Genomic DNA, 57671 nt, shown 5'->3' with positions numbered 1-57671 from the left:
GCTCTGTACATCAGTCTTTTGCAACTGTTGCTGATCTTGCTGGACCTGTAGATTTTGCTGTAACTGTTCAATCTCAGTTTCTAATACAGCAATCTCTTGTTGAAGATGTTGCTGTAATTGTTCGAGTTGAGCCTGTTCATCATCTTGAACGTGCGCACGAATTTGGCTGCTTTGTGCTTGCAATGTCTGCTTTTGCTGTTCAATCCGCAGCACATTTTTACCTAGCTGTTCAATTTGCGCAGCCATCTGCAACTTTTGCTGTTGTTGCTGATCGACCTGTGTTTTAAGTTGCTCAAATTGCTGCTGTGCTTGCTTTTGTTGTGCCTGAATATCAGTAAAATTCTGTTCTGCTGTTTGTGTTTGCTGTTCTAACGCCAGTAGTGTTTCATTCTGCTCATCAAATTGGGTCGTTAAAGTTTCGACCTGTAACTCTGATAGTTGCAAACGCTCTTTGGTTTGGACTTTCTGCTGTTCAAGCTGAATCAGACTGGTGCTATTTTGTTGAAACAGACTCTGTTTCTGCTCCAACGTCATTTTCAACTCAGCCAGCTTTTTTTCTGCTTTTTGCCATTCTTGCTGCAAAGGTGAAGATTGCTGAATCAGGCGTTGAAATAAAGCACTGGTTGCTTCCAGATCATGTTCAATGGTCTGTGACTCAGAACGAACCAGTTTAAAGTTTTCACCCAGTGCCGTCATTTCAACGGTATATTCTTGCTGTAATTTCTGACTTTGATTGGCTTGGAAGGACAAAATCTCGATTTTTAAAGTACGGATCTGACCTTCTAAAGTTTTATATTGAATCGCAGCTTCAGATTGACGTTTCAAACTTCTCAGCTGTGATTTCAGCTCTGCGGCGATGTCATCCAATCGCGCCAGATTTTGTTCAGTGTGTTCTAAGTGCTGTAAGGTCTCTCGACGGCGTGCCTGATAACGCGATACCCCTGCTGCTTCTTCGATAAACACGCGCATTTCTTCTGGCTTGGCATCAACCAGACGGTTAATCATACCCTGCTCAATGACAGCGTAGGAACGTGGTCCCAAACCGGTTCCCAAGAAAATATCGGTAATATCACGACGACGGCAACGGGTGCCATTCAAGAAATATTCAGACTTACCTTCACGCGTAACTTGGCGACGCACTGCCAGCTCATTATAGGCATTATAGGCCCCGCCTAATTTGCCATAGGTATTGTCAAAACGAAGTTCTACACTGGCAACACCAACAGGTTTACGCTTGGCCGTGCCGGTAAAGATGACATCCTGCATACTGCCGCCACGCAATTGACGTGCGTTGGACTCGCCCATAACCCAGCGAATTGCATCAATGACATTCGATTTACCGCAACCGTTCGGCCCAACCACCGCAGTACGGTTTGCCTTAAAATGTAATGTTGTACTATCGGCAAAAGATTTAAAGCCTGAAAGTTTTAAACTGCTTAAACGCATACTGCCCTAACTAGCGGCGTGAGCGTCTAGCCCAAGCCAATTCAATCTGTTTCATACGTGTCAGAGATTCCAACACAAGGTTGCGCAAGTGTCGACAAAAATCTTCCATAAATAAAGCAGCTTGTTGTGATTTTCGGATCAAAATAGCATCAATCACAAGTTTAAATAGGGTAAATGACTCTTGTAGCTCGCGGCGTGAGGTATTTAAGGTTAAAAAATAACTACGACGTAATGAAGGCAATAGTTCTTTATAGAACTGCATCAAGTAGGGATTTGCCACCATATCGTGTTGTTCAGCCAGATATTTAAAAATCGCATCGTAAAATTTTTCGATATCCCCCGCACGAACAAACTCGACCAGTTGATCCAATAACGCTTGTAGTTGCTCCGCTTCATTCACACGCCAAGTTTCGCTAATGCGTTGCACAATATGTCCCAACACCATCACATTGGTGTCAAATAATGCTTTGACTTGTTGTGCTGACATCTCAGAGACAATCGCCCCACGACGCGGAAAAATTTCAATTAAATAGGTACGTTCTAGTAACAACAATGCCTCACGAACTGAGCCACGACTGACATCCAATTCTTTCGCAATGCGCAGCTCTTGAATACGTTCGCCTTCAACCAGCTCACCGCTAATAATTTGTTCACTAATATATTTTGCAATCTGTTCAGAAAGACTATCAGCCTCTTCGAGATTCATGAGCCCCTCGCTATCATTGTTATACGCATTGTCCAATGCTCTTTGCGCTTTTTTGTTTTAACTGATCTGGCCCCATAAATTCTATATCATTGTCTGACAATTTTATTGCTTTTTAAGCCAATCGTTATAAAAATTTAGGAAAAATTCTCAATATTTGTAAAAGAATAAAGATTTTATCTTTAAAATATCAATATATTATCGAATTAAGTCTCCCTTCAACCATATATCTGAAACATCTTCTTTTATCGCTTTTTAATTGATGCAAATCACAAAAAATAATATTTTCATAAAAAATATCACAGTTTAAATTCTCTGCTGAATGACTCAGTGGGCATATAGATGAGTAAAAGCATGGGTGTTCATCAAGCCATTAATATTGCAATTTTTGGGCTCAGTCTCAGAACATTAAATGAGTTAAAACAGCAAGTTCAAACGGCTGTTCCTCATCATGTGCAAATTAATTGGAGTAATATTGCCGAGCCGCAACTTGATATCTTAATGATCAATCAGGTATTTTTTGACTCTCCTAATATCAAAAGCCTGCTGCAAAATAACAAGATCAATGTCCTCAAAATCGCCAATGATGCAGATAAAAATAGTGCCATAGAAAATGACACCTTGTTCCTGCCGCTGAATCACCTTCATTCCTTACACCACTGGCTTAGCCTTCGGCTGAATACGGGTTTAGACCAAGATCAGGTCATGCTTGAAGAAGATTCATCGCCTCTATTCCACCGCAAACAAATTAAACAGGTACTGCAAGAAATCCAAAAACCTAAAAATGGCAAGATACAGCTTTTTGATAGTCAGGGTTTACTTGCGATTGCAGATCCACGCAATGAATGGCTTTGGCAAAATCCTGAATATCAGTCTTTTCAAACTGATCCAAGTTTAAATTACACCTACGCGACTCAAAATGATCAGCATTGGATTGCCGATGCACCGCAACAAGATTTAAAACAATGGCTATGGCATCTCTTGTGGACATCCATGGACTTTGAAGAATTGTGTCCACCCTCTGCTTCCAGTTTTTATCTGGATGTCTGGCCACAACCAAAGCATAAAATGGATCGTCAAGATATCTTGCGCATGTCAGCGTGCTTTGCCCAAGGTGCACAAATCAGCATCGTTGCCAGTCAATTAAATCTACCTGAACAAAAAGTACGGCACTTCGTAGCTGCTTGTTTAGGTGCAAACTGTGGAAAACTGATTAAAGACCCTGAAGCGAAATATCGTCCTCAAAATCAGCAGAACGAGACAGAACTGCATTTTATGAAAAAACTGTTTGGTCGACTCCGTCATCGTTTAGGCTTTTAATCAAGGTTACAGATATGATCCTACACCAATATAAAATTGTCTTTGGCGGCACGATGGGTTCGGGCAAGTCCACGGCAATCAAAGCTTTATCTGAAATTGAGGTGCTGAGTACGGAGGCACTGAATACCGATACCGAATCACATGAAAAACTGCTCACCACTGTTGGCATTGATTATGGTGAGCTGACCTTGGATGATGGGGTCAAAGTCGGTTTATATGGCACACCAGGTCAAGACCGCTTTGATTTTATCTGGTCGGTGATTTGCAAAGGCGCAATGGGTACGATTGTAATGATTGATCATGCTGCTGAAAACCCGCTGCTTGATTTAGCGCAATATATTCAAGCATTCCAACCCTTTGGCAATAATATCGTAGTTGCAGTGACTCATATTGATCGTATGCCTGAACGCACACGATCAATTTATCGAGAATGGCAAGCAGCACAAGGATTAAATTATCCCTTGTTTTTTATCGATGCACGCCAGCAAGATGATGTACTTCTTCTGGTCGAAACCTTGATTGCAAGCATTGAAGTACATTATGGGCTAACCCACTAAAACAACTTAGACCAAGCCTTTATAGATAAAATAACTACCGACCACCACCAACAGACCTGCAAAACATTTTTTCAGCATGGCTGGCGATAAACGATGTGCAACTTTGGCACCGAATTTTGCAGTGATAAAGCTCATCACACTAATGCCCAAGAACGCATAGATATGGATATAGCCAATGGTATTCGGTACATCAATCTGCTCTTTCGCGCCAAACCACATAAAACCGAGTGCACCCGCAACCGCGATCGGTAAACCACACGCTGCTGAGGTTGCGACTGCCTTTTGCATCACCACACCATGACGATTGAGATAAGGCACGGTTAAGCTGCCACCACCAATCCCAAAAATCGCTGATGCCGCACCAATGCCCCCTCCAGCAGCAAGCTGTAAAGGCGCTGACGGTAAATGACGATTTGGGTCAACAACAGCATTCGCGCCCCTAAACATCTTATACGCCATCCAGACTGCGAAGACACCAATCACCAACTGTAAATGCTGGCCCGACATCAAATCAGCGATACCCGCGCCAAGGAATGAACCGAGTACCAAGCCTGGTGCTAAATTACGGAATACCGACCAAAGTACCGCTCCTTTTTTATGATGCGCCATCACCGAACTGATCGACGTCACAATAATGGTTGCTAATGATGTTCCAACTGCAATATGCATAATGACATTGGGGTCATAATTCATTTGAGTAAAGACAATATATAAAATTGGCACAATAATTAGGCCACCACCCACACCAAATAGCCCCGCAGTAAATCCAGCAATTGCGCCAATCAGCAAATATATGATTAACTCCATAAACACATGACCACTCTACTTGTAAAAATGATGGATGATTTCGCAACCCGCCAGCTTCAACAATTATTGAACGCAAAAAATCAGTTTCCAGAAGTGGTGCTACTAAAAACAACCACAACCTCAACCAATGATGATATACGTGAAATTGCACAAAAAGGCATTACAACAGGATTGGTATGCAGTGCACAACAAACACAAGGTCGCGGTCAACACCAACGACAATGGGCCTCTCCTGAGGGCAATATTTATTTAAGCACACTGATTCAAACCAAGACAGCACTGGATGGTCGTCTTGCACTTGAAGTTGCGTTGAATATTCTACAGATGCCGAGCTTGCGTGGTTTGACCTTACAAGTCAAATGGCCAAATGATTTATACAGTCCCCAAGGTAAATGGGGCGGGATTTTGGTTGAACCTATTTCCCCTCACCAAGCCATTGTCGGGGTTGGGATTAATTTAAATACCCCACCCGTTGAAAATGCAGATCAACCGATTACCTCATTAGCGATGCTCGGTTTAGCTCAAATTGATCGTTTAACGCTAATTGCTGAACTCTACACTGCAATTCAACAAGCAGCACAATGGTTTGAACATGGTAGCTATAATTTAGCGGAACGCTTTAACCATCACGCGATTTGGCTCAATCAACAGGTTGAATTTGAATATACGCAAGGCAAGATTCAGGGACTGTTTCAAGGGATCAATAATGACGGTGCGGTGCTGATCAAAACTGATCAGACTCAACAATTCTATCAAGGCCGTTTGCGTCTCGCTTCGATTTGAGGAAATGATGATTCTATGAAAAGTTTATGGCTGGACATTGGTAATACCCGCTTAAAATACTGGATCACGGCACACGATCAAGTGATCGAACATGCTGCCGAGCTCCATCTACAATCACCTGCCGACCTATTGCTGGGATTGATTCAACACTTTCGCCATCAAAATTTAAGTCGTGTCGGAATCTCTTCCGTTCTAGATTCAGAGAATAATCAACGTATTCAGATGATTCTCGACATTCTGGATATTCCGATTATTTTCGCCAAAGTCCATGCGGAATATGCTGGGCTGCACTGTGGCTATGATGTCCCAAGCCAGCTCGGGATTGACCGTTGGTTGCAAGTTTTGGCGATGGCGAAGCCTGACGAAAACTTTTGTGTGATTGGTTGTGGTACGGCACTGACCATTGATCTGGTCGAAGGATTACAGCATTTGGGTGGTTATATTTTGCCAAATTTATATCTGCAACGAGATTCACTGATCCAGAATACCAAAGGCATCAAGATTCCTGATTCAGCTTTTGATAATTTAAAACCTGGCCATAATACTGTCGATGCAGTCCATCACGGTATTTTGCTTGGCCTGATCAGCAGCATCGATCAAATTATGCAACAATCGCCTAAAAAGTTGATCTTAACAGGTGGCGATGCGAGCTTATTTTCTAAATTCCTCAGCCATTATCAGCCTCAGGTTGAATCCGACTTGTTGCTTAAAGGCTTAAGATACTATGTTCAACTCAATTCTGCTTTCACTAAAGTTTGAATCGCCTGCAATAACTGCGGAAACTCATTAACACCATCTTCACGACGGAAATGCCCAGCTTGAGCCACCTCAATCAACTGGGCATTCAGTAAGTTGGAAAATTTAAACGTTAAAGGAACAGGTACAATTGGATTGTTGCTGGAAAAGAAAACCAGTCGTCGTTTGATATTAGCTCGCAAGATCCCACTCTCAAAAGGTGAATGCTCAATTAAGGCATTAAATTCTGGATGGTTGGATATTGCATCATTAAACCCTGCAATAAAAATCCCTGCTTTCAATGTCGTTTGCTGTAATTTTTTTGCTAAAAATCGGGCGACAGCCACACAAGATGAACCATGTGCGACCACGATACTGTGCTCATTCAAGCCTTTTAACTGGGCTTCCAAACACGTTTGCCAAATCTCAGCTTCAGGATGGCTTGCATCAGCAAGAAAAATACGTTCAACCCCAACCGTTTCACTTTTCAATTGCTGTTCTAGCCAGAGATACCAGTGCTGTTCTGGATCGGCATTCTCACAATGCAGAATAAATACATTATTTTTTGAATTATGTGACATATTTAACACTACTTTTCAATATAAAACATAGATTTACCTTTAATTTTCTTATTTTTAGATTCCATTGAATGTTGATATTTTGTATTAAATTTATACAATAGACCTCATTTCAATAGATTAAAAAAAGGCGCATTAAGCGCCTTTTTAGGAAGTCAACAGAACTTACTTTTTCTGGTCATTGCTACCAAATAAAGGGCCCATATTACCGCCGCCACCAAATTGTTTTTGCATATTGCCTAATGATTTCAGCATTTTGCTCATACCCGATGGATTGGCAAATTTCTTCATCATCTTCGCCATTTGCGCTTGTTGCTTGATCAGCTTATTGACTTCAGCTACATCCATACCACAACCTGCAGCAATACGCTTTTTACGGCTTGGATTCATCAAATCAGGATTACGACGCTCTTTGATCGTCATCGACTGAATAATGGCTTCCATACGCTTAACTTGCTTTTCAGGATTGGCTTTTTCAATCGCATCCTGAATGCCCGCATTGCTCATACCAGGCAACTTATCTAAGAACCCCATCATGCCGCCCATTTTGCTCATTTGTTCAAACTGCATCAGCATATCTTCAAAGTTGAAGGTTCCGCCTTTCTGCAATTTTTTCGCCATTTTTTCGGCTTTTTCTTTGTCGATCTTGCGTTCAACTTCTTCGACTAAAGAAAGGACGTCACCCATGCCCAAGATACGTTGTGCAACACGATCTGGATGGAATGGCTCAAGTGCATCTAGTTTTTCACCAATACCCAAGAACTTGATTGGCTTGCCTGTGATGGCACGAACAGAAAGTGCTGCACCACCGCGTGCATCACCATCCGTCTTAGTCAGAATTACACCAGTCAAAGCCAAAGCATCATTAAACGCTTTTGCTGTATTGGCAGCATCCTGACCTGTCATTGCATCAACGACAAATAAAGTCTCGGTTGGCTTCACCGCAGCATGTAATTCTTTAATCTCATCCATCATGTCTTCATCGACATGTAGACGACCCGCAGTATCGACAATCAAGACATCCGCAAACTGAATTTTCGCTTGCTCAATGGCACGATTGACAATATCAATTGGCTTTTCAGATGCTTCTGATGGAATGAAACCCACACCAACTTCATTCGATACTGTTTCTAACTGCTTGATTGCTGCTGGACGATACACGTCAGCAGAAACGGTCATGACTTTTTTCTTTTGGCGTTCTTTCAAGAAACGCGCTAATTTTGCTGCAGTTGTGGTTTTACCCGCACCTTGTAAACCAGCGAGTAATACCACTACAGGCGGTTTTGCGCTTAGATCTAAACTCTCATTTGCCTCACCCATCATCTTGGTGAGTTCATCATAGACAATCTTTACAAATGCCTGACCAGGAGAAAGCTGAGTCATCACTTCCTGCCCAAGCGCTTCGTCCTTAACCTTCGCGATAAATTCACGAGTTACAGGTAACGCCACATCGGCTTCAAGAAGTGCCATACGTACTTCACGTAGGGTATCTTTAATATTGTCTTCGGTCAGCTGCCCTGAGCCAGTAACATTTCTTAAACTCTGTGTGAGTCGTTCTGTTAAGGTATCAAACATTGCGAAATCCGCTTAAAATGGCTAGTTGCAAAAAAATCTTTCTTAAAATAGAAAATTTATGCGTAAGATGCTATAGGATACTGTAGTTCGAAGTGAATTTATATCTTATATGGTGAATATTATTCATCCTCCTACAAAAGGTTTGACATGATCAGTCTCCCCTTGGTTTACACAATTTTGGCACTTATCGCCTATACCAGTTCTTTTTGGTATTTGTTTATACGATTGATGTCAAAACGTAGTCCAAATCTTTGGTGTTATGGTCTTATGGTTGGATTAGGGCTGGTACTGCATAGTACTGTGCTCTACCAAGACATGATGACACCGATTGGGGTGAACTATGATGTCTTTAACTTGATGTCATTTACTTCAGGACTCATGTTGGCACTCAGTTTAATCTTGAGTCTGATTCGCCCTATTCTTCCATTAAACCTCATCGGAACCCCTGTTGCCGCCTTTGGTTTAATTCTCGGCTTCGCCTTTAGCCAACCCAATCAAATTATTGAACAACATAGCTTAGGTTTAGATTTACATATTATTCTGTCATTGTCTGCTTATGCAGTTTTGCTCATGGCAACCATTCATGCGGTGTTGCTCTGGTTCCAAGATCGAGAATTGAAAAAGAAGCAAAAACGACGGATCTGGGTCAATTTATTACCTCCCTTCCAAGTGATGGAATCCTTACTGTTTGACCTGATTATTACAGGCTTTGGTTTATTGACCGCAGCATTGTTATTTGGTTTCTTTACCATTGATAATTTCTTTGCACAGCATCTGGCACATAAAACCGCGTTTAGTATCATTTCATGGTTCTTATACGGCGCGTTATTAATTGGACATTACAAATTTGGCTGGCGTGGTCGTAAAGCGATTCGTTTTACCATTACGGGTTTTGTCCTACTTGCCATTGGTTTTATGGGCAGTAAATTTGTTTTAGAAATGATTTTGGGGCGTTAGATTTTTAGCATTCTAATAAAAACTAGACAGCCTTTCTGAAAATGCGTATAACGCTGTTTTCGCTTAATTAGGTAAAAATCGTGAAACTTGTACTCGCTCCGATGGAAGGTCTAACTGATCCAATCATGCGTGATGTGCTCACTCATGTTGGCAGTTTTGATTGGTGCGTGACTGAGTTTATCCGTATTACCGATAGCATTCTGCCAGATCATATCTACGATAGTTTCTGTCCTGAACTTAAAAATCAAGGTAAAACAGCGGCTGGTACGCCTGTACATGTGCAATTTCTTGGCAATAATCCAGAGATGTTAGCCGCCAATGCTGTCAAAGTGGTTGGGCTAGGTGCACCTGCGATTGATCTTAATTTTGGTTGTCCGGCAAAAACTGTTAACCGTCATCGTGGTGGCTCTGTTCTGCTGGATGAGCCTGAAACCGTACACCAATTGGTCAAAGCCGTTCGTGATGCAGTCCCTGCACACATCCCTGTTTCAGCAAAAATGCGCCTTGGTTATCTTGATGAAAACCATACCTTAGATAATGCCCATGCCATTGAAGATGCAGGTGCAAGCTGGCTCACAGTGCATGCACGTACTAAAGCAGATGGCTATACTCCACCTGCGTATTGGGAAAAGATCCAACCGATTACCGAAGCTTTGAGCATCAATGTGATTGCCAATGGTGAAATCTGGAATAATGCAGATGCAAAAGCCTGCTTAGAACAATCGCACTGCCATGATTTGATGATTGGACGTGGTGCAGTGACGACACCAGATTTAACCCTCTGTATCCGTCAAGATATGGATCATGCGCTACTATCGTGGCAGGATTTGGTTGTACTTCAACAACGTTTTTTAAGCGGTCAATACAAGACAGAAATTGGAATGATTGGACGTTATAAACAATGGTTAGGCATGATGACCAAAGCTTATCCAGAAGCACAAGCATTGTGGGGTCATGTAAAAAAAATCAAACAATTGGATGAAATCATTCAATATTTAGAAAAAAGTTAAGCCTCCCGAACATAGCTAAAAAAACCCCATAGAAAAAGCGGCCCTAAGCCGCTTTAAAATTGATTTTATGATCTAACTACATTCCGCTCACTTTCATTTGTAGATTTGTTATAGAAGCACCAGTCATACCAATATTACCAATGGAAGCATTCGGCAAATTATTAAAAGTACCTGTCTTCTGAGAGCCACTGGTACCAAGTAATACATTATTTAGCTGTAGATCAAACTTATCGGTTGTGCCAGCATTTCCAAACACAACTCCACCTTTATCCGTAGTACCTGCTGAACCATAAATGCCTGCATAGAAGCCTTTCAGCCCAAAAGGATTACCATTATTTCCAGTTAGTTTAAAGTCAAAACTCGCACCAACAGGTGTTGTAGTAGAGTTTCCAGCAGCAGCATAGTCCGACACTAATAGAATATTACAACCAGTGCCTGAGCCACAGATTGACTCAATTGCTCCATCAAAAAGGACCATACGTCCTTGAGGCGCTGCGCCCAGCTGAATATTCATGCTCGGTTTATTGGAACCAAAAACGATATCGATCCCTCCCACACGTAATAACTCTTTTACATCACTTTTCAGTAAAGTACCTGAGCTAAAAATCGAGTTCCGTGTATAGGTACCACCACTCATATTTGAAAGTGAAGTCGGACTAGCTGTATATATTGAAAATGGAGAAATTCGAAGACCCGTTATATTGCTATCCAAGGCTAAACCAATATTGGCAAATGCTCCACCAGTAGAAGCTGTTCCAGCATCAGTATCAATAGTGGCTTTAAAACCTAGTATTGTCTCTGTACTGCCATTTAGACCAGACACTTTCACAGGTGCTGTTGTCGATTGCCCAGCGACACCAGCAATAACTAAACCTGCGCGATTGGCATAGGATGGAGCCGTATAACCTGTATAGGACAGACCATCATTATCAATGATTGCCATTTGATTAAATTGAACGTTTGCCTGGACACCAATCGTTAAACCATCCTGCCCAGTGGTTGCAGAAAGACTTTGATCATCCATGGGTTGCATTGCCATAGTTAATGGACTTAGCAACAATAATGACAAACATCCTAATTTCTTGTTTTTATTCATTGTCCTCATCCGTAGACAAATGTTTAAAATATGTACTATAGATTAGCATAACACATTCGAAGCACAATCATTTTCGCAATTAATAGATAGATGGAAAATGACTGTCTTCATTATCAAAGTGAATTAGTTTCTAGGCATAATCGAAAGTTGGCTTGTCAAACGCCCTCCAGTAATCGCCATCTCGCCTAATCGTTGAGCACCCGCACCACCACTAGGTCCATAAAGATTAATATCTTTGGTTCTAAATACACCATCAGTAGTACGATTTGGATTAAATGTTAAGGCTGTATTAAAACTCACTACGCCCTCACCAGAACTATGTCGATTAATTTGGATTGCATTATTGAATGCGAGATCACCTTGGATATTGTCTAAACCTAACGCCGAACCATCCACAGGGTCACTGATTTGAATAGTATTATTACTCGCTGCATTCAGTTTTAGATCTCCAACAATGCTCATCGCATTACCAGTACCATCTGTTTTATATTCATTGTTCGGAATCAGAGAAAGATTCATATCCCCCCCAACACGAAGTTTTAGACCGAATAAAACATCATTACTCAATGCAAAGTTATTATTTGGAGCAACACCACCGCTATATGAAGCCCCAGGTAAATATCCTGCAGCAACTTCTGCAGCCATAACGATTAGCATATCTTTCAATGTTGCATTCAAACTACCATTTTCAAGACCAATGCTACCAGTTCCTTTCAATAACATATCAATGTTACGAAGACCCATATAATAATTTTTTGCGCCATCAATGACTAAAATTGAAGTGGTTTTATTTCCTAAAGCACTATTATTACCAGTATCACGATCTACACCAGTAGTACTCATGCCCAATGAGAAGCCTAATCGAGGTGTATCTCCGCTGCTTGCAACACTACGCTTCACACCAGCTTTATCAAAGTAAAAAGCTTCGTTTGCATTAATTCTCGTACCATACATCGCCATATTGGCATTTAGATTATAGAATGGTAATGCCAAACCCCAATTGTTGTCTGTATGCTCTGTAATTGCAGCATAACCACTTTCAGGATTATTAGTTGCACTATTGGTAAATCGACCACGTCTAGAAATTGCTTGGAATTCCGCTCCACGAATTGCTACTAATAGGCTGTATGGATTAGTAGTTCCTGTTTGTGTATGAATACTTTGAATATAATCAGAATTTTGAGTTAAGAAGCTACCATTCCCAAACTTAGAGGTTTGAAAAATATAATTTGCTGGTAAGAATACAGATTTTGCATCAACCAAATTGATATAAACATTACCCGTATCAAATGAGCCTCGAGTACCTAACTGTAATCCTGTTAAATTACCAAATTCAAAACCATAGGTATTTAATCCAGCCCCCCCAATTTCTAAAGTCGTTGCTTTACCATCACTTCCCAACATTGAGTCACCGTCTTTGGTGAATTCGGCCTTCATACGGAATGCAATCCCTGTATCACCCATGATTGCTTTACCATCACTGGTCTTACCTAAGATATTGGTTCCATTGGGATCACCATAGTTTGTACTATAGTTTGGATCAGTAGCTGAATTTGCATTCAGACCACGCACTTGAAGAGAACCATTGACCATACGACCATTCGCACCCACGCGAATAAGTCCCTGTGCTTTATTATTTGGTGCGGCTTGTTGGTTCAATGGTGTGTTGGTAGAATCAAGTGTATAGGGAGAACTCGGATTCACATTTTTATTCAGCATAAACTCAAGGTTTAAGCCCGAATTGGTTGCAACACCGCCCTCTGAATAGGTACCTGCAGTTACAGCCCCAGTATCTTTAACACGGGTAAAATCGACATATCCATAATCTCCATTTGGCGTTTGGGTTAATGATGCATTAGCAGCATTTCCAATCAGTAAGGCATTATTTGTTTGTAGCTTCATACCTTCTGCTGAGTCTACAAACATTACGCCCTTACCAAGAAAGTTAAAGTTAAAGTTCTTTAAAATCAATTGATTCAACTGACTATTCGATGTCTGCCCTAAATAAACTGTGGCATTTTTTAGTCCTAGCTCCAACGATGCCTGACTATTTTTACTAAATAAACCATCTGTCGTCTTAAATTTTAAATCTAATGGCGAAGTCGTTTGAATCGCTAAGTTACCAATATCACTACTACATCTGTTCGGATCACAAATCTGGAATGAACCAATTGTAATTAATGATGGATTGGAAGATAACTCAATATCTAAACCTGTCTTTGCACCATTACTTCCCGTATTTAACTTATAGTTTGTGCCAAGTTGGTCCCCTAAAGCATTTTTTTGTATTCTAAAATTATTCGCTACAGCTTTTAGCGTCGTACCAACTGCATCTGAGCTTCCTCGGCCAGCATTATCCTGCCAATAAAACTGATCTACATTAATATTGTCATACGTCGTTTCAATATGAACACCATCCTGAGCATTCACACTACGTAGAGCACTATCATCTAATGCTTGTAATGCATAAGCAGAGTGACTAATAAAAAATATACTTGCAGCCAAAGTATTGAGCGCAAAAATTATGTTCCTGTGATTTACATTTTTATTTTTCATCACTTCAATCCTTTGAAAAATAGACTTAATTAACAACGTGGATGACTAGCATCACAAGAAAACATCATCATTTTCCCTTGTATTGCCAAGTTACCATTCATGTTTAGTCCCATAAATCCTGTTTCACGACCAGTATCATAATTATTGGCTGTGGTCGCTCCGCTCGCCACTGTCCCTACTTTTTGTGCAACTGCAGTATAGGTTGGTGCTTTTAAATAACCATAGCCAGTTGTGGGTGCTGCTGCTGGGTTCGTTCCTTCAATTAATTTTCCTGTGGTAGTGTCATAGTAACTTGTAAAATCATCTTTCTCGATTGAGAGTGCATTAAAACCGAGGTTTCTAATCAGAATTGGTAATGTTGCATCCAAACTAAACATCATCGATGGTTTAACAATATCTTGACCACCATCATTTTTATAAGTCAAATCAAAACCATCTAAACCCAGTTTCTGAAGATTAACTGTTCCCTGTATACCTTTAAATACTAACCAAAGTTTATTTGCAGGATTACTATTGGTAGGATCACTAACCGCATTATTACTTGCGTCAACAAAACGTTTATTTACAGAAATTCCAAGATGGCAGTACGCCAAATTCTGACATACACCACCAACACCATTATCAAATTGAAAAGTGGGGGTTTGGTTTAACGAAAGTTTTAATGACAAATCAGCACCAGCCTGCCCTTCAACTGCCCGCATTTCATTATTATCTAATGTTTCCAAGCCAGCATGAGCTACTGTTGTAAAAAGCAAAAATAGTAAAGTTATCGTTTTCATCATAACCCCGCCGTAGTGATTTTCATATGTTGAATCAGTAAACCATCTATAACGGCTGATCCCATATTGGTAGCACCAGATGTCCCTGCTTTTCCAAATGAAATACCTACTGCTGAAGCAGATTTATCAGCGATAAGTAAATTATTAGCGCCTTGCGTCACCGACCCAATACTTATACTACTATGTGTTGGTAATGTAGTATTTGCTGGCAAACTGCTACTGCCATAATCATTACGTGGCGAACCACCTTGATAGCCAGCTAACGTACTTGTACCACAGGTAAATACATTACAAGTTGATCCATAATATGTAACCGTTGAATCTCCTGTATCCCCGGCGTACCGCGTATATATTTTGGAATAGATCTCTACTTTATTCGGAATTCGGGCAATTTCTAAGCTAAAGTTTTTCCCATCAGAACCTAAAATTAAAGGTTGATAAAGTGAACCGAGCACTAAATTTGTATTTAAGTTATATATAAATAAACCTTCATCTGGAGAGAAGTTCGGTGCTGTTGTTGCTCCACTTCCACTGACACCTGGACTTGCTAACAGGCCTTGAGCTGTTCCAGTAGTACAACCATTTGGATTACCTGCACCGCATTCTCGAGTACTTAAACGTAAAACATCTGCATCTGATGCTGTTGTTCCTGTACCACTGTTAAAACGCAGAATTCCTGATAGTCCGAGCGTATTATTATAAAAAGAACTCATACCATTGGTGTTCGTAGCGCCACCTAAAGTTTGAAAAACCTGTAAGTTACTACCATTGACGCTAAAACCATTCCAAACACCTTGTAAACGTAATCTATTTGCACGCCCAGTTGTATTTTGCCCAAAGTTTTCACCTAGATTGAATTGATTAGCATCACCTTCTGCTTTACTTTGATCTCTTACAAATGCATCAGCCCATAATGCCAATTTCAAGTTATAAGCATCAGCTCCATTTGCTGCTAAGGTCGGAACTGTTGTTTCATAAAGAGGAGCTTCTAGATTCAGATAGGTCACTTGACATTTAGTATCAGCAGCACCTGAACAAGTTGTCGCACTAAAATTAGGTACATTTTTAGCAGTGGTTGTTTTAAATAACCATGGATTCGCCGCCGTTCCCCAAGATGTAATTGCAGCATTTGCAGTACTACCCGTCATTCCACTATCTAAACGACTATTACTATTATTACTAGCATTTTTAGATAATGCTAAACCATATAAATACAGATCAGCCTTTCCTACAGAATGATCAATTGGTCTAACTGTACCGCCAATTGCCGTAGTTCCATCGGAGACATAACCATCTTTATTGGTATCTTGAACCGTGGAAGTAAGACCGCCGATGGGTAAATAATGGATATAACCTGTATCTTTGGTACGATCGGTCAAAAGGGCATTTAATGTTTCATTTGCGCCAGCTTCCCGAAACACAAAAAAGCTATTTGTTGGTAAAATTGCAATCCCTTCACCAGTCGTTTCACTTAACCCTTGATCTGTCAATTCTTGTAATGCAAAAACAGATTGACTAAAACATAAGCCAATAAGACTTACCAACAATTTTTTTTGAAAAGATACCGTATGAAGTGTAGTCATCTTGACCTTCCTGTTAACGATGCTCCGCACCAACTTTATTTTTTTAATCCATTTGAGTGATCAATCGTTACCAATAATGATGCGCATCCAAGCATCACTCAATTTCAGCTAATGTAGATTATTATGCCTAACAATTACACAAATGCAAAAAAAAGAGGGGAAATGTTACATTTTTCCGATAAGTGAAATTAAAAGCAGCTTTAGCTGCTTTTATCCGATTAACAAAATCTTAGCCCACCATAGCAATTAGATGTTACATCTTGTACTGCGCCCAAAGGTAAATCTTTTAAATTAACTCGAACGGGGCTTCCGCCTACAGCAGGGTTTGTGTAGCTATTTAAATCAACCGAGTTTACATTTGCAATCAATTTACTGGTAAATACCGAACCTACAGCATCACCGAATGGAACATATAGGGGATTATTGTATAGATAAGTCGAAACAATACTTGCCACCTGTGGATAGGCAGAGGAAATATCTGCTGTAAATCCAGGCGCTGTTGCAAGAGCTCCTAATTTGATTGGATCATTTGCAGCTAACCACCAACCTTGTTCAGCTGCAACATATTGATTTGTAACTGGGCTTTTAGGAGCATTTGGCCATAGCATCTTTTGCTTTTGTAATGACAATGATAATGGAGACTTAATAGGAATACTATGAATTAAGCCCAATGATTGCTGTAAACTAACATCTACATATAAATTATCAATACTGCCATTAATTCGTAAATCATTAATTTTATAATTACACAAAGGGACAATTAATACCCAGAAACAACCTGGCATGTTTGCCGTTCTACTTCCTGAACTCTCAGTCAAGAGGATACTTGGAACTTTAGCTGAGGCGCCCACTGTAGCAAAAGTTTGACGTATACCTTGCACATCTGAAGACTTTGTATTGAATGAAACTGGCATAGAAGGAATTGAAAGTGGCTTATTATCTGTTGTAAAACCAACTGGACACCCACTGATGCATCCTCCAACATTTACGCGACCAGTAATTGTTTGTGTTAAATTTCCTGCAGCAGTTTGAGTTGTTCCTGTCGTTGGTGCAATGTTCATATAACCGCTTAAAGAGTTAATACCATTAATAGTTCCATTATTTTCACCAATAGTTAACAAACCATTTGCTAATTCTGAGCCAAGTCTTAGCCCAACAACCTCACGCGTTGATGCACTATTCGGATTTCTGATTGCAAACTCTATATATGGGTTTGTTAATTCAGCTGAAGAGCTCGCTCTTTCCTCCCGCGTCATAGCTAGTGGATTACCATTACTATCAAGTTTTAAACCCGATAAACTTACATTATCAAAATCAATATCACATCCACCAGCACCATTGACGCCACCACAACCTAATTGTAATTTTTTAATATTTGCATTTAATTCCAATTTGGCTTCCATACCTAAGCGGTAAAAACCTGTATTAGTATTTCCACCTGTACGGCTAGATTCTAAATTATTGGCATCAGTTGGGCTTATATAAGATAGACTCATTAAAGCTTGACCTGTTATTGCTGACATTTCATCATCTGTCATACTTTCTAACGTTGGGGACGCAACAGATAAAGAACTTAGACAGCTCCCTATAAAAATCCAAAAAAAACCAATCAGGTACTTATTTTTCATCATAAAAATCCTTTTTATGGTTAAAAAAAGAACAAAAATCCATTACATTAATATAACCATTTTTTCACAAAAAAAAGACATTTTCCGATGAAAATGTCTTCCTGTGAACAATTCAAAAATTTTCTAATATCTAAATGTTTTAATTCAAAAAGAAAAAGTAGTAAATCCTGCCTTTTTAAACAATATAAATTAACAAAATTTTAACCCTCCATAACAGTTAGGTGCAAAATTTTGTCCATTAAGCTGCAAATTAGATAAATTCATTTGTAAGGGTGAGACATTAGATAAGTCTACATTACCAATATATGCATCCAAACCACTTCCTGTTACTACGCCTAAAAGGTCATTTGTCGTAGCTGGGTTTGCTTTTAGATAATCCCCTGCTTTTGTTGCAAATTGTCCCAATAAAGGCTCGATACTCAACCTTTGAGTCGGCTCAACACGCCCAATACTGACAGGATCTTGTAATGCTAACCACCATCCTGATTGTGCAATATTTGCTGCTTCCGAATCCGGCCATAAAATATTTTGACTTTGCAAACTCAAAGATGCTGCCGAATTAATTTCTAAGCGATGAATAAAACCAAGGGCTTCTTGGAAATTGACCGTTGCTTTCGCCCCACTCACAGAACCACTCATTCTAATATTACTGAATTCACGCCCATTCCACGCAACTAAGCACGCAGGCAGTATTGTCGTATTTTTACAGTCTGTAATTACTGCATTAACAGGGCTGCCTGCAGTATATACGCCCGTCGTTGTTCCGTTTGCATCGGTAGTCGTTCTACCAGAGCCTGGGAAATTACTCCCAGTTCCTAGATTAATTGTTGGAATATTTACAGTAGCATTCAAGCCAACTGATGTATTCCTCTTCCCGTTAACAACCATTTGCGCAGTTTCAAATGGAAGATTATTCATCTCAGGAATATTAAATCCTCCCCCATTCGTTCTGAAACTTGCATTTGCCAACCCCAATGCAACTAAATTACCTTCAATAGGGTAAGTCGCCAAACTCATATATTGAGCAGCAGTATTGGCATAGCCCTTAATTTTACTTCGTTCTGCTTCACTATCACCAAGACCAGATCTAACTTTCATATAACCTGAAAGACTGTTTATTCCATTAGGGTTAGTAGAGTTTTCAGATCCAAGCGTTAATAGGCCTAAAACTTTCTCAGCACTTAACCTTAGACCAACCACACTTCGAGTTGACGCTTGATTAGGGTTTTTAATTGCAAATTCAATAAATGGGTTTGTTAATTTCGCACTTGAGCTTGCTCGCCCATCACTTGTATCAGAGATCCCACTTAAACTCACATTATCAATATCTATGTCGCAACCACCAACACCGTTTGCACCACCGCACCCTAATTGTAATCTTTTAATATTGGTATTGAGTTCCAACTCTGCTTCCATACCTAAACGATAAAAACCAATACTCTGGTCACCTCCTGAACGTTGGCGTTCTAAATTTTTAACATCAGTAGGTGCTATATATGACAGACTCATCAATGCCTGACCAGTGGAAGCTGACAGCTCACTATCTGACATAGAATGTAACGTATTAGAAGCCGCATAAGTAACATTGAAATTTAAGCTACAAAAAACCATCGCTGCTAAATAACAGGGTTTAAAATGTCGCATAATCGACCTCCGTGTGTTACCACATCCATATTTGTTTATTTTTATATCGCTGCCATATTCTCACGAACAAATTTTTAATCTGTAAAATTCTGTGAGCAAGATCAAAAAAACAGCCCATTTGTTTTAATTTTATCTGGTTTTTTATAGCGTTCTAGCTATGGTTATCTAAGCGATTAAGGTAATCAGACTTTAGGCCTTAAAATTTAAATAATAAAAATAGGGGGTTACCCCCTATTTTCTTGTTTGTATATTTTAAGTTACAGATAGTAAAAAATAAGAATATTATTAACAAAATTTCAAGTTGCCATAACAGTTAGGAGCAAAACTTTGATTAGCTAAAACTAAATTTGACAACGCCATTGCAACTGCTGGAGATTTTGACAGATCAGGCGTACCAATACTAATACTACTCCCACCAATACAACTTAGTAGCCCAAGAGCCCCACATCGTACATATCCGTCATCAGTTTTCAAGTAATCACTGACTTGCGCTAATGTAGCTTGTATTGTGTTTGAAGCAATATTAACAGCATCAACTGGAGAGATATCTCCAATATCAATTGGATTTGAAAACTCTAACCACCAGCCTTGCTGAGCGACAGATTTTGAGCCAGGCCAACGTATATCTTTTGATTGTAATGATAATGAAGCTGGCGTTCCATTCAAATTCGCTTTATGAAAATATCCCAAGTTCTCATCAATAGTTACATTTACTTGTAAATTATTTACTGTTCCTGTAACAGTTTTATCTAGATTAATAAATCCAGCAGCTACTGCTTTAATATTTCCAGATACTTGAATACCACTCACTGACGCAGTTGCTACTAAAGGTGCCGAGCTAATACGCTTTCCTGTAATAGCTTGTTGTGGTAGTGAAAGTGCTCCAACTAAAGGCGCCGTGGAACTGCCACTTGAATTTCTTAAATTCAGATTATAATCAGTTGTCACAAAATTTACGCAGTCCCAAGAAAACCAGCCACAAGCTTTACCCGATATTTGTTGCCCCCCCACATCCCCTGGGCGCAGTCCATTAACAGGATTAACTTTAGCAGTCCCTCCCGTAGCGGCAACCTCCATATATCCACTTAATGAGTTAATACCACTTTTCGTTATACCGTTTTCCAAACCAAAAGTAATCAAACCTTCAGCCTTTTCCGAACTTAATCGAATTCCTGTAACTTCACGCGTTGATGCAGAGTTTGGATTTTTAATTGCAAACTCAATAAATGGGTTGGTTAATTTAGCGGAAGAACTTGCTCGACCTGTATTCGTATTAGAATCGCCACTTAAACTCAAATAATCGATATCGATGTCACATCCACCGACACCATTAATTCCGCCACAACCTAATTGTAATTTTTTAATATTAGCATTCAGTTCAAGAGCACCTTCAAGCCCTAATTTATAAAAGCCGACACCACCATTGCTTGGATCAGATACATTTGAGCGTTTTGACTCTAAATTTGCAGCGTCCGTTGGAGAAATATAAGTTAAGCTCATCAAAGCCTGCCCTGTTGTGGCAGACATTTCACTATCAGACATAGAGCGTAAAGTACTAGAAGTTGCATATGCAGAATTCAAATACAAACTACCTACGATAAGCATTGCTATATGCAGAGACTTAAACTGTCGCACACACACCTCCTTGTAAAATATCCATACATATTTATTTTTATAATTTGTTCACATTATCACTATAGATTTGAAACCTATTTCCTTTTGTGACTCTGTATAAAAACAAATCACTGTTACTGAATTGTATATTATTTTGTATAAAATTCCAGCTTTATTCATTCAAAAATTCGAGATTAAATTATAAAAAATCATATATTTTTTTTAAATTATTAGTAAAAACCCACCATATTCTTGGTGGGTTTTTTAAAAGATAATCAAGTCTTCGGCAATGTCACACCTGTTTGACCTTGGTATTTACCACCACGATCTTTGTATGAAGTTTCACACACTTCATCACTTTCAAAGAACAACATTTGTGCAACACCCTCACCCGCATAAATACGTGCTGGCAAATTGGTTGTATTTGAGAATTCAAGGGTAACGTGACCTTCCCACTCAGGTTCTAACGGCGTGACGTTAACAATGATTCCACAACGCGCATAAGTCGATTTACCTAAGCAAACGGTTAAAACATTACGTGGGATACGGAAATACTCAATGGTACGTGCTAAAGCAAATGAGTTTGGTGGAATGATACAAACATCAGATTCGATATCGATAAAGCTTTTATCATCGAAGTTCTTTGGATCGACAATCGCTGAATGAACATTGGTAAAAACTTTAAACTCACGTGCACAACGGACATCGTAGCCATAGCTCGATACCCCATAAGAAATCAACTTTTCTCCGTTCTCATCGAAACGAACTTGATTCTCTGCATAAGGTTCAATCATGCCGTGTTTTTCGCTCATTTCACGAATCCAACGATCAGATTTTATTGCCATGACTTTTTATCCATAGACGAAGTTAATAATTGGCGAGTACTTTAACGTAAAATGATATCAATGAAAACAACACTGCCACCCTGTTATTCAGGATCACAGTGTGAAAGTTATAGATTGATCAGTGCTGAATAGCTAATTGGGATCGCAAAGCCCATAAGAACGACTGATGCAGTACGTTGTAATTTAGATTGAGACAGCCATTTCACTTTATTGGTAGCAAGCATTGCACCAACAGAAATCCAAAATAATGCGATTGGAAGAATTAATCCCACAAAGCTGCTCATATGAGCAATATAAATCTCTTGGTTCGTCCAGGCAACCGCAGGAAAAATCGCTGAAGCGAATAACAGCGCTTTAGGATTTAATAGCGTTGCACATAACAACTCTTTCGGGCGAATGGTCGGTTGATTTAAAGCAACTTCTTGATTCGCCGTACGCCACAATTTAATCGCAAGAAATACGATATAAGCAGCACTCAATAATTTAAGAAAAATCGGCAACGCAGGCACAGTGGCAGACACTTTTCCAATCAGCATACCCCAAGCGCTAATGGCAAGAATATAGCCAACGGCTTCTGCTGGAATCAGAAGTAAAGACTTGCGTAATCCGACCTGAATACCAGAAGATGCCAATAAGGTATTGGTTGGACCAGGAGTCAGTAAAATGGTGATGACTAAACCAATAAAGAACCATGAAATCATTGAATGACCTCACTAAAAGATATTTTCAGATTAATCCAATTGACAAGCTATAGCAAAAAAATAACTGTAAACAGTTATGACCAAATCCAACCTAAATAAATGTTTTATCTATATTTTATAGTTTTCAAGCACACTCTACTCAAGAGTCACATCATAAAAATTGCATATTTTAAATACAATAAATGTAACGTATCGACAAAAGTGCTATTTTACCAATGCTCATGTTTGCGCTTATTTTAAGTTTTCACTAAGTAAATAATGTTATTTTATATACAATCACAAACTTCTTTGTCCTATCGAGTCTATTTTCGCATTTATGCCTAAGCAATTCTTTCACAAGTGGCTGCCTTCATCAGAGAAAGTCGCTGGCTTAAAGCTGATGAAAATTTTTGGCGATCGTGCCTTAAATCCATTGCTTTGGTATGTGAATCGTCGGTCAATTGCAAAAGCCATGTTTATAGGCACGTTCTGGGGGATTTTACCTGTCCCTTTTCATAGTCTGTTTATTATTCTGACTGTGTTATTTTTTGAAGTAAATTTACCTATTGGCTTATGTATGGCTTGGCTGACCAATCCTTTTACCGTGGTGCCGATTCTTTATTTGGGCTTTTGGTTTGGTACAAAGATTTATCACGTCAATATGATCAGCAAAGAGATGCTGCTTGGTGTATTACATCAAGTCTTGAACTGGATCAAAAATTTCGGTCATGGTCATATTGATTTTAGTTTAGCCAAAATCTTGGTTTCGGGCCTGGTCATTGAAGCTATTTTATTTGCTGTTTTATTTTATCTGACCACGCACCTACTTTGGCGTTGGATCGTCATTAGAAGCTGGAAAAATCGTTATAAACACAGAAAAGAAGAAACCACCTAAACGGTTTCTTCTTGATAAAACAGATTATTTTACTTCTGCTTTGGCCTTCATATATTGCTCAGCAACATCAAGTGCATAGTCCTGACACGCTTCACCTGTTGCAGGGTTATATGCCCCATTATTGGTAATATTATTTGATAATATACGAACTCCGAGAAATGGCACTTCAAATTGATGTGCAATTTGAGCAACCGATGCTGCTTCCATTTCCTCTACCGAGGTGCCATAAGTTGTATGGAACTGTTTGATACGATCAAGCTCATTATTCCAAGTATCAGCTGAACCAATTGTCCCCTCTACCACTTGCCCTTTGGTGTAGTTCACTTTGGCTTTGTAAGCCGCGACTAAAAGTTCCTTATCACCCTCAAACTTACGAATTGCAATCGGTTCAGGATTAGACTCATCTTCGGGTAACACATCGAAAGCTTCATTCCACTCAAGTGCATTTGAACCACCGCCAATCGGTTTGTTCGGTGTTTTAAATGCACCAATATTGGTGGTGTATTTTCCTAAAACGATATCAAATACATGTAAGTCTGGATCATGACCGCCAGATGTGCCCTGATTGATAATCGCAATCGGTTTGTAATGCTGAATGGCAATGGCTGTCGCTGCGGCTGAATTACTCATGCCCATACGGGTTTTAGAGATCACCATTGGATAACCTTTATAAGTGCCTTTCCAAAATTTCCAGCCGCCAATGGTTTCTTCACTGACATTGTCTAATTTTGAGGCCATGCGTTCTGATTCAACTGGCAATGCACCTTGGATCACAATCGGTTGTAGCTTTGGTTTTTCTTGTACCTGGTTATTACTATTTGAAGAACTATCTCCATTACAAGCACTTAAAACGAGAGCGGCGCAAACACTGACAATACCCATCAGGCTTTTAAATTGCATCATTGATCTATACTCAAAAATCAAAACAAGTGATAAGCAAGCAACATACCATTTTTTATTTTTTTAATTTATTTTTAAAACGTAAAATAAAAACTTATTTTAATCAAACAGTAAAAACCCAGCATGATGTGCTGGGTTTTTATTCATTTTAGAAAATACGCTTATCGTCTTTCTGACGTTTAGGTAACTTCTCCATTTGTTGCAACACGGCTTGTGCAATATTGAGATAACTGTCTGCGGCTGCATCTTTTGCGATCACACTTGGTGTGCCTTTATCAGCATGTTCACGGATTTTAGCATCCAAAGGTAAATGACCCAGCAAAGGAATATGATATTGCTCAGACAATTGATCACCACCGCCTGTACCAAAGATTTGCTCTTCATGACCGCAATTGGAGCAAATATGGGTCGACATATTTTCAATGACACCGAGTACTGGAATATTCACTTTATTAAATAGCTCAATCCCTTTGGTCGCATCCATCAACGCAACATTTTGTGGGGTGGTCACAATCACTGCGCCAGTTACTGGAATACGTTGTGCCAAAGTCAGTTGGATATCGCCTGTACCTGGTGGCATATCAATCACCAATACATCTAAATCAGGCCACAAGGTTTGATTGAATAACTGCATCAATGCACCTGTTGCTTTCGGGCCACGCCATGCCACAGGCGTATTATGCGCACCAATTAAATGCCCAATCGACAGCACCGCCATGCCATACGCATCTAAAGGTACGAAATGTTCATTTTCAATCTGCGGAGTTCTACCCGCATTACCCAACATGGTTGGAATACTTGGACCGTAAATATCGGCATCCAATACGCCCACTTTTAAACCCAATTGCTGTAGCGCGAGTGCAAGGTTGACGGTCGTGGTTGACTTACCCACTCCCCCTTTACCTGACGATACCAAAATCACATTTTGAATCCGTGGATGGGCAGCCACATCACGTTGTTGTGGTGCCGCCTTTTGAATCGGTGGATTATTCGGATCAGCTTCTGCTTTAGGAGAGGCATCCATCACAGGGGGTAAATTGCTATTTTCTGCTTTTGGTTTGGATGAGCAGCTATGACCTGCCTCACCATGCGCTGCATGTTTCTGTTGAATAATATGTAAGTTTAATTCTTGAATACCACACTTTTCCAAAGCTTCTGCCAACTCATCATGGATCTGCTGTAAATGATCTTTTTCTTCAGGAAAAGTATTCACCGTAAGTTGCAGAATTCGACCTTGTACATTCACTTGGCTGATTCGATCTTTCAGACTGTTTTCAGAATGTGGCAATACATAATTTTGTAGAACTGTTTGAATCTCGTCTTCCTTCACTTCTTGCGATGGTGAAAAAACAGATTTTAAGGAAGAAAGCCACGACATTTTGTTTACTCCAAAAACAGTTCAACATATCACTGAGTTTGGCTAGTTTAGCAGTATTGAAGAATAGACGCTCATATCAAAGAACATAATTGCTCATTTTTATAGCCGATTTTCTTCTCTCGATATGAGCGTCAATTATTTAGCGGCAACCTAATGATTAACCTTTAAATTTATTAATGGTATCGGTTGCCGCTTTCTTTAAATCATCCAGTTTATGGCTAGCTTGAGCTTTCAGATCATCAAACTTTGCCGCAGCTTCATCTTTTAACTCAGATGCTTTTGCCTTGGCATCATCCAGTTTATGACCTGCCTCTTCTTTAAAGTGGTCAAATTTGTCTTGAACCGCATGTTGGGTATCTTCAAGCTTGGCTTTGATGTCATCGACTTTACTCGAAACCGCTTCTTTGCCTTCAGCATTTTGCTCAGAAACATCTTTCTTTAGATCATCCAGCGCTTTCTCGCCTTTTAACTTCAATTCCTCTGCGGAATGTTTTAAGTCATCGACTGCTTTTTCACCTTGTAGCTGAGCTTCTTTCGCTTTGTATTTTAAGTCATTACCCAATTCTGCCGCTTGGTTTTTTAAGTCATCAATTTTTTCATTTGTCATGGTATTTCCTCACTCTATAGGTAAAAAACATATTGTTTGGAGCAATCTTAGTTATACCGTGTTTAGCGGACTTTTTTGTGCAACGCTGCAAATTGAAACAAATGGGATACAGGAAGATTCAAATCATTGCGGATTGATAAAGCTTTGTATTTTTTAGATATAAAAATCATATAAAGGAATAACATCCTCATTGTTTAATAAAATCAGTACTTAGTATTTCATACAGCACATGCCAGCTTAAAGGATGATCTACGGCCAAAGCTGGATGCTGAAATTCAGAAACTTTCTTCATCTGTAATTTTTGCATCACGGCTTGTGACTTCATATTGTCCAAGGTGGTAAATGCCACCACTTTTTCTAGCTTTAATTGATCAAAAGCAAATGCTAGAGCAGCTTGAGCAGCCTCGGGTGCATAGCCCTGCCCCCAATACGCTTGATCGAGCCGCCAACCAATTTCTACACAGGGAGAAAAAGAAAATTGAGTGGGTTGATCATGTAAACCGACGAAGCCAATAAACTGTTGACTGTGCTTTAACTCAACGGCCCAAAGGCCCCAGTCTTGGGTCTCGATAATCGATTTCATTTTATCGATCATGGTGTCGCTTTCTGCTTGCGTTAGTAATTTTGGGAAATATTCCATCACTTGAGGATGACTTCCCATCGCAGCAAAAGGTGCATAATCCTCTGTTCGCCACTGTCTCAAGCGTAGCCGTGCGGTTTCGATCATTTTTAGAACCAATAAATAAGTATTAAAAACTATTAACAATATAAGGAGATAGTTCGGATATACTTCCGAGATATCTCAATCATAGACCTTGTCGTCGCAATTGCCTAATATGAATGAAAATGAACTTTTAGAAATTCAGCAGGAACTTCAAGCCCAAGAAAAGCGTTTGAAGTACATTCTTTCAAGTAAAAGAAGAATCCAAAATATGATTCTTTCTTTTGAAAAGGATCTTGCTGAACAGTTAATTCCTGTGATTGATCAACAGAGTGATGATAAAGCACCTGTTGAAAGCAGTCTGGCTCTTACAATCTGCTGGAAATTTTCTAAAGCTGAATTTCCTAAAACCGAACATTGGTGCAGCGAACTCAGCATCACTGAGCTTGAATTCAAAGATGAATTTACTGTGGCATTAAAAGCACAGGCGTGGTTAGGCACTTTGGGTCGTGATGAGCTTTGGCAAACACCGATGTTTGCTGAAATTACGCTTGATCCAAAAACGGACGGCTTAAAGAGCTATCACATCCATTTCCTGTCAAAAGGCAAAATCATTTCTTTAAGAAAGAATTCAAAGCATAGTATCACTGTAAAACAAATGCAGAGTATGTAATCCTTCGGGATGCATACTCGTCCCTCCAAATTCCATGATTAAAAACTACTAGATAAAACTACCCAAAATCGAATATGAATAAAGAAGAAATTTTAGAACTTGCACAGCAAAAACAAGAACAAGAAAGATATATAAAGTGGTCAAAATATATTTATTCCAGCAAAAGAAGAATTCAACGTAGAGTCTTAAGCTTAGAACGAGATATTGCCCAAACGATTCACCTTTTCAAGATATATAAACAAAACGAAGGCTTAGAAACCCAGATTGCTTTTTTAAGTTGCTGGAAATTTTCTAAAGTAAATTTTGGTCAAAATACATTTTGGTGCGATGCAATCTATTTTGATGAATTTACAATGAAAGATGATCGTACACTCACCTTTAGTGGCCATGCTTGGATCGGCTTTACTGAGAATACAGAGAAGCAATGGCAAGTACCCTGTTCAGGTTATTTCACCATGAATGGACATCAAACTAAACTCAAAAGCTACGGCGTTTATTTCTACCACGAAACAAAAAAGCTTCAGTTAATTAAAAGTATTTAACTAAAAGCACTTTTATACTGTTTCTTGCACATCAACACATAACAACTATTGGCACTGACACAACCCAGTGCAAGCACAGGCAAAACCGCAAGAAAAATAAAAAGACTCATGGCCAAGGTTTCAAAATCAAAGCCATTGACCTGATCTTCGAATAAAATCATCAGCACTAAGCCCATCCACCCCGTAAAAAAGGCCAGACTGACTTTAAAAAACTGCACCAAATCAAAAATTTTGCTGGGTAATTTCAATATTGATAAAACAATGACGTAGAAGATAAAAGCAAGCACAATCAAAAATGGAATCAAATACAGCATCACTTGCATCGCGTTGCTGACCACATGAAATAAATGGTTCTGCTGAAAATTTAAAAACAAACAATATGGAATAATAAAGCTAAAGACTGATCCTAAACTTGCGCTCAAAGATGCACCCAGTAAATACCAAGACCTCATTGTTATTTCCTTTATCTATCTAGCATGCGACCATTATCAGTAAAGAAAATGGGTTTTGATTGAAGTGTAAGTGAAGCTTTGATGAAGTCCGAGATTTAATAAAAATATGGGTTGAAAAGATTTCACTGAATCCCTTGTGCAAGTCAGGGCCAAGTCATGTAAAATCATCAGCCTTGCAAATACGAATGAGAGAACAATATCCGTGCGTAAAATTTTAGTCACCAATGCCCTACCTTATGCCAATGGTCCTATCCATATGGGTCACTTACTCGGTTATATCCAAGCAGATATTTGGGTTCGTGCGATGCGTGCAATGGGCCATGACGTGACTTATGTATGTGCGGATGATGCTCATGGTACAGCGATCATGCTACGTGCTGAAGCAAATGGCATCAGTCCAGAACAGCAAATTGCCAATGTTCAGAAAGAACATATTCGTGACTTTGATGGTTTTGGTGTGCATTTCGATCACTATGATTCAACCAATAGTGATGAAAACAAAGCACGTTCAGAAGAAATTTATATCAAAAACCGTGAAGCAGGTAATATTGCGATTCGCCCTGTTACCCAGTTATTCGATCCTGAAAAAGGCATGTTCTTGTCTGACCGCTTCATTAAAGGTACATGTCCGAAATGTAAGTCAGAAGATCAATACGGCGACGCCTGCGAAGTCTGTGGTACAACTTATAATGCAACCGAATTAGAAAACCCTCGCTCAACCTTGAGCGGTGCAACGCCTATCGAAAAATCATCGGATCATTATTTCTTTAAATTGCCAAATTTTTCAGAATATTTACAGAAATGGACCCGTGACCAAGGTCGTTTACCTGTTTCGATTGCCAACAAGCTAGATGAATGGTTTGAAGCAGGTTTATCGGATTGGGATATTTCGCGTGATGCGCCTTATTTTGGTTTTGAAATTCCAGATGCACCAAACAAATATTTCTACGTTTGGGTCGATGCACCAATTGGCTATATGTCGAGTTTTGAAAACTACATCAAAACCAAACGCCCAGATCTTAGCTTCGATGATTTCTGGAAAAAAGACAGCGATAAAGAAGTTTATCACTTCATCGGTAAAGACATTGTTTACTTCCACGCACTGTTCTGGCCTGCAATGCTTGAAGGTGCAAACTACCGTACCCCATCAGGTTTATTCGTGAATGGTTTTTTGACCGTCAATGGTCAGAAGATGTCGAAGTCTCGTGGAACCTTCATCAAAGCTGAAACTTATTTAGAACATTTAAATCCTGAATATTTACGTTATTACTTTGCGTCTAAGCTTTCAGACAAAGTTGAAGATTCAGATTTAAACTTGGATGACTTCGTTCAAAAAGTGAATTCTGACCTTGTCGGTAAAGTGGTGAATATTGCCAGCCGTTGTGCAAAATTCATTAACACCAACTTCAATAATACCTTGTCGAACACATGTGCAGAGTCTGAACTGGTTCAAAGCTTTATTGATGCAGGTGATTCAATCGCACAAGCCTATGAAGCACGTGAATTCTCAGCTGCAATCCGTGAAATCATGGCGTTAGCTGACCGTGCCAATCAGTATATCGATGAGAAAAAACCTTGGGCACTTGCGAAGCAAGAAGGTCAAGAACAACAAGTTCATGATGTGTGCTCGGTGGGTATTAACTTATTCCGTCAACTTGCGATTTACTTGGCTCCAGTCTTACCAACGCTTGCGGCACAAGTTCAAGCCTTCTTACAGCTTGAAAGCTTTGACTTTGCATCACGTCAGCAAATTTTAGTTGGACATGCAATTGCGCAATTCCAGCCTTTAATGCAACGTGTTGATGCCAAAGCGGTTGCTGCAATGGTGGATGCCTCTAAAGATTCTTTAGCTGCGGCGGCAGAAGCGCCAAAAGCAGAGAAGAAAAAAGAAAAGAAAGCCGAGAAGAAGCCTGAGCCAAAAGTAGGTGAAGCTGACATCATTGGTATTGAAGATTTCATGAAAATTGATCTTCGTGTAGCAAAAGTATTAGAAGCTGCGACGGTTGAAGGTTCTGATAAATTACTGCAATTGACTTTGGATGTAGGTGAAGCTGAACCGCGTAATGTGTTTAGTGGTATTCGTGAGTTCTATCAACCAGAAGATTTAAAAGACAAATTGGTGGTGATGGTGGCTAACCTTGCACCTCGTAAAATGCGTTTTGGTATTTCAAACGGTATGGTACTTGCAGCAGGTAATGGCGAAGGTGTTTGGGTGATTTCACCTGAATCTGGTGCTAAACCAGGTGATAAAGTGTCTTAATCAAGAAAAAATATAAAGGGCTTCTTCGGAAGCCCTTTTATGTTATTTTTAAATAAATTAAACGAATTTTCAAAATGAATAAAAATAAATTTGTGACAACCACATTTACACGTTACGGACCAATTATTGGAACCCTCATTATTGTGATCAGTTTCCATATCTTGATTTATTTAGATCATCCAGCACGTTTTTTACAAAGTCTAATCACTCCAAGTGTGGTTATACCGATGTGTATCCTAATGCTGATCACGATTGTTGTTGGCTATATTATTGGCTACATTCCTGCCTATATCACAGGTGAATTATTTTTACATATATTCAAAAATAAGTTAGCGAATGCAAATTTATACCAAGTTATCGCTTATGGCTGTTTTACTAGTTTTTTATGGATACCTCTTTTATTAATATTTTCTCAATTTTCACATGAATGGTTACTGATTTTTTTATATCTACAATTTGTTTTCATCCTACCAATTACGGTTATTTGTGCTGTTATTGAATGGAGACAATTGAAATAAGGGCTAATATTTTGAATAGAATAGACTCCCTAAAACTAGATACAAAATATATTTTTCCTTATGTATAGGCGAAACCTCTTATCCAAGAACACAATCGAAGATTATATGATTTCTTTTAGCTTGATTATTTCCTTTTAAAGAATAGGTATCCGTGCTAAAAAGTAGACAATTCAATTAAATTTGAGAATATTTATAAATGAAAAGAATAGTTGCTTTGGCTTTATTAAGTTTGTACTTCCCTTTACTCAGCCATGCAGAAACAACCAAAACTTTACCAATCATTGAACAACAAAAACAGGTTGCAGGCTTCTATCAACATCAAGTGGGTGATGTACAAATCACTGCATTATTGGACGGCACTAACTTTATGTCACCAAGCCTGTTTAAAGATATTTCAACGCAACAAGTACAACAGATCTTAAAGAAGTACTATGCCGATCAAGAGAAAGGCGTACAGACTTCTATCAATGCTTTCCTCGTTAATACAGGAAAATCACTGGTACTCGTCGATAGTGGTGCAGCCAGTTGTTTTGGTGCTCATTTAGGTTCAATCCTAAAAAATCTGGTCGCTTCGGGCTACAAACCTGAACAGGTAGATACCATTTTACTCACCCATTTACACCCAGACCATGTTTGCGGCATTAGCAAAGATGGTGTTGCTAATTTTCCCAATGCAACCGTGTATGTCTCGAGTGACGAAGCCAATTATTGGCTAGATCCCAAACAGGTAGCCAAGCTTCCTAAAGACAAACAAGCGGGTTATGAAGGAACGGTGAAACACATTAAGCAAGCGATTGCGCCTTACCAAGCCAAGCAACGCTTTAAAACTTATAAACTCGGTGATGAAATTCAGGGCTTTAAAGTGATTAACACGGCTGGACACACTCCTGGTCACTTTAGCTATGAATTAAAAACCAAAGGTGAAAGTGTGGTCTTTATTGGGGATATTGTGCATTCACATACCGTGCAATTTGATAAACCAGAAACTGCGATTGAATATGATATTGATCCGAAAAAAGCGGTGGCAACGCGTTTAAAACAGTTCGCTGATTTCGCCAAAAATGGACAAACCATTGCGGCACCACATTTACCTTTCCCGGGGATTGGACATATTTATTCAGTAGATGGTAAGAGCTATCAATGGATTCCTGTGCATTTTAAAGATTAAGACCAATGAGCTGATTCTAGGCGATAAAAAAGCGACCGTCTTGGTCGCTTTTTCTGCTGAATCATTTCATACCAAAGATCAGCTTTAATCCGAGTAGTGTCATCACGCCACCCGCAATACGATCAAACAGTGATTTGGATTTTAAATAAACTTTGCGTGGACCTTCTGCTGACAATGCAACAGCCACAAGCGAATACCAACCTGCATCAATAAAGAAGCACAGCATTGGCAACACCACGTAGTAATAACTTGGGATTTCTTTCGGTAATAATGCAGTAAAAATACTGGCAAGAATAATGGCAATTTTCGGGTTACTGAGCTGGGTAATGAGCCCCAAACGAAAAGCCTGTGCATAACTCATCGCCTGAACAATACCATTTCCAGCTTCCATTGGCTCTTTGGCATGCTTGATAATTTTATACGCCAGCCAAAGTAAGTACAAACCACCAAATATTTTTAGCGCGATATATGCAGATGGAACAGCCAATAAAATTGCCTGTAAGCCCATGACAGCAAGCAAACCAAATAAGGCTGCGCCCGTGCCTGTACCCAAGGCTGTAAATAAACCATGTTTACGTGAAATCGCAATTGAGTTTTTTGCCACATAAATAAATGTAGGACCCGGGCTAATTGCACCCAACATCAGTGCCAAAGCAATGGAGCCTAAAATCAATAACGATTCCAAGATAGACCTCTAGATTAGAATAATTTTCAAATATTAATTTTACTTAAATAGGGATTGAGGAGATAGATAAATTTTGAGTTGCCAGCGCATTTTTTTGTATCCTATCCCATCATGTACTTTTGTCACACTTGGTTTGAACGATAATTTATGGTCGCGTTAACACCAAATACGCGACTTCACTTCGAAATGAACCATCCGTTTGGATTTGATAATATTGGCGTGTCTGATCAGAGGTTTTGCGCTGTAAATCACGTATGGTCTGAACTGCATATTCAGGTGTTTGCATTCGTTCAGTCCAACTTTGAAACTCTAGATCCAAATGTTGTTTTTCAACAGTCTCAACAGTAAAACCTGCATATTCAGCAAAACCTGCCCATTCCCTCAAACTATAATTACGCACATGGCTCGGATCACGAATCGTCTCAATGGTTTGGAAAAAAGTATCCATCACAGGATTTGAATTTCCTAAAATATCAACAATAATCACTTTGCCCTGCTGCGCCACAACTCGATACATCTCAGCCATGGCTTGTGCAACATTCTGCCAATGATGCGCTGAATAGCGGCTAATAATGCAATCAAAACTTTGATCTGCAAAAGGCAAAAGCTCGGCTACACCTTGCTGAGCAGCGATATTAACCAAACCTTTTTGTTTGGCTTGTTCAGCAACCAGTTCTACCATAGACGGTGTTAAGTCGTAGGCCGTTACGTGATCTACAAAAGGTGCAACTTGGTAGCTGACATGCCCGCCTCCACAACCTAAATCCAACACTGTTTTAATTTGATGTGACTGAATTAATTGCTGCATCTTCTGAAATTCAATGCCCTGCGCATGTACGGTACTGGTTAAATAGGCCTGAGATTTATCTTGATATTGCTGTTGATTGACTTGATGCTGGGTACTCATATTCTTATCCTTGCTGTGCCTGTCTCTATTTAAAATAGCCAAGCATAACCAAAAATAAAAATGATCAATTTTAATTAAATTAATAAAAAATAGTTATTAATTAAATCCAATCAAACTGGCCGCGACATTGATTGCAACCGCCAAAATGACGGTATTAAAGATAAATGCCAGTACGCAATGAAAGATATTCAAATGTCTGAGCGAAGAACTGGTAATCGAAACATCTGCTGTTTGCGCAGAGGTGCCAATGATATAGCTGAAATAAATAAAATCGAGATAATCCGGTTGATCAGTTTTTGGAAATTCTAAACCCGCTTCTTGGTGCCGACTTTTGGCGAGATAAAAATCGTGGGCATAATGAATGGCAAATAAGGTGTGCAATAACAGCCATGTTGAAAAAATCGTACCTATGGTCAACAGGATCAGCACGCCTTTTAAGATGGGTAGATCTTTCGGCACATGACTCAGTTGTACCACAATCGAAATAAAACACACCACGATTGCAATCAACACCACAGTCAGGATCATCCACTTCCCTTCATCCTGTTGCTGGGCACGTTTTAAAATATGGGTTGCATCCAGATGCCACATCATTTTCAAAGTCAGAAATAAATATAACCAGATGGCAATATTCCAGCCAAGCTGTAAGCACGTCGCCCACTGCCATTGGGTAAATATATGCAATAGCCCATAGATCACCAATCCTAAGGCAAAAGTCGCAGATAAATATGGACGGTGTTTTATCCCTCTCGCCAACCGTTGTAAAAATCTCTGCATTGTTCACCTGTTTATATTTTTATTCATGACTAATTTACGCTTATTTTTTAGCATTGTATTGTCTTTGCCACATCGCTGATTGCAGCTATTTTACTTAAATTAAACAAAATAAAGATTCGGAGGATATTTACTTCGGACAAAAATGTCCGTTTAATTCACCATAGAACTTCTTCGAACTTTTAGCCATGATCAAACGTCAACAATTAGCAGCCCATAATCGGGATGAACTTCTCAATGCTGCGGAGGAAATCTTTCGTAAGCAAGGCGTTCATGTCCCTTTGCAAGCGATAATTGATCATGCGGGTGTTGGTCGAGCCACCTTCTATCGTAATTTTGCTGATCGCAAAGCGCTGATTGCTGCCCTATTAGAACGGGCAATTAGCCGTTTGGAACGACGTGCTCTCGCACTACAAAGCTTCAACGATGGTTTTATTCGTCTGATAGAAGGTCATATTGAACAACTTCCACATCTGGTTGTACTGATTGATTACTGGCGCATTATTGATCGGCAAGACCCAATCATGCTAAACATTTATGAAAGACGCGATAAAGCATTGCAACCGCTGATTGATCAAGCCATACAACACAAATTATGCCGTGCAGATTTAACGCCACAAGATTTCGGCATGATTACCGCGATCTTGGGTTCTTCATTTCAAGGGCATCAGGCTTCAGATCAGGTTCGGTTAGCTCAACGTGCAATAGAATTATTATTAAACGGCATTAAAGTTTAGTTCGAGGAATAACATGGATAAAAGCCCTCGCTATCTTGAGACTCCTCCAGATTGGTCTGCTGATGAGCGCCCAACACTCCCCGGCTCGCCCGCCGCAATTGCACATGCCAGACCAAAACGCTTTGCCTACTTTTTTATTGGATTGTTCATTTGTATTGCAGCCAGCTTAAGTAATGGCTTTATCGTAGCCAATTTACCGATTTTCCAAGGGGAATATGGCTTAACCCCCTCTCAAGCAGCATGGCTTCCTGCTGCTTATGTGATGGCGAATGTCAGCTCAAACCTGATCTTGTTCAAAGCACGTCAACAGTATGGCTTACGTCTGTTTTCAGAAATAGGCCTGCTGGTCTTTATTGGTGTCTTAATCCTACATACCTTTGTCAAAACCTATGAAATGGCGCTATTTGTCCGCTTCATTGCTGGTTTAGCCGCAGCTCCCCTGAGTTCGCTCGGCATGTATTACACCATGCAGGCCTTTGGCAAAGCAGATATGGCCAAAGGGATTTATCTGGCTTTCGGCTTTCAACAGTTAGGCTTACCTTTAGCTTGGATCATTTCGCCTTTTCTGCTCAGTGCCAATCAATGGGATGTGATTTATACCTTTGAATTAGGTCTGGCCATTTGTTGTTTCGCGATGGTGGTGTCATTAAAACTACCACGCAGCTTGCGTATGGAAGTATTTGAGAAGCAAGACTTCTTTACCTTTGCCTTACTGGCTCCCGGCTTTGCCTGCCTGTGTATTGTACTGACCCAAGGGCCTATTCTGTGGTGGTTTGATAGCCCGTGGCTGGCTTATACCTTGATCATAGGCTTCTGTTTGATTGTGTTGGGTTTAACCTACGAACATTATCGAACCAATCCGTTGATTATGACCCGTTGGCTGGCAGCTGGTGATTTACTCAGTTTCGTGGTCAGTGCTTTTGCACTACGTCTGCTCATGTCGGAACAAAGCTATGCTGCGGTGAATTTCCTGAAAACCATGGGTATGGGACCCGATCAATTTGTTCCGCTGTATGTGGTGATTTTCTGTGGAACGATTGCAGGTTCTGTATTTAGTGCATTGACCTTCCATCGTGAGCGTTTAATTTTAAATTTATTTCTGGCTGAGATCTTAATTTTAATTGCCTGTGCATTGGACTATCACCTCACCAGTGATGTTCGCCCTGCCAACTTCTATCGCAGTCAGTTCTTAGTGAGTTTTGCAGGTGGTGTCTTTATTGGACCGTTGCTGTTGATGGGCTTTATGCGAACCTTGCAACGTGGGCCACAATATGTCGTGACCTTTATTGTATTGTTTTCTGCTACTCAGAATTTTGGTGGTCTGGTCGGTTCATCATTTTTTAATACCTATCAACAACGCCATACCTATGACTACAAAGTTGAGATCAACAGTAATCTTGATCCAACCGATCCCTTGGTCGCACAGCGTCTGCAAGCCTATCAACATAGTGCCGTACTCAGCAGTAATGATCCTGTTTTACAAAATAATCAGGCCTTGCAGAATCTGAATAAAGTGGTAACCCGTGAAGCTCAGGTGCGTGCCTATAACGATGTCATCGTATTGAACGGCATTTTTGCAGTGGTGTTGCTGCTATGGGGACTATTTAAATACATACGGGATAAATACAAGACCCGAAAAAATCTGCAAGCAGCCAGTTAGCCTTTAATGTATGTGATTGAGAAAACATTATGTCTGAACAAGATAAACCCGAAAATACAGCTCCTGATACCGAGCAAAAACAAACACCTGAAGCAGTAAAGGCACCAGAGACGGTCGTGCAAATGCCACCACCGCCTCCGCCGCCAACCACTAAGTTGATCAAGACCAAGCGCTCAACTTTGTGGTGGATGCTGCTGGTTTTAATTGTCGGGATCACCATTATTTTATGGGCATGGCGTATTGGCCCCTTTCATACTGCCGTTGAGCAGACGGACAATAGTTATGTGAAAGGTAAAACCACGATCCTGTCATCACAGATCAATGGCTATATCAAAGATGTATTGGTCAAAGACTTTGATCAGGTCAAACAAGGTCAAGTACTGATGCATATCGATGCAACCACTTATGATCAAAAAGTGACGCAAGCCGTTTCTAGTGTCGAGCAGGCCGAAAATAGTCTTGCCAATCAAACCCAAGCGATTGCGCAACGTCAGGCAGATGTCACAGCGGCCCAAGCCAAACTGGATCAAGTCAAAGCACAATATGATTTATCTGTGGCACAGTTAAAACGCTATCAGCAACTTGGCGATAGTGGTGCAGCTTCAAAATCCGAGCAGGACAAAGCTGCAGCTGATGCACAGAATAATCACGCGTTACTGAAACAGGCTGAAGCCAATATTTTGGTCGCACAAGAAGCTTTAAAAACTGCTCAGGTGGCGCAATCAGGTTTAAAAGCACAAGTAAATAGCGCACAGGCACAACTTGATCAGGCCAACACCACCAAGGATTACAGTACCATTGTTGCTCCGCTAGATGGCCAGTTGGGTGAAGTCAATCCACGGGTGGGTCAATACGTTGCTGCGGGTACGCAGTTGCTTTACTTGATCCCGAAACAAACGTGGGTCATTGCCAACTTTAAAGAAACCCAAATCGCCAATATGAAAATTGGGCAAAAAGCCTATTTCACGGTTGATGCCATGAATCATCAAAAATTTACAGGGCATGTTGAGCAGATTTCCCCAGCCGCAGGTTCAGAGTTTAGTGTACTCAAACCTGACAATGCGACAGGCAACTTCACCAAAGTGGTACAACGTATTTCAGTCCGTATTGCGATAGATCCAAACCAAAAAGGCATCGAGAACTTACGCCCAGGCATGTCTGTGGTCACATCTGTAAACACGGACTCTTAAGGCAATACTGACATTCTCAATCAAATACATTTACAATGTGATCAAATTCATTTCTCGTTTTCTAAAATGTTTGATCACATTGCTTTTTCTACCCCTTATCAAACATTAGAACTTTCCACTTCGGTTCAATTGACGATCAAACGACTTGACCTGATTCATCCACAAATTTCAGGCAATAAATTTTTTAAGCTGAAATACAACCTGCTTGCTGCTCAACAACAAGGCTTTACTCAAGTTCTGACCTTTGGTGGAGCTTTCTCAAATCATATTGCCGCGACGGCCTATGCAGCTCAGCAATTTGGTTTTCAAAGCCTTGGCATTATTCGTGGCGAAGAACTTCATTCACAACCGCTAAATCCCAGCCTACAAACTGCACAAGATTTTGGCATGCAACTGCATTTTGTCAGCCGAGCCGAATATCGACTACGCCATGAAACTGCGTATTTGCAGCAATTACAACAGCGATATCCGCAAGCCTTTATTATTCCTGAAGGTGGCAGCAATGCGCTTGCACTACAAGGCACTCAGGAAATTTTGAGCGAACATGATCGAGAAAATTATGATGTAATTTGCTGTGCCGTAGGTACAGGCGGAACCATTGCAGGGCTGATTGAAAGCAGTACAGATCAGCAACATGTACTCGGCTTTTCAGCGCTAAAAGGTGACTTTCTACAAAAAGATATTCAGCAGTGGACTGATAAAAAAAATTGGTCTTTAACCGATAGATATTGCTGTGGTGGCTACGCTAAAACTCATCCAGAATTACTGCAATTTATGCAGCAATTTGAACAGCAATACGCAATTCCGTTAGAACAGGTCTATACCGCCAAAATGATGCTGGGCCTGTTCGATTTAATTCAAGAGAATCACTTTCCTGCAAATACACGTATTTTGGCGATCCATACGGGTGGGCTACAAGGTCGCTTGAAATAGAAAAAGCCACCTTAAAGTGACTTTTTTCATTAAACAGGATGATTAAAACCATCCATCACTAATTGGTTTATTGTCCATAAACACCACCAATCCTTTTACGATGCGGTAAATAAACCAAATTGACACCGCAAACAGAATAGGAATACCAATCAGCACAAACGACAGCACCAAACCAATTACAGCAATGATTAAAGTGACCCAAAAGGTTTTGATTTGCCATTCAAAATGACTGGCTAGCCATGTACCCTGTACTTCTTCACGCTTCATATAATTCATAATAATTGCGGCAATACTGGTTAGTCCCACAATAATACTCAGCGCATACAGTCCATAGATGATCAAGGTATATTGTCGCAATTGATCTTGCTTTTCTGACGGCGTATTTTCTAAAAATATCTTATCGTTCATTATTCTAATCCCCTCTATCGAGATCAATTTTATAACATGCTTTGATTTTGGAAGTATATTTTTTAATCAAACAATCTACATACTCAAAATGCTTTAAATCTTTTATAATTGCCCGCTTTTCCTCTTTCGAGTATTTCTCCCATGGTTCATCAAGTTGATGTTGTTGTTTTAGGTGCTGGTGCATCAGGCTTGATGTTGGCTGCGGAAGCAGCTAAACGTGGGCGCTCAGTCGTGGTATTAGAAAAGGCCAATAAAGTTGGTAAAAAGATTTTGATGTCAGGTGGTGGTAAATGTAACTTTACCAATCTCGATGTTGAACCTTCCAATTATCTTTCTGAAAATCCACATTTTGTGATTTCTGCCCTCACCCGCTACACCAACTGGGACTTTATCAGCTTAGTCTGTGAACACGGAATCGAATATGAAGAACGTAAGCATGGGCAATTGTTTACCTTAAAGGGTTCCAAAGAAATTCTTGAACTGTTGCTCTCCGAATGCAGCAAGGCCAAACGGGTTGAGATTCAAACGAGTTGCGAAGTACAGCAAGTCAACGCCCAAGCTGATTCAAGTTTTATCGTCGAAACTAGCCAAGGAACTTATCACTGTGAATCGCTCGTCGTGGCAACAGGTGGCTTGTCTATTCCGACATTAGGAGGTTCAGGCTTTGGTTATGAACTTGCACAGCAATTCGGGCATCATGTCTATCCAACACGCGCAGGTCTGGTTCCATTTACTTTCTCAGATCATTTTAAAGAAGTCACGACACGTCTAAGTGGCAATGCTTTAGATGCAACCCTAGTCAATGAACGCCATCAATTTACTGAGGCATTGTTGTTTACCCATCGTGGTTTGAGTGGTCCAAGTTCATTACAGCTTTCCAACTACTGGCATGTCGGAGAAAGCTTTAAAATTGATTTCTTTCCAGCTCAGGAGCTGAATCAATTTTTTAAAGAAAAGAAAAAATCACAGCCTAAAGTGCTGCTTCGCACGCTACTGAGTGAATTTACGGCGAAAAGTATTGTACTGGAGCTACAACAATTAATTTGGGCTGAACAAAGCGAAATAGCAATTGGTAATCTCAGTGACATACAGCTTGAGCATATTGCAACACAACTGCACGCATTCACGGTTAAACCTTCAGGAACCGAAGGTTATCGCACCGCAGAAGTCACCCTTGGCGGTGTCGATACCAGTGAAGTATCTTCCAAGACCATGGAAAGCAAAAAACAGAAAGGCTTATATTTTATTGGTGAAGTGCTCGATGTCACAGGACATTTAGGCGGCTATAACTTCCAATGGGCATGGTCTTCTGCGCAAGCCGCAGCTCAATTTGTTTAATGCGATCTGATCCATCACAACATTCGTACTTCAGACGATATACGATGATGTCTGCTTTAGTTGTGTTCATCGGAAGAATTGGCTGCTTCTGAGGTCGAGATTTGCTGACTACTTTCAAGCGGTTTCTCTTTAGAAGAGTTTGATTTCGTAATCACAAACTTATAAGCACTCGCTAAAAATCCGACAGTAATACCTGCAATAATAATAGGTGCGAATACTCGATTTGGCCTCTTCATTTCATTCTCCTATAGACTTTTTATTTAGAGACTAGTGATACTTTATCGATAAATGAATTGCTTTTTAGGTCAAATTTTTGATTTAAGCCGTTTAAGCCTGCTCAAAATGCCGATTACAATTCTCAATAAAGCTCAATAGCGCTTATACAAACAAAACGACCACCCTGCTTAGAGTGGTCGAATTGATTAAAAAAATCAAAGATTATTTTTACTATTCATCCGAATACGGTGGTGTTGGTGGAACTGGATTCACCGGATCAGTTGAAGTTGGTGCAGTTGGGCTAACAGGGTTTGTCGGCGTCACCTCTTCCTTGTGCAAAGGATTCGGCTGTTTTGCTTCAGTTTTTGCTTTATCTAAAAGATCGGTCAGCAAACGTTCCGCAGGTTGACGTCCTCCCAAACCAAAGGCCAATGCGAATGCCACAGCAACTGAGCCCAAGGTCAGACCAAATGCCAAATTCACAATCGAATCAGCAATACCCATGGCTTTTAAGCCCATCGCAATCACCAAGCCCATAATTAAAACACGGACCAGATTACCTAACCAACGTGAGCTGTTATATTCACCGCGCTGTACGATATTCGCAACGATATTGGCCAACCAGAAACCGATGACGAGAATCACCGCACCGAGCAAGATGCTTGCACCAAACTGGATAAACATCGCAATCAATACACTGACTTGCTCCAATCCAAGTCGATTGGCTGCTTCTGAAACTGCAAACAGCATGGTAAAGAAAACGATTAAATAACCAATGACATCCGAAACACGGGTTTGTCCAAGGAAGCGTTGTAAATCAAGCTTCATTGGAATTTCATCAACGCCTGCCCCTGAGATCAGCTCAGCCACTAAACGCCCCACAAAACGGGAGACGATATAAGCCACAATTAAAATCAAACCTGCTGCAATAATTTGTGGAATTGCATACATGATTTCATTCAGCATTGCGGTTGCTGGTTGAGAAATCGCTTGAATCCCGAGCGCTTCAAAGGCCACAATTAAGGTGGTGATAATAATGATGGCAAACACAAATGAGCCTAAGAATTTAGACACATTGGAGTTTTTAAATAGACCGACTTTCTCAGCCTGTGCTTGTAAACCCAGACTATTACTCAAGCCTTCTACGATGCCACGCACAATTTTCGCAAGAATATAGCCCACGAAAATGATCACACCTGTAATAAACAGATTCGGTAGATAAGCAATCGCTTCATTCACCATATTCTGTACAGGAATTAACAGACCCGTTAAGCCTAAAATTGATAGCACAATCGGTAGGAACAGTAATAGAACCAACCAGTAAAAAATCTCACCGATATTGGTACTGAGGGAACTCACCCCCACTTCGCCACTTAATTTTTCATCTAGCTCAGTTCTGGACAGTACATTGGTCAGGCCTGCGCGAACCAAACGTGCGACGATCCAACCAATAAAACCCACTGCAACAGCAGCCAGCAAGTTCGGTATATACGCGAGTACACGACCTACCATATTGCTAAATGGATCGCTTACACCACTAATATTTAAAACATTTAACGCGCCGACCACCGCAAGAATCATCACAAACCAAAACACCAGTTTGGATACCAGATTCTCAATATTTGGCGTACGACCCGTTGCTGTAGACAACTTATGGTTGGTATCAAGTTTTTGCAATAATTTCTTTACACCTGCTGCAATGACTAAAGCAACAATCCAACCAACAAGCAGGATGACAACAGCAGCAAAGATAGGATGAAATTGATCCCAGTAATACATTGCATCAAATCCTCCGCGATTGGAGGGGTCACTAAAAAATTCATTCATGTTGTTATCCTTATATTGTGTTTTTAAATCTTGCTACAAATCCATTGATGAACGCTCTACATTAAGAACATGATTTATGGATACTTCCACCATAGGTTTTGTCTATTTTCCAATCAATCAATGGCAGCACTAATACAACAAAAAGGTCTCATAATTTTGCAAAAAAGCTCATTGATTCACACCAATGAGCTTTATGAGGAATTAGTTTGGTCTAAAGATATGCCTGCTTAAGCATTCAGAATGGCCGACTGCATATGTGACATGATCACTTGAGCAGTTGGATTGGCTGAATGATCAGCAACCATATATACAAGTAATGCAATCAGGAAGATTCCCACTAAAATCAAAATATAAACAGGTAATCTTCTCTTTTTGGTAATTTCTTCTTTGCTCGCCACATGAGGTTGTGGCTTACTAAAATCATGCATGATAGCAGCCCTCATCCTTATTAATTTTCAAGTTTTATATTAGCAATACCCTATGTAGCGTTGTGTGAAGAAGCTTCGGACTATCGTTGCGCCAGTTGCAGAACTCTACTTTTATTATTTTATTTTTTGTTTAAAATATAGTCGGTTTTAGAATGCGTTAAAATAAGCTATAATACGCGCCTCATTTCTCAGCCGTTCTGCTTTATGTCCTATAGCCAACAAAGTGTTTCTCTTGATTTAGACACTGATGTCACACATCAATGTTTTTTACATCACACACGCGATGAACATTTGATTGGAATTATTGAGTTTAATAAGCCAAGCTATATCCTGAAATGGGGCGATTTAGAATACTTCCGTCGTCGTACAGAAGAGTTTTCAGTGATGCCATTACCAGATTGCATCAATGCGATGATTGTCGACATCCGTAATGTACAACCCTTTTTAGACAATGAAGTTCCAATCCTGCCTTGGCGTTTACTTGAAGAAGATTGTCCAGTGCGTCTGGTCGTCCCACAAGATCGGTTGGAACATTATATCGGGCTGTTTGAACCAACCTGGTTAACCACAGATGTGGATACCGCGATTCAAGAAATTCGTGAATTTATGGATATGTTTGTTCATTAAAACATATCCTACCACCCTCTGCTTTAAGCTATCCTCGTAAAGGAAAAGCTGCTCATTACCAATAATTCTCTACCGCGATATTGCCTTCACCACGCCGATTCATGATTAAACCACGTTGCTTTAATGCTTCTTTGGTATCTTCGACCATTTGCGGATTTCCACATAACATCACATGACTGCTGTCTCTGTTAAAAGAGAGTCCAACTGCTTTTTCTAATTCACCATTGGCAATTAAAACTGGTAAACGGTCATGTAAAGCCGCATTTGGATCGCGTGTGATAATGGGTACAAATTTAAAGCCTGAATGACCTTCGCCAAACAGTGCTGCAATTTCCTGAATCCGATCAACATAAGCCAGTTCAGATTCGGTACGTACGCTATAGACCAGATTGATCTGCTGATATTTGTTCCATGTTTCAAAGTCTTGCAACATCGACAAAAATGGCGCTAATCCTGTGCCTGTACCCAATAACCATAAATCCTGCGGCAAAGGCTGCTGATAACGTGCTAAGGTCAGATAACCGTAAGAGATTTTTTCAAGATAAAGCTCATCGCCTACTTTCAGATGTTGCAGATTAGAGGTAAATGCCCCATCTGGAACGACAATTGAAAAGAATTCTAAAGTTTCATCGAAAGGTGAAGAGACAACTGAATAAGCACGAACAACCAACTCCCCTTCAACCATTAGACCAATACGCGCGAACTGACCTGCGGTAAATTTAAAATGAGCTGGTCGGGTCATCGTAAAACTAAACAAATTGTGAATCCAACGGTGTACAGACAAAACCTTTTCTAAGCTAAATTTTTCAATTGACATGATTTGAACGTGGCACGAAACAGTAGGCTCATGTTAGCATGATCGAATAATTGATGGATACTCAAAACATTAAGGCTATTTAACATGCGCATGACATTACGCCAGTTGGCTGTTTTCGTGGCGGTCGCTCAAGAAGGAACTGTTACCAAAGCGAGCGATGCTGTCCGACTTACACAAAGTGCGGCAAGTATGGCTTTAGCAGATTTAGAAGATGGTCTGGGTGCACCACTTTTTGATCGTTTGGGTAAACGATTACAACTCAATGATTTGGGACGTTTTTTACTCCCACAAGCTTTAGAAATTTTAGGCCGTTGTGATTCTTTTGAACAAGCGGCTAAGGGCGAATTACAAAGTATTGATCTACGTTTAGGCGCAACGCTCACCATCAGTGATTATTTAATGCCTGATCTGATGGCTGACTTCTTACAACGTCATCCCAAAGCCCATTTACAATTACAAGTCGGCAATACCCGTCAAATGATTGAAGCCGTCAATCAATTTCAGCTTGATTTGGCTTTGATTGAAGGTTCTTGCCACTTACCCCAATTACAATGCATCCACTGGCGTGATGATGAGCTAGCTGTTTGTTGTGCGCCTGATCATCCCTTAGCGCAGTTGAACCGTCCAATCAGCGCGACTGATTTCAATGATGTCGAATGGATTTTACGTGAAGAAGGCTCTGGTACACGTGAAGTGTTTGACAATGCAATTTTGCAAGACCTTCCCGATGCCAATATCCGTTTAACCCTAGGTCATAATGAAGCAATTTTAAAAATTGTCGCTGGTGGTTTAGGCATGTCTTGTGTTTCCAGACTGGCGATTGAGCCGCTACAAGAAAAAGGTCAGTTGGTGATTATCGATACCCCTTTCTGGGAATTAACTCGACCACTGTATATGCTGGTGCATCGTCAGAAATACCAAGGACCAGGGCTGAAAGCCTTTTTGCAATTCTGCGAAGATCAGGTTTAATTTGTTTGAAAATAAAAAACGCTTCCGATTGGACGCGTTTTTTTATTTATTAAAATTTAGAAATCGAAACTCACCCCAAGCTTATAAGTACGACCTGCACCGACAGTAGTAAAGCCACTGGTGAACACACCATCCCAATATTTTTTGTCAGCAACATTATCAACATTGGCACGGAAAGTTGTATTTACCCCACCAAGTTTAGTTGCATACTTCGCACCTAAATCAACCAAGGTGTAATCAGGTAACTTAAGCGTATTGTCCGCAGTTAAATATTGTTCATCGACGTAGGTTGCAAACGCATTTACGCTTAACCCTTCAACAAATGGGATTTGATAATCTACACCCACACCTGCTGTGAACTCAGGTGTACCTTCAATAGTTTTACCTGAAAGATTCACACCACTTGAAATCGCTTTTGTATATTCAGTATCAATGTATGCCAAATTACCGTAAACAATCAGGTCTTCAGTGACTTTACCAGAGAAACCGTATTCAACTCCTTTTGATTCAGTCTTCGCACCATCGGTTGTGATTTGGGTAATCTTTGCATCATTTGGATCACGATAGGTTAGATCCGTTAGCGTACTTGGCTTTTTAATTTGATAAAGCGCTAAAGTATGTAACCAACGATCACCTTGATATTTAGCACCAATTTCGTACTGCTTACTTTCAAACGGCGCAAATGTCTTATTGTAATTTGCATCAGTCGCCACGCTGACAGTTGCACCTCTCACTAGGCCTTCAACATAGCTGGCATAGAATGAAGTTTCTTCACCAAAAGGTTTCACAACGATTGCTACACTTGGAGATAACTTATCATCTTTCAATTTAGTATTGGTCGTCAGCGATTTTAAATCCATGTCTTGATAACGTACACCTAAAATAAACTGTAGCTTATCGTCCAACATGGAAATTTGATCGCTCAAGCTATAGCTGACATACACATCATCCGCAGTTGGAACAATCTCTGGCCATGTATTTGGCATATGTCCTTCACTGCTTGGATCATAGATATTGGTTGGGAAGTAAACTTCTGCTGCACCACGCCCTTTATGCTGACTGTATTTGCGTTTTAGATAATCAGCACGAAATGCCAAAGTATGGGAAATATCACCCGTAAAAATTTGACCTTCTAGGCCCGCATTAAACGTGGTGTTATGCTCTTTTGAACCAACACGGTAATATTGCGCCAAGGCATCCCCATTCGCACCAACCAAAGCAGAATTATTCATGCCCATCGAGTTGGCTGGCATATCCCGTACAATCATACGTGTACCAAATAAATGTCCACGGTATTCACGTTCATTGAACCCAGCACCAGCAAATGCTTTTAAATTAGGTAGAAGCTTATATTCACCCGATAAACCCACATAGTTGGCACTTTGCATGCCTTCTAAATGTGGGAAATAATTCAGCTTACCATCTGGTGCGGGTAAAACACGCTTCAATGTTGAAAAAGAGATCATCGCAGGTGAGCCACCATCACGACTGTCGCGTGTGGTGTAGGCATCGAAGTTGATTTTGGCTTGATCGGTCGTATAGTCCAGTGCCAATACAGCCGCGGTATTTTTATCTTCTAAACCATCAACAATATGTTCGCCTTGTCCATAGGTCGCACTGACACGTGCACCAAACTCCTGATTTTCACCAAAACGACGAGCTACATCAAAACCTGATTTGTAATAACCACCATCCTCATACATGGCTGAGACTTGGGTCAAATCTCGATCGGCCCGTTTGGTAGTTGCCATCACTACACCACCAATACTACCACCTGGGGCCATACCAGCAATCAATGCATTCGGTCCTTTTAGTACACTGGCAGAGCTCAAAATATCAGTTGGAGTCCGACCACTTGGTGACATCCCATAAGAACCGTTGATATTGGCATCTTCCCACGTCACAGCAAAACCACGGATCATAAAGTTTTCGTTTAAATGACCACTGTTGGTGGTGGTACGAATACTTGGATCATTTTTAAGAATGCCTGCGATCGAATCGGCCTGCTTATCTTTAATTGCTTGTTCTGTATAAGATTGAATACTAAAGGGCGTATCTAATACTGCTTTCTCGCCAAGGATACCTAAGCTCGCATCTTTTTTTAGTTTGCCCGTCGCATCTGTTGCTTGAGAGTCTGCTTTTACCGTAATCGTGGGTAAAACGGTATTGTCTTCAGCAACAGCAAACATTGGCAAAGCAATGAGAGATAAAAATAATATATTCTTTTTCAAGTGATCAAACCCCGATAAAAATTTGACCACAGTATATAAGACAAATTAACAAATGATAATAAAAATCATTAATAAAATAACACCCATTTATTCAATGAATATAAAAATCTCATCATGAGAATTCACATAATTTATTTTTAACCCAATAATTTATGAAATGTTTCACCTCTCAGGCTTAGTTCAACAACTGATTAGCTGCAATAGGCGCAATCATAAGGCGGTAGTATTAGATCGTCTAAAAAGAAAAAGAGGCTAAAAGCCTCTTTTCTCTTAAAATTTAAACCCAGTTCAGGTCAAACCATCGCAAAGAAATCAGCGTCTGAAGTTTGATAACAACTCTGAAGTGATCGACTTATTATGATTTGATATTTGTGTTTTTTTGGTTTTCGCTGGATTAGGATCAACAAGCTCAATTTTTGTGGCTTTGTATTTTCCTTCATTTTCAACGACCACGAATTTCACTTTTTCATTTCTTTTCGGCTCGCCACCAGCTGGATACTCTGAAATATGAAAAAACACATCCCCTTCAGAGGTCCCAATAAAGCCAAAGCCTTTGTCTGGATTATATTGTTTAATTTTTCCCTGATAGAACTCTTGCTTCATGACATTTACCCTACTTCGTAAACCTGATCATCACAGTATATAAAAATAAAAAAGAGACTTTCAATCTATCCCCCAAACAACTTCAGGATGAGATTAAGTCTCTTTTTATGAATGTTTCAAAAATCAGTCTTTTTGAACACTACCAAAAATCTTGTCGCCGGCATCACCCAGACCAGGAACAATGTAGCCTTCCTCATTCAGACCTTGGTCAATCGATGCGGTATAGATCAACACATCAGGATGTGCAGCTTCTACTTTTGCAACACCTTCTGGCGCAGCAACTAAAACCATAACACGAATATCTTTACAGCCACTTGCTTTCAATACATCAATTGCAGCAATTAAAGAATTACCTGTCGCAAGCATCGGATCAATAATCATGGCCAAGCGGTTTGCAACATCAGGGACTAACTTTTTATAGTAAGTCCGCACTTCTAAAGTTGCTTCATCGCGCTCTAAACCTAAGACACTCACTTTCGCGCTTGGGATCAGACTGAGAACACCTTCAAGCATCCCAATACCAGCACGCAAGATCGGAACAATGGTGATTTTCTTCCCTGCGATACGCTGAGTTGAGACTTTCCCTGCCCACCCATCAATTTCATGATCAACAACAGGAAGATCCTTTGTTGCTTCATAAGTCAGTAACATCGTGACTTCTTGCGCTAATTCACGAAAATTCTTGGTACTAATATCTGAACGACGTAATAAACCAAGTTTATGGCGAATAAGCGGATGACGGATTTCTTGAATCGACACGAATGAGTACCTAGGTAATATTAATCTCGTTCTATTATAAAGTGTTTTTTTACTCATCAATAAAAAAGCCTCCAACTTTGGAGGCTTTTTTGTACAAATCCGACGATTACTGTTGTTGAGACAACATAAAGTGCAATGGAGAAAGGATCTCTGCCTTCAATGCCAAGTTAACCATTGGATCTGGATAAACACCCATCACCAACACTAATAACGCAGCAGCAAGCACCATAAGACCACCGACTTTACTCCCCCAATGCGCATCTGCATCAATACGTGGTACATCTGGTGGAGTCATATACATCACCACCATCACACGTAAATAGTAGTACAAACCGATACCACTACCCACCACGATCATTGCCGCCAAGAACCAGTGTTGTGTTGTCACCGCAGCCATAACCACAAGGAACTTACCAATGAAGCCTGCGGTTAATGGAATACCTGCTAAAGACAACATCATCACGGTCAATGTTGCAGTCAAGATCGGACGACGCCAGAACAAACCACGATAGTCTGCAAGACTTTGTGCTTCATCGACGTTGTTATACGGACTCGACATTAATGCAACTGCACCGAAGGCACCGATTGTTGTCAATACATAAGTAATCACATAAACAGTAACGCTACCTAGACTTGCATAAGTCATGCTGATTAAAGCAATCAACAAATAACCAAAGTGTGCAATCGATGAATAACCCAAGATACGTTTCAAGTTAACTTGACGAACTGCAAGTAAGTTACCCACCACAATCGACAATACCGCAATGATGGTAATCACTGTCACTAATGATTCAACCAAGATTGCACCAGAAGTCAGTAAGTAACGTACAAATAAACCAATCGTTGCAACTTTTGCAGCCGTTGCCAAGAAGGTCGCCATAGGTGCTGGTGCACCTGCATACACATCTGGCGTCCATTTATGGAATGGTGCAAGTGAAAGCTTGAATGCAACTGCAAAGGTAATTAAACCTAAGCCCAATAACACCATTGGTTGCTTGATCGCAGCGAACAATGCCTGAACAGAGTCATAGAATGACAATGAACCTGTGTATGCATAGATATAAGCCATACCCATCAACAACATTGCAGAAGCAGTCGCTGAAAGTACGAGATATTTAATCCCCGCTTCCAAAGACTGACTACGTTGATAGGTATAAGCCAACATGCCGTATACAGGAATCGACATCAACTCTAAGCTGATGAAGAATGCAGCATAGTGTGAGCTTGAAACCAATAACATTGCGCCAGTGACTGAGCACAGTAGCAAGATATATAGCTCTTCACGGTTGTCTTTATAGGTCTCAATATAGGCATGAGATAAAGTACAGCACGCTAAGGCAGCAATCAAAATCAAGAATTGATAGAGCATGGTAAATGGATCAACCATAAACATGCCCATCACATTTACTGGTGCAAAGTGCCCAGTAAACATGGTGTATGCAATATAAATTGCAGCAAGGTTTAAACCAATAACCGACGTTGTCGCAATCAGATTGTGATTACGTTTAATCGCAGTCAGTAACATCACGACGATTGCGGTCAAAGCCACAATCATCACGGGAGCAAGTGGCATTAGCTCAGAAAAAGAAATTGTGAAGTTCATGATTTATTGCATCTCCACATGTTCAAGTTGAGTTGCTGCCTGTTGAACAGTTTCGACAACTTCTTGTACTGGCATATAACTATTTACTAACCATTGCATGCTTGAATGAGACATATCCAAGAATGTTTGTGGGTAAATACCTAACCAAACCAAACCGATCGCACAGATCATCAAAATGCTAACTTCACGTGCAGATAGATCTTTAAGCGGACTGGTATAGTGCTGCTTTTGCTCTGGATTTGGTTCACCAAACAATGCTTTGTGAATCAAGATCAGACCATATAGACCAGCAAATACCAAACTCACTGCTGCGATGATGGTGAACGCTGGATAAGATTTGAATGAACCCATCAAGATCAGGAATTCACCAATAAAGTTACCTAAACCTGGTACACCAACCAATGCTGCAACGAAGAACATCAAGAAGAATGGCAAGTATTGCAACTGACCACGAAGACCGCCCATCAAACGTAAATCACGTGTATGTAAACGCTCATACACTTGACCAGACATAATGAACAATGCAGCAGATGACAAGCCATGCGCCAACATCATGATCATGAGGCCTTGGAAAGTCAGGATGTTACCTGCATAAATTGCAAGTAAGATGAAACCCATGTGCGAAATAGAGGTATACGCAAGCAGGCGTTTCATATCTGTTTGTTGATATGCTAAGAATGCACCGTAGAAAATACCAATCAGACCCAAAATAATCGCGATATCAGCAAATTGTGCTGATGCAGCTGGGAAGAATGGAATTACGAAACGAAGCAAACCGTACGCAGCTGTTTTAATCAAAATACCAGCCAAGTCCACAGAACCCGCTGTTGGTGCCTGAGCATGTGCATCAGGTAACCAACCGTGTAATGGGAATACAGGTAATTTCACCGCAAAACCAATGAAGAAACACAGCATAAATGCATAAGCAACTTCAGGTGGTAAGTGGTTCGCAACAGCCAATAAATAGTTGTAATCAAAACCGATCATACCTGTCATCATGTATCCATAGACCACAAGGCCTAAGATACCGATCAACATGATCAAACCAGCGATTTGAGTATATAAGAAGAATTTGGTTGCAGCATAAACACGCGAACGACCATTCGACCCTGAGTGACCCCATAACGCAATCAAGAAGTAGATTGGTACAAGCATCATCTCCCAGAAGAAGAAGAACAGGAATAAGTCAATCGCCAAGAATACACCGATGACCCCACCTAAACTCCAAAGTAAGTTTAAATGGAAGAAACCAACGTTCTTTTGAATCTCACCCCATGAACAGCCCACTGCAAGTACACCGAGTAATGCAGTCAACAACACCATGAGTAAAGACAAACCATCCACTGCTAAGTGAATGCTAATGCCTAAAGTCTGAATCCAAGGAAGATGGAATTCAGCAGCCCAAGTCGGGACTTTGCCCCCCAACTCATAGCTAAATGTACCACTTTGCCACAGTGCAATGCCCAAACCAAAGGTAATGAGCATACCAATCAAGGCAATCCAGCGTGGCAAATGTTGGTCGTATTTATCAACTAACCAACAAATAAAACCAGCAATGAAAGGAACTAAAATCAGTGCGGGTAAAATTAAATTGTTTTCCATTTTATTTCCCCACAACCTGAATCACGATCAAGATCATCAATAACACCACTACACCGAGTGACATGCTTGAAGCGTATTCACGTAATGAACCTGTTTGACGCGAACTGGTAAAGCTATTACCACCTTTCACAATCGCAGGAAGAACCAGCCATAAACTATCCACTGGATCACGACCTAAGATTTTCGCAATCAACAAATAAGGTTTTACAAATACGATGTCATACAAAGCATCGAAACCAAATGCTGTACGGCAAATGTGCGCTAAACCAGAACCCAAAGACGTTTGAGCAAAAGCTTTTACTGCACCATATGCAAAAGCAAACAAGAAAATACCCACAGCTAAACCAGCGAGGGCAACGCCACTTGCTAAATGTTCAGCATGCGAAACTGCAGCTTCTAATGTTTCTGGAATCACAAAACTTGGAATATTTGCAGTCGTCAATAACTTGGCAACTGGCGCTTGTAAGAAGTAACCAATACCTGTTGATAACGTAGCAAGAATCGCAAGTGGACCCCAATACGTCACGCCATGAATGGCATGTGCATGGGTTTTCTCTTCGCCGAAGAATACCACCCAGATTAAACGGAAAGTATAGATAGACGTTAAGAATGCGCCCGCAACACCGACCCAGTACAAGGTATGGTAAAGCGGAAGGTTGGCAATAGTCGATTGAGCATATACCGCACCCAAGATCGCATCTTTAGAGAAGAAGCCGACGGTCACGATTGGAAGTGCTGCCAATGCGCCACCACCAATGACGAAACACCAGAATACAAATGGAATCTTGTGACGTAAGCCACCCATTTTGAAAATGTTTTGTTCATGATGACACGCAAGAATCACCGCACCTGAAGAAAGGAACAATAACGCTTTGAAGAATGCGTGAGCAAGCATGTGGAATAAACCAGCTTGATAGGCCTCAGCACCTACCGCCATAAACATATAACCGAGCTGACTCATGGTTGAGTAAGCCAAGATACGTTTGATATCGGTTTGAACCAATGCGGCAAATCCAGCGACAAGTAAGGTTACTGCACCTGTAATCGAGATGAACTGCATCACTTCTGGTGCCATTTCCATCACAGAGAACATACGGCAGCATAAGTACACACCCGCTGTCACCATCGTTGCAGCGTGGATCAATGCAGATACTGGTGTAGGACCAGCCATCGCATCGGCTAACCATGTTTGTAATGGAATTTGCGCTGATTTACCTGCTGCACCCAAGAACAACATCAATGCTGTCCAGATCGACAATGATGAGCTTTGCGTCATGACAGTCGCTGCATTTTCAACAATGTACTGAATATTCAAAGTACCAAACTGTTGATAAAGCAGGAACAATGCGATGAGTAAGAATACGTCACCCACACGTGTTACTGTGAATGCCTTGATTGCCGCCCAACCATTTGCAGGGTTTGAGTAGTAGAAACCAATCAATAAGTATGAGCACAGACCTACGCCTTCCCAACCCAAGAACAATAACGCTAAGTTATCGCCCAAGACCAACAACAACATGCTGGCAACGAATAGGTTGAAATAAGAGAAGAAACGCGCATAGCCTTCTTCACCACGCATATACCATGATGCAAAGATGTGAATCAGGAAACCAACACCTGTCACCATGCCTGTCATCAATAAAGACAAGCCATCTAACTGTAAGCTGATGCCTGGCTCAAAACCACCAACACTGAACCAAGTCCATAAGTGTTGAACAAAAACGGTTTGACCACTGCTGGTAAATGCAAGACCCGCAATTAAAGCAAATAACGCAGATAAACCAACTGAACCGACACCAATAATGGCAGCGACATTTTCAGAAAGTTTGTCACGCCCTGCCGCTAACAGGATAAAACCAATGAGCGGGAATAAAACGGTTAAATATAATGTACTCATCCGCGCATCTCACTAGCAGCATCCACATCCAAGTGATGGAAGCGATGATAAAACTGAAGGACGATCGCAAGACCAATACATGCCTCTGCTGCAGCAAGCGTCAGAATCAAAATGAACATGATCTGTCCATCTGGCTGAGCCCAAACACTACCTGCCAAAACGAATGCCAACGCAGCAGCATTCATCATCACCTCAAGGCTCATTAGCATAAATAAAAGGTTGCGTCGCACCATTACACCGTAAAAACCCAGTGCAAAAAGGATGGTTGCAACGATCAAACCATGTTCTAAAGGGATGTGTCCCATTATTCTTTATCCTCTTCTGCACCTGGTTCACGTTTGCCTAAGTGGAATGCTGCAACAAGTGCTGCAAGCAATAACATCGCGGCAACTTCTACCAATAATAGATAGTGAGTAAATAGTGCTTGACCGACTGCTTTAGGGCCAACAACTTCTGTGCCCATTGGCGCAGAAATCGTAGTGTATTCACCACCGAGCATCCACACCAAAATTAAGCCCAATAAAAAGCTCATCAGTGCAGGAAAAGCCCAAGCGTCAGAGGTCAACCATTTGCTTTCCTGTTCAATCGTATCTTGTCCAAGATTCAACATCATGACAACGAAGACGAACAAGACCATGATCGCCCCTGCATAAACAATGATCTCAAGCGCAGCCGCAAACGGCGCGCCCACGATCATGAAAATGCCAGCTACAGCGAGAAGAGAAACGATCAAGCTAAGTAATGCATGCACAGGATTGGTGTTGGTCACCACACGTACTGTCGAAACAATGGCCACAAGTGCCATCAAATAAAATGGCCACATCATGGTAATAAGCTCCGTACATCTACTGGTGCACTTTCTTTTTGTGCTTGACCTTTTTCTTTACCGCTCACAGCCATACCGGTTACACGATAGAAGTTGTAGTCAGGATATTTACCTGGTCCAGAAATGAGTAAGTTTTCTTTCTCATACACCAAGTCTTGACGTACATACTCACCCAGTTCAAAGTCTGGTGTCATCTGAATCGCTGTGGTTGGACATGCTTCTTCACACATACCGCAGAAAATGCATCGTGAGAAGTTAATACGGAAAAATTCTGGATACCAACGTCCATCTTCTTTTTCCGCTTTTTGCAATGAAATACAGCCCACTGGACATGCAACCGCACAAAGGTTACAGGCCACACAACGCTCTTCACCATCTGGATCACGCGTTAATACGATACGACCGCGATAGCGTGGAGGCGCAATTTGTTCACCCGGTACTTCTGGATATAAGATCGTGTCACGTTTACGTGTTACATGGCTGAATACCATCCATAACGAACGTACAATCGATCCAAAGCCAGCTAGAATTTTATACATTTTGTACTCCCTGCTGTCCTAGGCCTGATTCATCAGAATCACAGCACCAGTCACTAACAAGTTGACCAACGCCAATGGCAAACAAACTTTCCAACCAAAGTTCATAACTTGGTCATAACGTGGACGCATTAACGAGCCACGAGCCAAGACAAACATCATTACAAAGAATGCTGTTTTAATCACGAACCAGAATAATGGTGGAACAAATGGAATTTCTAAGTTAAATGGTGCAAGCCATCCGCCGAAGAATAAAGTCACGATCAAAGCAGAGATCAAAACAACGTTGACGTATTCCGCAACGAAGAACATCCCCCACTTCATACCACCATATTCGACATGGTAACCTTCAGCCAATTCTTGTTCAGCTTCTGGTTGGTCAAATGGGTGACGGTGCGTGACCGCAACACCCGCAACCACAAAGATCAAGAAACCTAAGAACTGAGGAATGATGAACCACATATCACGTTGTGCTTCAACAATCTCACGAAGGTTGAATGAACCTGCAATCGCAACCACACCCATTAACGAGATACCCAAGAACACTTCATAAGAAATGGTTTGAGCAGCAGAACGAAGACCACCGAGTAATGAGTATTTGTTGTTAGATGCCCAACCACCAAATAACACTGCGTAAACTGCAATACCCGCCATTGCCATAAAGAACAATAGACCGATACTCATATCCGCAACGCCCAGTGTAGGACTTACTGGAATCACCATAAACGAAAGTACCGCAGTTGCCATCGCAACTGCTGGTGCTAAACGGAAAGTCAGCTTGTCGGCAAACTTTGGTGTCCAGTCTTCTTTGAACATGATCTTGAGCATGTCGGCAACGATCTGGAACATACCACCCGGACCAACACGGTTTGGACCGTAACGGTCTTGCCATAATGCCAAGAGACGACGCTCAATAAATGACATTAATGCGGCAACCAAAACCACCACCAGCAAGATCACAACAGCCTGAATCACTGAATAAGCGATTGGCCAGTTCTCAGCCCAAAGTGGCGTTTGACGTATAATTTCTTGATTCATGAATTACACTCCTACCGCCACAGAAACAGGCTCTGCCAATGAAACTGTTGGTGCTAAACCAATTGGGTAACCAATATAACCTGTTGGTAAATATTCGATCACTTGTACTG

General features: G+C 40.5%; 57 protein-coding genes (2 of these 57 only partly in view). 19 read left to right on the top strand and 38 right to left on the bottom strand.

The annotated features are described in order from the left end of the window. Positions 1-1446: the 5' end (the start) of a chromosome segregation protein SMC gene (gene smc / locus F887_RS13760; RefSeq protein WP_005292117.1), read on the bottom strand. The gene continues 2040 nt to the left of window position 1, outside the view; 1446 of the gene's 3486 nt are visible here — the first part of the coding sequence; its start codon is at positions 1444-1446; its stop codon lies off the left edge, out of view. A 10-nt stretch (positions 1447-1456) separates the two neighbouring features. Then, a complete protein-coding gene (locus F887_RS13765) occupies positions 1457-2152 on the bottom strand; it encodes a GntR family transcriptional regulator (RefSeq protein ID WP_005151133.1) in 696 nt (231 codons plus the stop codon). Positions 2153-2503: 351 nt separating this feature from the next. On the opposite strand from F887_RS13765, the gene F887_RS13770 reads away from it, so the two are divergent. Together F887_RS13770 and F887_RS13775 are read left to right on the top strand one after the other, a co-directional pair. Further along, a complete protein-coding gene (locus tag F887_RS13770; protein ID WP_005292114.1) occupies positions 2504-3469 on the top strand; it encodes a hypothetical protein in 966 nt (321 codons plus the stop codon). 14 nt (positions 3470-3483) lie between these two features. Next, on the top strand, positions 3484-4026 hold the full coding sequence (locus tag F887_RS13775) for a GTP-binding protein (RefSeq protein WP_005292112.1): 543 nt from the start codon (positions 3484-3486) through the stop codon (positions 4024-4026). Between the two features lie 6 nt (positions 4027-4032). Here F887_RS13775 and F887_RS13780 read toward each other — a convergent pair whose 3' ends face one another. Continuing rightward, positions 4033-4833 carry a sulfite exporter TauE/SafE family protein gene (locus tag F887_RS13780; RefSeq protein ID WP_005292109.1) on the bottom strand — a complete coding sequence of 267 codons (801 nt, stop codon included), beginning with the start codon at positions 4831-4833 and terminating at the stop codon, positions 4033-4035. A 6-nt stretch (positions 4834-4839) separates the two neighbouring features. On the opposite strand from F887_RS13780, the gene F887_RS13785 reads away from it, so the two are divergent. Next, complete coding sequence (locus F887_RS13785) at positions 4840-5616, top strand: biotin--[acetyl-CoA-carboxylase] ligase (RefSeq protein ID WP_005292107.1); 777 nt, start codon at positions 4840-4842, stop codon at positions 5614-5616. A gap of 15 nt (positions 5617-5631) precedes the next feature. Next, on the top strand, positions 5632-6375 hold the full coding sequence (locus F887_RS13790) for a pantothenate kinase (protein WP_005292105.1): 744 nt from the start codon (positions 5632-5634) through the stop codon (positions 6373-6375). Here F887_RS13790 and F887_RS13795 read toward each other — a convergent pair. Together F887_RS13795 and ffh are read right to left on the bottom strand one after the other, a co-directional pair. Next, positions 6345-6932 (bottom strand): RBBP9/YdeN family alpha/beta hydrolase, encoded by a 588-nt coding sequence (locus F887_RS13795; RefSeq protein ID WP_005292102.1) that lies wholly within the window; start codon positions 6930-6932, stop codon positions 6345-6347. The genes F887_RS13790 and F887_RS13795 overlap by 31 nt on opposite strands. Positions 6933-7094: 162 nt before the next feature. Then, positions 7095-8504 carry a signal recognition particle protein gene (gene ffh / locus F887_RS13800; RefSeq protein ID WP_005292099.1) on the bottom strand — a complete coding sequence of 470 codons (1410 nt, stop codon included), beginning with the start codon at positions 8502-8504 and terminating at the stop codon, positions 7095-7097. A 147-nt stretch (positions 8505-8651) separates the two neighbouring features. On the opposite strand from ffh, the gene F887_RS13805 reads away from it, so the two are divergent. Further along, the gene (locus F887_RS13805) at positions 8652-9461 is read left to right on the top strand and encodes a cytochrome C assembly family protein (RefSeq protein WP_005205568.1); all 810 of its coding nucleotides are present in this window, start codon (positions 8652-8654) and stop codon (positions 9459-9461) included. An 80-nt stretch (positions 9462-9541) separates the two neighbouring features. Then, complete coding sequence (locus F887_RS13810; RefSeq protein ID WP_005292096.1) at positions 9542-10471, top strand: tRNA dihydrouridine synthase; 930 nt, start codon at positions 9542-9544, stop codon at positions 10469-10471. Positions 10472-10547: 76 nt separating this feature from the next. Here F887_RS13810 and F887_RS13815 read toward each other — a convergent pair whose 3' ends face one another. The 9 genes from F887_RS13815 to F887_RS13855 all read right to left on the bottom strand — a co-directional run bounded on the left by F887_RS13815 (position 10548) and on the right by F887_RS13855 (position 22917). Continuing rightward, complete coding sequence (locus F887_RS13815; protein WP_005292094.1) at positions 10548-11567, bottom strand: DUF6160 family protein; 1020 nt, start codon at positions 11565-11567, stop codon at positions 10548-10550. Between the two features lie 123 nt (positions 11568-11690). Further along, a complete protein-coding gene (locus F887_RS13820; protein WP_005292093.1) occupies positions 11691-14123 on the bottom strand; it encodes a DUF6160 family protein in 2433 nt (810 codons plus the stop codon). 29 nt (positions 14124-14152) lie between these two features. Further along, positions 14153-14905 (bottom strand): hypothetical protein, encoded by a 753-nt coding sequence (locus tag F887_RS13825; RefSeq protein ID WP_005292091.1) that lies wholly within the window; start codon positions 14903-14905, stop codon positions 14153-14155. Continuing rightward, on the bottom strand, positions 14902-16485 hold the full coding sequence (locus F887_RS13830) for a hypothetical protein (RefSeq protein ID WP_005292090.1): 1584 nt from the start codon (positions 16483-16485) through the stop codon (positions 14902-14904). Before F887_RS13830 ends, F887_RS13825 begins: the two co-directional genes overlap by 4 nt. 218 nt (positions 16486-16703) lie before the next feature. Beyond that, positions 16704-18113, bottom strand: a complete 1410-nt coding sequence (locus F887_RS13835; protein WP_005292089.1) for a hypothetical protein — start codon at positions 18111-18113, stop codon at positions 16704-16706. Positions 18114-18302: 189 nt separating this feature from the next. Beyond that, entirely contained in the window at positions 18303-19757 is a 1455-nt protein-coding gene (locus F887_RS13840; protein WP_005292088.1) for a hypothetical protein, read from the bottom strand. Positions 19758-20042: 285 nt separating this feature from the next. Continuing rightward, positions 20043-21392: a hypothetical protein gene (locus F887_RS13845; protein WP_005292085.1), complete on the bottom strand. Its 1350-nt coding sequence runs from the start codon at positions 21390-21392 to the stop codon at positions 20043-20045. A 254-nt stretch (positions 21393-21646) separates the two neighbouring features. Continuing rightward, the gene (dcd, locus tag F887_RS13850; RefSeq protein WP_003653416.1) at positions 21647-22216 is read right to left on the bottom strand and encodes a dCTP deaminase; all 570 of its coding nucleotides are present in this window, start codon (positions 22214-22216) and stop codon (positions 21647-21649) included. A 107-nt stretch (positions 22217-22323) separates the two neighbouring features. Further along, on the bottom strand, positions 22324-22917 hold the full coding sequence (locus F887_RS13855; RefSeq protein WP_005292082.1) for a LysE family translocator: 594 nt from the start codon (positions 22915-22917) through the stop codon (positions 22324-22326). 316 nt (positions 22918-23233) lie between these two features. Here F887_RS13855 and F887_RS13860 point away from each other — a divergent pair, with 316 nt between their 5' ends. After that, positions 23234-23791, top strand: a complete 558-nt coding sequence (locus tag F887_RS13860) for a DUF2062 domain-containing protein (RefSeq protein ID WP_005292079.1) — start codon at positions 23234-23236, stop codon at positions 23789-23791. Between the two features lie 24 nt (positions 23792-23815). Here F887_RS13860 and F887_RS13865 read toward each other — a convergent pair whose 3' ends face one another. From F887_RS13865 to F887_RS13880, 4 genes are all read right to left on the bottom strand, one after another. Further along, the gene (locus tag F887_RS13865) at positions 23816-24694 is read right to left on the bottom strand and encodes a 5'-methylthioadenosine/S-adenosylhomocysteine nucleosidase (protein ID WP_005292076.1); all 879 of its coding nucleotides are present in this window, start codon (positions 24692-24694) and stop codon (positions 23816-23818) included. A 145-nt stretch (positions 24695-24839) separates the two neighbouring features. Next, the gene (apbC, locus tag F887_RS13870; RefSeq protein ID WP_005292073.1) at positions 24840-26069 is read right to left on the bottom strand and encodes an iron-sulfur cluster carrier protein ApbC; all 1230 of its coding nucleotides are present in this window, start codon (positions 26067-26069) and stop codon (positions 24840-24842) included. A gap of 157 nt (positions 26070-26226) precedes the next feature. Then, positions 26227-26676: a hypothetical protein gene (locus tag F887_RS13875; protein ID WP_005292071.1), complete on the bottom strand. Its 450-nt coding sequence runs from the start codon at positions 26674-26676 to the stop codon at positions 26227-26229. A 187-nt stretch (positions 26677-26863) separates the two neighbouring features. After that, the gene (locus F887_RS13880; RefSeq protein WP_005292069.1) at positions 26864-27403 is read right to left on the bottom strand and encodes a GNAT family N-acetyltransferase; all 540 of its coding nucleotides are present in this window, start codon (positions 27401-27403) and stop codon (positions 26864-26866) included. A 109-nt stretch (positions 27404-27512) separates the two neighbouring features. On the opposite strand from F887_RS13880, the gene F887_RS13885 reads away from it, so the two are divergent. Together F887_RS13885 and F887_RS13890 are read left to right on the top strand one after the other, a co-directional pair. Beyond that, complete coding sequence (locus F887_RS13885; RefSeq protein ID WP_005292067.1) at positions 27513-28010, top strand: hypothetical protein; 498 nt, start codon at positions 27513-27515, stop codon at positions 28008-28010. 74 nt (positions 28011-28084) lie between these two features. Further along, entirely contained in the window at positions 28085-28552 is a 468-nt protein-coding gene (locus F887_RS13890; protein WP_005292065.1) for a hypothetical protein, read from the top strand. Here F887_RS13890 and F887_RS13895 read toward each other — a convergent pair. After that, positions 28549-29004 (bottom strand): hypothetical protein, encoded by a 456-nt coding sequence (locus F887_RS13895; RefSeq protein WP_005292062.1) that lies wholly within the window; start codon positions 29002-29004, stop codon positions 28549-28551. The genes F887_RS13890 and F887_RS13895 overlap by 4 nt on opposite strands. A 202-nt stretch (positions 29005-29206) precedes the next feature. Here F887_RS13895 and metG point away from each other — a divergent pair, with 202 nt between their 5' ends. From metG to F887_RS13910, 3 genes are all read left to right on the top strand, one after another. Then, the gene (gene metG / locus F887_RS13900) at positions 29207-31264 is read left to right on the top strand and encodes a methionine--tRNA ligase (protein WP_005292060.1); all 2058 of its coding nucleotides are present in this window, start codon (positions 29207-29209) and stop codon (positions 31262-31264) included. Positions 31265-31338: 74 nt separating this feature from the next. Beyond that, a complete protein-coding gene (locus F887_RS13905; protein WP_005292059.1) occupies positions 31339-31782 on the top strand; it encodes a hypothetical protein in 444 nt (147 codons plus the stop codon). Between the two features lie 196 nt (positions 31783-31978). After that, positions 31979-32950 carry an MBL fold metallo-hydrolase gene (locus F887_RS13910; RefSeq protein ID WP_005292056.1) on the top strand — a complete coding sequence of 324 codons (972 nt, stop codon included), beginning with the start codon at positions 31979-31981 and terminating at the stop codon, positions 32948-32950. A gap of 61 nt (positions 32951-33011) precedes the next feature. Here the strand turns inward: F887_RS13910 and F887_RS13915 are convergent, their stop codons facing one another. The 3 genes from F887_RS13915 to F887_RS13925 all read right to left on the bottom strand — a co-directional run bounded on the left by F887_RS13915 (position 33012) and on the right by F887_RS13925 (position 35319). Further along, positions 33012-33638 (bottom strand): LysE family translocator, encoded by a 627-nt coding sequence (locus F887_RS13915; RefSeq protein WP_416201963.1) that lies wholly within the window; start codon positions 33636-33638, stop codon positions 33012-33014. Positions 33639-33780: 142 nt separating this feature from the next. Continuing rightward, the gene (locus F887_RS13920) at positions 33781-34542 is read right to left on the bottom strand and encodes a class I SAM-dependent methyltransferase (protein ID WP_005292052.1); all 762 of its coding nucleotides are present in this window, start codon (positions 34540-34542) and stop codon (positions 33781-33783) included. A 96-nt stretch (positions 34543-34638) separates the two neighbouring features. Continuing rightward, positions 34639-35319 (bottom strand): DUF1345 domain-containing protein, encoded by a 681-nt coding sequence (locus tag F887_RS13925; RefSeq protein ID WP_005292050.1) that lies wholly within the window; start codon positions 35317-35319, stop codon positions 34639-34641. A gap of 185 nt (positions 35320-35504) precedes the next feature. Between F887_RS13925 and F887_RS13930 the strand changes: the two genes are divergently transcribed. The 4 genes from F887_RS13930 to F887_RS13945 all read left to right on the top strand — a co-directional run bounded on the left by F887_RS13930 (position 35505) and on the right by F887_RS13945 (position 39836). Then, positions 35505-36053 carry a TetR/AcrR family transcriptional regulator gene (locus F887_RS13930; RefSeq protein WP_005292048.1) on the top strand — a complete coding sequence of 183 codons (549 nt, stop codon included), beginning with the start codon at positions 35505-35507 and terminating at the stop codon, positions 36051-36053. Between the two features lie 13 nt (positions 36054-36066). After that, on the top strand, positions 36067-37713 hold the full coding sequence (locus tag F887_RS13935) for an MFS transporter (protein WP_005292046.1): 1647 nt from the start codon (positions 36067-36069) through the stop codon (positions 37711-37713). Positions 37714-37835: 122 nt separating this feature from the next. Next, positions 37836-38903 carry an HlyD family secretion protein gene (locus tag F887_RS13940; protein WP_228129832.1) on the top strand — a complete coding sequence of 356 codons (1068 nt, stop codon included), beginning with the start codon at positions 37836-37838 and terminating at the stop codon, positions 38901-38903. A gap of 66 nt (positions 38904-38969) precedes the next feature. Continuing rightward, complete coding sequence (locus F887_RS13945) at positions 38970-39836, top strand: 1-aminocyclopropane-1-carboxylate deaminase/D-cysteine desulfhydrase (protein ID WP_005292042.1); 867 nt, start codon at positions 38970-38972, stop codon at positions 39834-39836. Between the two features lie 42 nt (positions 39837-39878). Here the strand turns inward: F887_RS13945 and F887_RS13950 are convergent, their stop codons facing one another. After that, complete coding sequence (locus F887_RS13950) at positions 39879-40244, bottom strand: DUF4870 family protein (protein ID WP_005292037.1); 366 nt, start codon at positions 40242-40244, stop codon at positions 39879-39881. A gap of 141 nt (positions 40245-40385) precedes the next feature. Here F887_RS13950 and F887_RS13955 point away from each other — a divergent pair, with 141 nt between their 5' ends. Then, on the top strand, positions 40386-41582 hold the full coding sequence (locus F887_RS13955; protein WP_005292036.1) for a BaiN/RdsA family NAD(P)/FAD-dependent oxidoreductase: 1197 nt from the start codon (positions 40386-40388) through the stop codon (positions 41580-41582). A 56-nt stretch (positions 41583-41638) separates the two neighbouring features. Here the strand turns inward: F887_RS13955 and F887_RS13960 are convergent, their stop codons facing one another. From F887_RS13960 to F887_RS13970, 3 genes are all read right to left on the bottom strand, one after another. Further along, on the bottom strand, positions 41639-41818 hold the full coding sequence (locus F887_RS13960) for a hypothetical protein (RefSeq protein ID WP_005151217.1): 180 nt from the start codon (positions 41816-41818) through the stop codon (positions 41639-41641). 211 nt (positions 41819-42029) lie between these two features. Continuing rightward, complete coding sequence (locus F887_RS13965) at positions 42030-43625, bottom strand: mechanosensitive ion channel (RefSeq protein WP_005292033.1); 1596 nt, start codon at positions 43623-43625, stop codon at positions 42030-42032. A gap of 227 nt (positions 43626-43852) precedes the next feature. Then, positions 43853-44053, bottom strand: a complete 201-nt coding sequence (locus tag F887_RS13970; protein WP_005191248.1) for a hypothetical protein — start codon at positions 44051-44053, stop codon at positions 43853-43855. Positions 44054-44257: 204 nt separating this feature from the next. Here F887_RS13970 and F887_RS13975 point away from each other — a divergent pair, with 204 nt between their 5' ends. Next, positions 44258-44680, top strand: a complete 423-nt coding sequence (locus tag F887_RS13975) for a hypothetical protein (protein ID WP_005191251.1) — start codon at positions 44258-44260, stop codon at positions 44678-44680. A gap of 55 nt (positions 44681-44735) precedes the next feature. Here F887_RS13975 and F887_RS13980 read toward each other — a convergent pair whose 3' ends face one another. Further along, on the bottom strand, positions 44736-45497 hold the full coding sequence (locus F887_RS13980) for a ferredoxin--NADP reductase (RefSeq protein WP_005292030.1): 762 nt from the start codon (positions 45495-45497) through the stop codon (positions 44736-44738). Between the two features lie 84 nt (positions 45498-45581). Here F887_RS13980 and gigC point away from each other — a divergent pair, with 84 nt between their 5' ends. Next, positions 45582-46466, top strand: a complete 885-nt coding sequence (gene gigC / locus F887_RS13985; RefSeq protein ID WP_005292028.1) for a LysR family transcriptional regulator GigC — start codon at positions 45582-45584, stop codon at positions 46464-46466. A 56-nt stretch (positions 46467-46522) separates the two neighbouring features. Here the strand turns inward: gigC and F887_RS13990 are convergent, their stop codons facing one another. From F887_RS13990 to nuoG, 11 genes are all read right to left on the bottom strand, one after another. Then, a complete protein-coding gene (locus F887_RS13990; RefSeq protein WP_005292026.1) occupies positions 46523-48655 on the bottom strand; it encodes a TonB-dependent receptor in 2133 nt (710 codons plus the stop codon). A 354-nt stretch (positions 48656-49009) separates the two neighbouring features. Beyond that, positions 49010-49300, bottom strand: coding sequence for a cold shock domain-containing protein (locus F887_RS13995; RefSeq protein WP_005292023.1), 291 nt, complete (start codon positions 49298-49300; stop codon positions 49010-49012). A gap of 123 nt (positions 49301-49423) precedes the next feature. Continuing rightward, positions 49424-50059, bottom strand: coding sequence for a uracil phosphoribosyltransferase (upp, locus tag F887_RS14000; protein WP_017402053.1), 636 nt, complete (start codon positions 50057-50059; stop codon positions 49424-49426). Positions 50060-50165: 106 nt separating this feature from the next. Further along, positions 50166-51662: an NADH-quinone oxidoreductase subunit NuoN gene (gene nuoN, locus F887_RS14005; RefSeq protein WP_005292021.1), complete on the bottom strand. Its 1497-nt coding sequence runs from the start codon at positions 51660-51662 to the stop codon at positions 50166-50168. A 3-nt stretch (positions 51663-51665) separates the two neighbouring features. After that, positions 51666-53264: an NADH-quinone oxidoreductase subunit M gene (gene nuoM, locus F887_RS14010; protein WP_005151238.1), complete on the bottom strand. Its 1599-nt coding sequence runs from the start codon at positions 53262-53264 to the stop codon at positions 51666-51668. Position 53265: 1 nt separating this feature from the next. Then, positions 53266-55161 (bottom strand): NADH-quinone oxidoreductase subunit L, encoded by a 1896-nt coding sequence (nuoL, locus tag F887_RS14015; protein WP_005292019.1) that lies wholly within the window; start codon positions 55159-55161, stop codon positions 53266-53268. Beyond that, positions 55158-55466: an NADH-quinone oxidoreductase subunit NuoK gene (gene nuoK, locus F887_RS14020; protein WP_004655436.1), complete on the bottom strand. Its 309-nt coding sequence runs from the start codon at positions 55464-55466 to the stop codon at positions 55158-55160. The genes nuoL and nuoK overlap by 4 nt, the downstream gene beginning before the upstream one ends. Continuing rightward, complete coding sequence (gene nuoJ, locus F887_RS14025) at positions 55466-55984, bottom strand: NADH-quinone oxidoreductase subunit J (protein WP_171061079.1); 519 nt, start codon at positions 55982-55984, stop codon at positions 55466-55468. Before nuoJ ends, nuoK begins: the two co-directional genes overlap by 1 nt. Continuing rightward, positions 55984-56526, bottom strand: a complete 543-nt coding sequence (gene nuoI / locus F887_RS14030) for an NADH-quinone oxidoreductase subunit NuoI (protein ID WP_004655439.1) — start codon at positions 56524-56526, stop codon at positions 55984-55986. The genes nuoJ and nuoI overlap by 1 nt, the downstream gene beginning before the upstream one ends. Before the next feature lie 18 nt (positions 56527-56544). Continuing rightward, the gene (gene nuoH, locus F887_RS14035; protein WP_005151242.1) at positions 56545-57561 is read right to left on the bottom strand and encodes an NADH-quinone oxidoreductase subunit NuoH; all 1017 of its coding nucleotides are present in this window, start codon (positions 57559-57561) and stop codon (positions 56545-56547) included. A gap of 3 nt (positions 57562-57564) precedes the next feature. Then, positions 57565-57671, bottom strand: partial view of an NADH-quinone oxidoreductase subunit NuoG gene (gene nuoG, locus F887_RS14040; RefSeq protein WP_005292016.1) — the final stretch only. The gene runs 2578 nt beyond the window's last position; only the last 107 of its 2685 coding nucleotides appear in the window; its start codon lies beyond the right edge, outside the window; its stop codon occupies positions 57565-57567.

This window comes from Acinetobacter sp. NIPH 2100 (genome assembly GCF_000369805.1).
Taxonomy (GTDB): Bacteria; Pseudomonadota; Gammaproteobacteria; order Pseudomonadales; family Moraxellaceae; genus Acinetobacter.
Note: the sequence above shows the minus strand (reverse complement) of the source record. Positions and strands in the feature narration are given on the sequence as shown.

Excerpts from the sequence above, each read along its gene's own strand:
- F887_RS13765 (WP_005151133.1), bottom strand. The coding sequence starts at position 2,152 with ATGAATCTCGAAGAGGCTGATAGTCTTTCTGAACAGATTGCAAAATAT.
- F887_RS13770 (WP_005292114.1), top strand. The coding sequence starts at position 2,504 with ATGGGTGTTCATCAAGCCATTAATATTGCAATTTTTGGGCTCAGTCTC.
- F887_RS13775 (WP_005292112.1), top strand. The coding sequence starts at position 3,484 with ATGATCCTACACCAATATAAAATTGTCTTTGGCGGCACGATGGGTTCG.
- F887_RS13780 (WP_005292109.1), bottom strand. The coding sequence starts at position 4,833 with ATGGAGTTAATCATATATTTGCTGATTGGCGCAATTGCTGGATTTACT.
- F887_RS13785 (WP_005292107.1), top strand. The coding sequence starts at position 4,840 with ATGACCACTCTACTTGTAAAAATGATGGATGATTTCGCAACCCGCCAG.
- F887_RS13790 (WP_005292105.1), top strand. The coding sequence starts at position 5,632 with ATGAAAAGTTTATGGCTGGACATTGGTAATACCCGCTTAAAATACTGG.
- F887_RS13795 (WP_005292102.1), bottom strand. The coding sequence starts at position 6,932 with ATGTCACATAATTCAAAAAATAATGTATTTATTCTGCATTGTGAGAAT.
- ffh (WP_005292099.1), bottom strand. The coding sequence starts at position 8,504 with ATGTTTGATACCTTAACAGAACGACTCACACAGAGTTTAAGAAATGTT.
- F887_RS13805 (WP_005205568.1), top strand. The coding sequence starts at position 8,652 with ATGATCAGTCTCCCCTTGGTTTACACAATTTTGGCACTTATCGCCTAT.
- F887_RS13815 (WP_005292094.1), bottom strand. The coding sequence starts at position 11,567 with ATGAATAAAAACAAGAAATTAGGATGTTTGTCATTATTGTTGCTAAGT.
- F887_RS13820 (WP_005292093.1), bottom strand. The coding sequence starts at position 14,123 with ATGAAAAATAAAAATGTAAATCACAGGAACATAATTTTTGCGCTCAAT.
- F887_RS13825 (WP_005292091.1), bottom strand. The coding sequence starts at position 14,905 with ATGATGAAAACGATAACTTTACTATTTTTGCTTTTTACAACAGTAGCT.
- F887_RS13830 (WP_005292090.1), bottom strand. The coding sequence starts at position 16,485 with ATGACTACACTTCATACGGTATCTTTTCAAAAAAAATTGTTGGTAAGT.
- F887_RS13835 (WP_005292089.1), bottom strand. The coding sequence starts at position 18,113 with ATGAAAAATAAGTACCTGATTGGTTTTTTTTGGATTTTTATAGGGAGC.
- F887_RS13840 (WP_005292088.1), bottom strand. The coding sequence starts at position 19,757 with ATGCGACATTTTAAACCCTGTTATTTAGCAGCGATGGTTTTTTGTAGC.
- dcd (WP_003653416.1), bottom strand. The coding sequence starts at position 22,216 with ATGGCAATAAAATCTGATCGTTGGATTCGTGAAATGAGCGAAAAACAC.
- F887_RS13855 (WP_005292082.1), bottom strand. The coding sequence starts at position 22,917 with ATGATTTCATGGTTCTTTATTGGTTTAGTCATCACCATTTTACTGACT.
- F887_RS13860 (WP_005292079.1), top strand. The coding sequence starts at position 23,234 with ATGCCTAAGCAATTCTTTCACAAGTGGCTGCCTTCATCAGAGAAAGTC.
- F887_RS13865 (WP_005292076.1), bottom strand. The coding sequence starts at position 24,694 with ATGATGCAATTTAAAAGCCTGATGGGTATTGTCAGTGTTTGCGCCGCT.
- apbC (WP_005292073.1), bottom strand. The coding sequence starts at position 26,069 with ATGTCGTGGCTTTCTTCCTTAAAATCTGTTTTTTCACCATCGCAAGAA.
- F887_RS13875 (WP_005292071.1), bottom strand. The coding sequence starts at position 26,676 with ATGACAAATGAAAAAATTGATGACTTAAAAAACCAAGCGGCAGAATTG.
- F887_RS13880 (WP_005292069.1), bottom strand. The coding sequence starts at position 27,403 with ATGATCGAAACCGCACGGCTACGCTTGAGACAGTGGCGAACAGAGGAT.
- F887_RS13885 (WP_005292067.1), top strand. The coding sequence starts at position 27,513 with ATGAATGAAAATGAACTTTTAGAAATTCAGCAGGAACTTCAAGCCCAA.
- F887_RS13890 (WP_005292065.1), top strand. The coding sequence starts at position 28,085 with ATGAATAAAGAAGAAATTTTAGAACTTGCACAGCAAAAACAAGAACAA.
- F887_RS13895 (WP_005292062.1), bottom strand. The coding sequence starts at position 29,004 with ATGAGGTCTTGGTATTTACTGGGTGCATCTTTGAGCGCAAGTTTAGGA.
- F887_RS13905 (WP_005292059.1), top strand. The coding sequence starts at position 31,339 with ATGAATAAAAATAAATTTGTGACAACCACATTTACACGTTACGGACCA.
- F887_RS13910 (WP_005292056.1), top strand. The coding sequence starts at position 31,979 with ATGAAAAGAATAGTTGCTTTGGCTTTATTAAGTTTGTACTTCCCTTTA.
- F887_RS13920 (WP_005292052.1), bottom strand. The coding sequence starts at position 34,542 with ATGAGTACCCAGCATCAAGTCAATCAACAGCAATATCAAGATAAATCT.
- F887_RS13925 (WP_005292050.1), bottom strand. The coding sequence starts at position 35,319 with ATGCAGAGATTTTTACAACGGTTGGCGAGAGGGATAAAACACCGTCCA.
- F887_RS13930 (WP_005292048.1), top strand. The coding sequence starts at position 35,505 with ATGATCAAACGTCAACAATTAGCAGCCCATAATCGGGATGAACTTCTC.
- F887_RS13935 (WP_005292046.1), top strand. The coding sequence starts at position 36,067 with ATGGATAAAAGCCCTCGCTATCTTGAGACTCCTCCAGATTGGTCTGCT.
- F887_RS13940 (WP_228129832.1), top strand. The coding sequence starts at position 37,836 with ATGCCACCACCGCCTCCGCCGCCAACCACTAAGTTGATCAAGACCAAG.
- F887_RS13945 (WP_005292042.1), top strand. The coding sequence starts at position 38,970 with ATGTTTGATCACATTGCTTTTTCTACCCCTTATCAAACATTAGAACTT.
- F887_RS13950 (WP_005292037.1), bottom strand. The coding sequence starts at position 40,244 with ATGAACGATAAGATATTTTTAGAAAATACGCCGTCAGAAAAGCAAGAT.
- F887_RS13955 (WP_005292036.1), top strand. The coding sequence starts at position 40,386 with ATGGTTCATCAAGTTGATGTTGTTGTTTTAGGTGCTGGTGCATCAGGC.
- F887_RS13960 (WP_005151217.1), bottom strand. The coding sequence starts at position 41,818 with ATGAAGAGGCCAAATCGAGTATTCGCACCTATTATTATTGCAGGTATT.
- F887_RS13965 (WP_005292033.1), bottom strand. The coding sequence starts at position 43,625 with ATGAATGAATTTTTTAGTGACCCCTCCAATCGCGGAGGATTTGATGCA.
- F887_RS13970 (WP_005191248.1), bottom strand. The coding sequence starts at position 44,053 with ATGCATGATTTTAGTAAGCCACAACCTCATGTGGCGAGCAAAGAAGAA.
- F887_RS13975 (WP_005191251.1), top strand. The coding sequence starts at position 44,258 with ATGTCCTATAGCCAACAAAGTGTTTCTCTTGATTTAGACACTGATGTC.
- F887_RS13980 (WP_005292030.1), bottom strand. The coding sequence starts at position 45,497 with ATGTCAATTGAAAAATTTAGCTTAGAAAAGGTTTTGTCTGTACACCGT.
- gigC (WP_005292028.1), top strand. The coding sequence starts at position 45,582 with ATGCGCATGACATTACGCCAGTTGGCTGTTTTCGTGGCGGTCGCTCAA.
- F887_RS13990 (WP_005292026.1), bottom strand. The coding sequence starts at position 48,655 with ATGTTTGCTGTTGCTGAAGACAATACCGTTTTACCCACGATTACGGTA.
- F887_RS13995 (WP_005292023.1), bottom strand. The coding sequence starts at position 49,300 with ATGAAGCAAGAGTTCTATCAGGGAAAAATTAAACAATATAATCCAGAC.
- nuoN (WP_005292021.1), bottom strand. The coding sequence starts at position 51,662 with ATGAACTTCACAATTTCTTTTTCTGAGCTAATGCCACTTGCTCCCGTG.
- nuoM (WP_005151238.1), bottom strand. The coding sequence starts at position 53,264 with ATGGAAAACAATTTAATTTTACCCGCACTGATTTTAGTTCCTTTCATT.
- nuoL (WP_005292019.1), bottom strand. The coding sequence starts at position 55,161 with ATGAGTACATTATATTTAACCGTTTTATTCCCGCTCATTGGTTTTATC.
- nuoK (WP_004655436.1), bottom strand. The coding sequence starts at position 55,466 with ATGGGACACATCCCTTTAGAACATGGTTTGATCGTTGCAACCATCCTT.
- nuoJ (WP_171061079.1), bottom strand. The coding sequence starts at position 55,984 with ATGTGGCCATTTTATTTGATGGCACTTGTGGCCATTGTTTCGACAGTA.
- nuoI (WP_004655439.1), bottom strand. The coding sequence starts at position 56,526 with ATGTATAAAATTCTAGCTGGCTTTGGATCGATTGTACGTTCGTTATGG.
- nuoH (WP_005151242.1), bottom strand. The coding sequence starts at position 57,561 with ATGAATCAAGAAATTATACGTCAAACGCCACTTTGGGCTGAGAACTGG.